Annotated in this window: 51 protein-coding genes and 1 tRNA gene (2 of these 52 only partly in view); 13 read left to right on the top strand and 39 right to left on the bottom strand. The window is 65.4% G+C overall.

All coding sequences use genetic code 11. The features are described from left to right. The 4 genes from mnmE to IPI56_01175 all read left to right on the top strand — a co-directional run. Positions 1-847, top strand: the 3' portion of a protein-coding gene (gene mnmE / locus IPI56_01190; GenBank protein ID MBK7544356.1) for a tRNA uridine-5-carboxymethylaminomethyl(34) synthesis GTPase MnmE. 518 nt of this gene lie to the left of the window's left edge; only the last 847 of its 1,365 coding nucleotides appear in the window; the start codon falls outside the window, past its left edge; its stop codon occupies positions 845-847. Beyond that, positions 813-1,697 (top strand): M23 family metallopeptidase, encoded by an 885-nt coding sequence (locus tag IPI56_01185; GenBank protein ID MBK7544355.1) that lies wholly within the window; start codon positions 813-815, stop codon positions 1,695-1,697. Before mnmE ends, IPI56_01185 begins: the two co-directional genes overlap by 35 nt. Then, the gene (locus tag IPI56_01180) at positions 1,694-2,584 is read left to right on the top strand and encodes a cation transporter (GenBank protein ID MBK7544354.1); all 891 of its coding nucleotides are present in this window, start codon (positions 1,694-1,696) and stop codon (positions 2,582-2,584) included. The genes IPI56_01185 and IPI56_01180 overlap by 4 nt, the downstream gene beginning before the upstream one ends. A gap of 74 nt (positions 2,585-2,658) precedes the next feature. Next, on the top strand, positions 2,659-3,858 hold the full coding sequence (locus tag IPI56_01175) for an MFS transporter (protein MBK7544353.1): 1,200 nt from the start codon (positions 2,659-2,661) through the stop codon (positions 3,856-3,858). Here IPI56_01175 and IPI56_01170 read toward each other — a convergent pair. The 20 genes from IPI56_01170 to IPI56_01075 form a co-directional block, all read right to left on the bottom strand. Then, positions 3,818-4,546 (bottom strand): type I 3-dehydroquinate dehydratase, encoded by a 729-nt coding sequence (locus tag IPI56_01170; GenBank protein MBK7544352.1) that lies wholly within the window; start codon positions 4,544-4,546, stop codon positions 3,818-3,820. The genes IPI56_01175 and IPI56_01170 overlap by 41 nt on opposite strands. Positions 4,547-4,580: 34 nt before the next feature. Further along, positions 4,581-5,399: a TatD family hydrolase gene (locus tag IPI56_01165; GenBank protein ID MBK7544351.1), complete on the bottom strand. Its 819-nt coding sequence runs from the start codon at positions 5,397-5,399 to the stop codon at positions 4,581-4,583. Further along, a complete protein-coding gene (metG, locus tag IPI56_01160) occupies positions 5,396-6,913 on the bottom strand; it encodes a methionine--tRNA ligase (GenBank protein MBK7544350.1) in 1,518 nt (505 codons plus the stop codon). Before metG ends, IPI56_01165 begins: the two co-directional genes overlap by 4 nt. Next, positions 6,910-7,755: a hypothetical protein gene (locus tag IPI56_01155; GenBank protein ID MBK7544349.1), complete on the bottom strand. Its 846-nt coding sequence runs from the start codon at positions 7,753-7,755 to the stop codon at positions 6,910-6,912. Before IPI56_01155 ends, metG begins: the two co-directional genes overlap by 4 nt. Positions 7,756-7,873: 118 nt before the next feature. Next, positions 7,874-8,536: a dTMP kinase gene (gene tmk, locus IPI56_01150; GenBank protein MBK7544348.1), complete on the bottom strand. Its 663-nt coding sequence runs from the start codon at positions 8,534-8,536 to the stop codon at positions 7,874-7,876. 70 nt (positions 8,537-8,606) lie between these two features. After that, positions 8,607-10,031 carry a hypothetical protein gene (locus IPI56_01145; protein ID MBK7544347.1) on the bottom strand — a complete coding sequence of 475 codons (1,425 nt, stop codon included), beginning with the start codon at positions 10,029-10,031 and terminating at the stop codon, positions 8,607-8,609. A gap of 145 nt (positions 10,032-10,176) precedes the next feature. Continuing rightward, positions 10,177-10,632, bottom strand: a complete 456-nt coding sequence (locus tag IPI56_01140) for a hypothetical protein (protein ID MBK7544346.1) — start codon at positions 10,630-10,632, stop codon at positions 10,177-10,179. Between the two features lie 70 nt (positions 10,633-10,702). Next, complete coding sequence (locus tag IPI56_01135) at positions 10,703-13,342, bottom strand: carboxypeptidase regulatory-like domain-containing protein (protein MBK7544345.1); 2,640 nt, start codon at positions 13,340-13,342, stop codon at positions 10,703-10,705. A gap of 708 nt (positions 13,343-14,050) precedes the next feature. Next, complete coding sequence (wecB, locus tag IPI56_01130) at positions 14,051-15,109, bottom strand: UDP-N-acetylglucosamine 2-epimerase (non-hydrolyzing) (protein MBK7544344.1); 1,059 nt, start codon at positions 15,107-15,109, stop codon at positions 14,051-14,053. A 47-nt stretch (positions 15,110-15,156) separates the two neighbouring features. Next, entirely contained in the window at positions 15,157-16,206 is a 1,050-nt protein-coding gene (locus tag IPI56_01125) for an undecaprenyl/decaprenyl-phosphate alpha-N-acetylglucosaminyl 1-phosphate transferase (GenBank protein ID MBK7544343.1), read from the bottom strand. Between the two features lie 10 nt (positions 16,207-16,216). Beyond that, positions 16,217-17,470: a serine hydroxymethyltransferase gene (locus IPI56_01120; GenBank protein ID MBK7544342.1), complete on the bottom strand. Its 1,254-nt coding sequence runs from the start codon at positions 17,468-17,470 to the stop codon at positions 16,217-16,219. Positions 17,471-17,481: 11 nt separating this feature from the next. Continuing rightward, positions 17,482-18,123 (bottom strand): threonylcarbamoyl-AMP synthase, encoded by a 642-nt coding sequence (locus IPI56_01115; GenBank protein ID MBK7544341.1) that lies wholly within the window; start codon positions 18,121-18,123, stop codon positions 17,482-17,484. Next, positions 18,120-19,319 carry a bifunctional glutamate N-acetyltransferase/amino-acid acetyltransferase ArgJ gene (gene argJ, locus IPI56_01110; protein MBK7544340.1) on the bottom strand — a complete coding sequence of 400 codons (1,200 nt, stop codon included), beginning with the start codon at positions 19,317-19,319 and terminating at the stop codon, positions 18,120-18,122. Before argJ ends, IPI56_01115 begins: the two co-directional genes overlap by 4 nt. Then, positions 19,316-19,519, bottom strand: a complete 204-nt coding sequence (locus tag IPI56_01105; protein MBK7544339.1) for a zinc-ribbon domain containing protein — start codon at positions 19,517-19,519, stop codon at positions 19,316-19,318. Before IPI56_01105 ends, argJ begins: the two co-directional genes overlap by 4 nt. Before the next feature lie 12 nt (positions 19,520-19,531). Beyond that, positions 19,532-20,554 carry an N-acetyl-gamma-glutamyl-phosphate reductase gene (locus tag IPI56_01100; protein MBK7544338.1) on the bottom strand — a complete coding sequence of 341 codons (1,023 nt, stop codon included), beginning with the start codon at positions 20,552-20,554 and terminating at the stop codon, positions 19,532-19,534. Further along, positions 20,551-21,231, bottom strand: a complete 681-nt coding sequence (gene rsmI / locus IPI56_01095) for a 16S rRNA (cytidine(1402)-2'-O)-methyltransferase (GenBank protein ID MBK7544337.1) — start codon at positions 21,229-21,231, stop codon at positions 20,551-20,553. Before rsmI ends, IPI56_01100 begins: the two co-directional genes overlap by 4 nt. A 59-nt stretch (positions 21,232-21,290) precedes the next feature. Further along, a complete protein-coding gene (locus IPI56_01090; protein ID MBK7544336.1) occupies positions 21,291-25,973 on the bottom strand; it encodes a hypothetical protein in 4,683 nt (1,560 codons plus the stop codon). Between the two features lie 72 nt (positions 25,974-26,045). Continuing rightward, complete coding sequence (gene ygiD, locus IPI56_01085; protein ID MBK7544335.1) at positions 26,046-26,921, bottom strand: 4,5-DOPA dioxygenase extradiol; 876 nt, start codon at positions 26,919-26,921, stop codon at positions 26,046-26,048. After that, a complete protein-coding gene (locus IPI56_01080) occupies positions 26,854-27,507 on the bottom strand; it encodes an NAD(P)H-dependent oxidoreductase (GenBank protein ID MBK7544334.1) in 654 nt (217 codons plus the stop codon). Before IPI56_01080 ends, ygiD begins: the two co-directional genes overlap by 68 nt. 60 nt (positions 27,508-27,567) lie before the next feature. Beyond that, entirely contained in the window at positions 27,568-28,140 is a 573-nt protein-coding gene (locus tag IPI56_01075; protein ID MBK7544333.1) for a TMEM165/GDT1 family protein, read from the bottom strand. Positions 28,141-28,285: 145 nt separating this feature from the next. Here IPI56_01075 and IPI56_01070 point away from each other — a divergent pair, with 145 nt between their 5' ends. The 3 genes from IPI56_01070 to IPI56_01060 all read left to right on the top strand — a co-directional run bounded on the left by IPI56_01070 (position 28,286) and on the right by IPI56_01060 (position 31,511). Further along, a complete protein-coding gene (locus IPI56_01070) occupies positions 28,286-28,708 on the top strand; it encodes a transcriptional repressor (protein ID MBK7544332.1) in 423 nt (140 codons plus the stop codon). A gap of 80 nt (positions 28,709-28,788) precedes the next feature. Further along, the gene (katG, locus tag IPI56_01065; protein ID MBK7544331.1) at positions 28,789-31,044 is read left to right on the top strand and encodes a catalase/peroxidase HPI; all 2,256 of its coding nucleotides are present in this window, start codon (positions 28,789-28,791) and stop codon (positions 31,042-31,044) included. Next, positions 31,041-31,511, top strand: a complete 471-nt coding sequence (locus IPI56_01060; protein MBK7544330.1) for a DNA starvation/stationary phase protection protein — start codon at positions 31,041-31,043, stop codon at positions 31,509-31,511. The genes katG and IPI56_01060 overlap by 4 nt, the downstream gene beginning before the upstream one ends. An 80-nt stretch (positions 31,512-31,591) precedes the next feature. Here the strand turns inward: IPI56_01060 and IPI56_01055 are convergent. The 7 genes from IPI56_01055 to IPI56_01025 all read right to left on the bottom strand — a co-directional run bounded on the left by IPI56_01055 (position 31,592) and on the right by IPI56_01025 (position 38,100). Then, positions 31,592-31,682: transfer RNA gene (locus IPI56_01055), tRNA-Ser, on the bottom strand. 193 nt (positions 31,683-31,875) lie between these two features. After that, on the bottom strand, positions 31,876-33,822 hold the full coding sequence (locus IPI56_01050; GenBank protein MBK7544329.1) for an ABC transporter permease: 1,947 nt from the start codon (positions 33,820-33,822) through the stop codon (positions 31,876-31,878). Further along, positions 33,819-34,784, bottom strand: coding sequence for an efflux RND transporter periplasmic adaptor subunit (locus IPI56_01045; protein ID MBK7544328.1), 966 nt, complete (start codon positions 34,782-34,784; stop codon positions 33,819-33,821). Before IPI56_01045 ends, IPI56_01050 begins: the two co-directional genes overlap by 4 nt. After that, positions 34,781-36,025 (bottom strand): TolC family protein, encoded by a 1,245-nt coding sequence (locus IPI56_01040; GenBank protein ID MBK7544327.1) that lies wholly within the window; start codon positions 36,023-36,025, stop codon positions 34,781-34,783. The genes IPI56_01045 and IPI56_01040 overlap by 4 nt, the downstream gene beginning before the upstream one ends. 108 nt (positions 36,026-36,133) lie before the next feature. Continuing rightward, complete coding sequence (locus IPI56_01035) at positions 36,134-36,697, bottom strand: YceI family protein (GenBank protein MBK7544326.1); 564 nt, start codon at positions 36,695-36,697, stop codon at positions 36,134-36,136. A 96-nt stretch (positions 36,698-36,793) separates the two neighbouring features. Next, positions 36,794-37,339 carry a hypothetical protein gene (locus IPI56_01030; GenBank protein ID MBK7544325.1) on the bottom strand — a complete coding sequence of 182 codons (546 nt, stop codon included), beginning with the start codon at positions 37,337-37,339 and terminating at the stop codon, positions 36,794-36,796. Positions 37,340-37,350: 11 nt separating this feature from the next. Next, a complete protein-coding gene (locus IPI56_01025; GenBank protein MBK7544324.1) occupies positions 37,351-38,100 on the bottom strand; it encodes an SDR family oxidoreductase in 750 nt (249 codons plus the stop codon). A gap of 79 nt (positions 38,101-38,179) precedes the next feature. Here IPI56_01025 and metF point away from each other — a divergent pair, with 79 nt between their 5' ends. The 4 genes from metF (at position 38,180) to IPI56_01005 (ending at position 40,811) form a co-directional block, all read left to right on the top strand. Then, entirely contained in the window at positions 38,180-39,052 is an 873-nt protein-coding gene (metF, locus tag IPI56_01020) for a methylenetetrahydrofolate reductase [NAD(P)H] (GenBank protein MBK7544323.1), read from the top strand. 84 nt (positions 39,053-39,136) lie between these two features. After that, positions 39,137-39,532, top strand: a complete 396-nt coding sequence (locus tag IPI56_01015; GenBank protein ID MBK7544322.1) for a zf-TFIIB domain-containing protein — start codon at positions 39,137-39,139, stop codon at positions 39,530-39,532. After that, positions 39,529-40,176 (top strand): CPBP family intramembrane metalloprotease, encoded by a 648-nt coding sequence (locus tag IPI56_01010; GenBank protein MBK7544321.1) that lies wholly within the window; start codon positions 39,529-39,531, stop codon positions 40,174-40,176. Before IPI56_01015 ends, IPI56_01010 begins: the two co-directional genes overlap by 4 nt. A 56-nt stretch (positions 40,177-40,232) precedes the next feature. After that, the gene (locus IPI56_01005; GenBank protein MBK7544320.1) at positions 40,233-40,811 is read left to right on the top strand and encodes a hypothetical protein; all 579 of its coding nucleotides are present in this window, start codon (positions 40,233-40,235) and stop codon (positions 40,809-40,811) included. Between the two features lie 205 nt (positions 40,812-41,016). On the opposite strand, the gene groL is transcribed toward IPI56_01005, so the two are convergent. The 8 genes from groL to IPI56_00965 form a co-directional block, all read right to left on the bottom strand. Beyond that, entirely contained in the window at positions 41,017-42,657 is a 1,641-nt protein-coding gene (gene groL, locus IPI56_01000) for a chaperonin GroEL (protein MBK7544319.1), read from the bottom strand. Between the two features lie 12 nt (positions 42,658-42,669). After that, positions 42,670-42,987: a co-chaperone GroES gene (groES, locus tag IPI56_00995; GenBank protein ID MBK7544318.1), complete on the bottom strand. Its 318-nt coding sequence runs from the start codon at positions 42,985-42,987 to the stop codon at positions 42,670-42,672. Positions 42,988-43,228: 241 nt separating this feature from the next. Then, on the bottom strand, positions 43,229-43,951 hold the full coding sequence (locus IPI56_00990; GenBank protein ID MBK7544317.1) for a DUF481 domain-containing protein: 723 nt from the start codon (positions 43,949-43,951) through the stop codon (positions 43,229-43,231). A gap of 78 nt (positions 43,952-44,029) precedes the next feature. After that, on the bottom strand, positions 44,030-45,190 hold the full coding sequence (locus IPI56_00985; protein MBK7544316.1) for an OmpA family protein: 1,161 nt from the start codon (positions 45,188-45,190) through the stop codon (positions 44,030-44,032). Positions 45,191-45,200: 10 nt separating this feature from the next. Next, a complete protein-coding gene (locus IPI56_00980; GenBank protein MBK7544315.1) occupies positions 45,201-46,355 on the bottom strand; it encodes an OmpA family protein in 1,155 nt (384 codons plus the stop codon). 8 nt (positions 46,356-46,363) lie between these two features. Then, a complete protein-coding gene (gene mscL / locus IPI56_00975) occupies positions 46,364-46,708 on the bottom strand; it encodes a large-conductance mechanosensitive channel protein MscL (GenBank protein MBK7544314.1) in 345 nt (114 codons plus the stop codon). A gap of 77 nt (positions 46,709-46,785) precedes the next feature. Beyond that, a complete protein-coding gene (locus IPI56_00970) occupies positions 46,786-48,384 on the bottom strand; it encodes a DUF1957 domain-containing protein (protein MBK7544313.1) in 1,599 nt (532 codons plus the stop codon). A 9-nt stretch (positions 48,385-48,393) separates the two neighbouring features. After that, entirely contained in the window at positions 48,394-49,254 is an 861-nt protein-coding gene (locus tag IPI56_00965; protein ID MBK7544312.1) for a DUF4912 domain-containing protein, read from the bottom strand. Between the two features lie 507 nt (positions 49,255-49,761). On the opposite strand from IPI56_00965, the gene IPI56_00960 reads away from it, so the two are divergent. Continuing rightward, a complete protein-coding gene (locus tag IPI56_00960; protein ID MBK7544311.1) occupies positions 49,762-50,328 on the top strand; it encodes a hypothetical protein in 567 nt (188 codons plus the stop codon). Next, positions 50,325-51,500: a hypothetical protein gene (locus IPI56_00955; GenBank protein ID MBK7544310.1), complete on the top strand. Its 1,176-nt coding sequence runs from the start codon at positions 50,325-50,327 to the stop codon at positions 51,498-51,500. Before IPI56_00960 ends, IPI56_00955 begins: the two co-directional genes overlap by 4 nt. Before the next feature lie 365 nt (positions 51,501-51,865). On the opposite strand, the gene IPI56_00950 is transcribed toward IPI56_00955, so the two are convergent. The 4 genes in view from IPI56_00950 to IPI56_00935 are tightly spaced (each overlapping or abutting the next) and all read right to left on the bottom strand, a layout consistent with a single transcriptional unit that may run on beyond the window. Continuing rightward, the gene (locus tag IPI56_00950) at positions 51,866-52,948 is read right to left on the bottom strand and encodes an ABC transporter permease (protein ID MBK7544309.1); all 1,083 of its coding nucleotides are present in this window, start codon (positions 52,946-52,948) and stop codon (positions 51,866-51,868) included. Beyond that, positions 52,945-54,054, bottom strand: coding sequence for an ABC transporter permease (locus IPI56_00945; GenBank protein ID MBK7544308.1), 1,110 nt, complete (start codon positions 54,052-54,054; stop codon positions 52,945-52,947). The genes IPI56_00950 and IPI56_00945 overlap by 4 nt, the downstream gene beginning before the upstream one ends. Next, positions 54,051-54,962, bottom strand: a complete 912-nt coding sequence (locus IPI56_00940) for an ABC transporter ATP-binding protein (GenBank protein MBK7544307.1) — start codon at positions 54,960-54,962, stop codon at positions 54,051-54,053. The genes IPI56_00945 and IPI56_00940 overlap by 4 nt, the downstream gene beginning before the upstream one ends. Beyond that, on the bottom strand, positions 54,959-57,671 hold the 3' portion of the coding sequence (locus tag IPI56_00935) for a diguanylate cyclase (protein ID MBK7544306.1). It continues 2,498 nt past the right edge of the window; the window shows 2,713 of its 5,211 coding nt (coding positions 2,499-5,211); the start codon falls outside the window, past its right edge; its stop codon occupies positions 54,959-54,961. The genes IPI56_00940 and IPI56_00935 overlap by 4 nt, the downstream gene beginning before the upstream one ends.

Genomic DNA, 57,671 nt, shown 5'->3' with positions numbered 1-57,671 from the left:
GAACCTCGACTTCGCCGAAGAAGAGGTTCCCGACCTGCCCCGGCAGCGCCTGCGGGAAACGGTCGCCGAAATCGGGGCCGCCTTGGCGGCGTTTTTGGCCGCGGCGCGGGACACCCGCGCCTGGCGGGAAGGTTGGCGCGTGGCCCTGGCCGGGCGGCCCAACGTGGGGAAGTCGTCTTTGTTCAACGCGCTTTTGAAAGCCGACCGGGCCATCGTGACGCCGCTGCCGGGCACGACGCGGGACACCCTGGACGAAGCGGTCGTGTGGGACGGCCTGCCCGTGGTTTTAACGGACACCGCGGGGCTTCGCCGCGCCGAGAACCCCGTCGAACGGGCGGGCCTCGAACGGGCCCGCCGGGCGGCCGAAACCGCGGACGCGGTCCTCTGGGTCGTCGACGCCGCGGCCGAACCCGCGGCGGAGGACCGGGCGGCGTTTCGTCCTCCGACGGAGGGCACGGGGATTTTGGTTTTGAACAAATGCGACCGACCGGTGCCAGAGAACGCGGAAAGCCTCTGGCGCGCTTTCTTGGGCGCGCCGGCGATTCCGGCGGTGCGGGTGTCGGCGGTGACCGGCGCGGGGTTGGCGGACCTGCGCCGCGCGGTGACCGACGGGGCCACCGGCGGGCGGGACCCCCACGAATCGGCGGCCGCCCTCAACGCCCGCCAGACGCAGCTCCTCCGCGACGCGGAGGCCGCCCTGGGCCGCGCGGCGGCCGATCCGGGTCCGGACGAGGCCGTGGCCCTGGACCTGCGCGAGGCGCTCGCGCGCTTAAACGAAATCACGGGGGACGGCGCCCCCGACGAGGTGATCCATGCGGTTTTTTCGAATTTTTGCATCGGCAAGTAAAAGCCTCCTCTTGGCCGGACTGCTCGGTCAAGCGGCCGCGACGGCCCGCGCGGCCGGTCGAACGCCCCCGCCTTTCACCGTCGAACCCTCCACCGTCACCGCGGGGCGCACTTTTTCGGTGGTGGTGAAAAACCGGCGTCCGCCCCCCGCGGCGCGGTTGCGCTACGACGGCAACGCCGCGCGGTTCTACGAAATCGCACCCCGCACCTGGCGCGCCTTGATGGGCGTCAAACCCACCGATTCGGGCGGCGTGCGGATCGCCACGGTGACATGGCGCGGGAAACACGCCCCCATCGCGATCGTGCGGGTGGTCCCCGGGAACTATCCCGTCAGCCGTATCCGCCTGGCCCCCGCGCGGGACCGCCTATACACCTCCGGCGCCGTCGGGCGCGACGCCGAGCGGGTGGCGGCCTATTACAAGGAGCCCGGATTGACGGAGCGCCGGTGGAACGCGGCCTTCCTCACGCCGTCCACGGGCGTCATCACCACGGTTTTCGGCGCCCGGCGCCAATACGGCGATCGCCCGGCCACCAGCCCCCATTCGGGAACCGACATCGCCAACAAAGCGGGCACGCCCATCGTCGCCCCCGCGGCGGCGCGCGTCGTTTTCGCCGAGTGGCTGGAAAGTTTCGGACACACGGTTCTCCTCGACCACGGCCAGGGGGTGTTCACTTACTACATCCACATGAAGGAGCGGCTGGTTCAAAAGGGGCAGGAGGTTCAAACCGCCCAACCCATCGGGCGGATGGGCGCCGAGGGCGTGGCCACGGGCCCGCACCTGCATTGGTCCATGGTGGTCTCGGGAGAAAAAGTCGACCCCTTTGAGTGGACGGAACGGTTCGTCCCATGAACCCCCACTCCCACACCCACAGGGACACCGACCGGCGGCCCCGGGCGGCGCTCGCCTTCGCCGTGACGCTCACGGGCCTCGTGTTTGTGGCCGAACTGTGGGGCGGCCTGCGGAGCGGCTCCCTGGCCCTCCTGTCCGACGCCGGGCACATGTTGATGGATTTCCTGGGGTTGGTCATCACGCTGGTCGCGCTCCGCCTGTCGGCCCGCCCGGCCTCCGACCGCCGCACCTTCGGCTGGCACCGCGTGGAAGTGTTGGCGGCGGCGGTGAACGGCCTTTTGGTTTCCGCCCTCGCGGGAGGCCTTTTGTGGGAATCCGCGTTGCGGTTGCGGCAACCCGTCCTGCCCCGACTTCCCCCCATGATCGGCGTGGCCGTCCTCGGGCTCGTGGCCAACCTGTGGGTCGCGGCGCGGTTGCGGGGCGCGGCCCGGCACGACTTGAATTTGCGCGGGGCGTTTCTGCACGTCACCTCCGACGCCCTCGCCAGCGTGGGCGTCATCGGGGCGGGTCTGGTCATGGCGGCCACGGGCTGGGCGGTGCTCGATCCCTTGATCGGGATCGGCATCGCCGGTGCCATCCTCTTTAACGCCTTCCGGCTCCTGCGGGAAGCCTTGAATTTGCTCCTGGAAGGGGTGCCCCGGCATCTTCGCCTCGACGAGGTGCTGGCGGCGGTCAAGGCGGTGCCGGGGGTGGTCGATCTCTCCGACGCCCACCTGTGGGGGCTCTGTTCCCACATGGTCAGCCTGTCGGCCCACATCACGGTGGACCCGGCCCGGTGGGACGATCAACCCCGGCTGCAAAATGAAATCGCCGCCCGACTGCGGGACCGGTTCGGCATCGGCCACGTGACTCTCCAAATGGAGAACCGCGCCTGGACGCGCCCGTAGTCCCCCGCCGGGCCGTCGCGGCCTGGGCCCTGTACGATTTCGCCAATTCCGGTTTCGCCGCCACGGTGTTGGCCGTGGTCTTCAATGTTTACTTCGCCCAGCGGGTGGTGCCCCCCGAAGGGATTTCAATCGCGGGCCACGTCCTGCGGGGGCCGTTCCTTTGGGGCGCGGCGGTGGCCCTCTCCACCTTCGTGATATTCGTCCTCGCGCCCCTTCTGGGCGCTGTCGCCGACCTGGCCGGTCGAAAAAAATCCTTCCTCGCCTTTTTCTGGACCCTCGGCGTGCTCGCCACGTCGGGTCTCGTGTTCGTCACCCCGGGCCGCGTGGGGCTGGCCATGGCGCTGTTCGGCCTCGCCAACATCGGCTTCGCGGGCGGCAACATTTTCTACAACGCGTTCCTGCCGGAGTTGGCGCCGCCGTCGCGGCAGGGCCGCGTTTCGGGCCTCGGTTGGGCGGTGGGGTACTTGGGGAGCTTCCTCTGCCTGGGGCTGAATCTTTTGCTCATCCGTTTTCCGGAAAAATTCTTTTTGTCCCCCGCCAACGACGAACCCGTCCGGGCGGGGCTCCTGGCCGTCGGGATCTGGTGGGGCCTGTTCGGCTGGCCGCTCCTGGTTTGGGGACCGCGCGACCGCCCGCTCGACACCCGATCGCCCGGGACCTGGGCCCGCCGGGGGTGGGCGCGTTTGGTCCGCACCGGGAAGGACCTTGGACGGCATCGCAACCTCTTGGTGTTCATGGGGGCTTTCGCCCTCTACAACGACGGCATCGAAACCCTCATTCTGACCGCCTCGCTCGTCGGCGCCGGGCTCCTGGGCATGACCCCGGGGGAACTGATCCTCTGTTTTCTCATGATCCAGGCGGTGGCCTTCGCGGGGGCGCTCCTGCTGGGTCGCTGGGCGGACCGGGTGGGATCCAAACGGGTGATCCTTCTCACGTTGGCGGTCTACGTCGGGGTTTTGCTCAAAGCCTATTTTTTGGAGAGCAAAAACGAATTTTGGGCGTTGGGGGCGGTGTTGGGTTTCGTGTTGGGGGGCAGTCAGGCGGCGAGCCGTTCCCTCATGAGCCGCCTTGTGCCGCCGGGGCAGACCGCGGAATTCTTTTCGTTTTACGGAATCGTGGCGAAGTTCACGGCCATCGCGGGACCGCTGGTGTTCGGCGTCGCCGCCCAGGCCTGGGGACTGCGGGCCGCGACGCTCTCGTTGTTGCCTTTTTTCGTTCTCGGGGGGGCCTTGCTTACGTTCGTGCGGGACGGCGCGCCGCCGCCAGCTCGCTGACGGGCGGCTGGCCCGGGGCCAGCGGTTTGCGGACATAACCGAAAGTCATCAAAGACCCCGACACAAAACCGTTCGCCCGCGCGGCCCGGCCCAGGGGCCCCATGGGGATGAACACCTTCCGTCGAAAATTCCCGTTTTTACAAAAGGCCATGAGGCGGTCCACGTCGGCGGCGCGCGCGGCCCGGCACGCCACCTTGACGATGTCCCCGCCCAGCCGGCGCGCCTTGGTGAGCCAGCGGGCCAGCGTGGCGTTGTCGGGCGTGCGCTTGAAGTCGTGCGCGGACAGGATGACGAACTTTTTGCGTTTGTGGGCTTCGAAGACGACGTGGCTGTTGATGTCGTCGGCCCCGAGTTCAACGTCCACGCCGTCCACTTCCGAAAGGGCGGCGCGGATCAGGGCCAGGCGGTCCTGTTCGCGGAATTTTTTGGAGAGCCCTCCGCCTTCCTCCCCCCGGCGCAGCGTCAGCAGGATATTCCGGCGGGAGGCGGCCCGGGCGGCCCGAATCAGCGCGCGAAGCGCCAGGGGCTTGCACTGGGCGCGGCCGAACAGGTCGGCGCGCACTTCGATGACGTCGGCGCCCTCCTGGGCCGCCCGACGCGCGTCGGATTCCAACCGGGCGGCGTCGCCCAAACTGGCGACCACCAAAGGGCGGCGGCCGAGTCCGGCCGGAAGATGTCGCGCGCTCATCGTGCGTTAAGAATAAAGCAATGCCGAAGAAAAATCAATGGGCAGTTGCGCCTTCGGGCAACCGGTAGAGCCGGCGCGCGTTGCGGGTGGTCGCGGCGGCGACGTCCTCCGGCGGCGCGCCGAGGAGCGCCGACAGGGCGGCCGCCACCGCGGGGACGTGGGCGGGTTCGTTGCGTTTCCCCCGGTGGGACTGGGGCGGCAGGTAAGGGCAATCCGTCTCCAGGACCAGCGCGGTCAACGGCACGGTGGCGATCATGGCCCGCAGGGCGGCGGCCTTGGGGTAGGTGATCGGCGCGTCCACGCCGATCAGGAACCCCCGCTCCACGAAGCGCCGCGCGTTGTCGATCGTCCCCTGGAAACAATGGGCCACGCCGACGGGCGCGGGCCCTTGGGACGCGCCGACCGCGTCGAGGACGTCCAACACGTCCCGCTGGGCGCGCTCCTCCCCCGCGGCGTCGCGGCAGTGGAGGACCAACGGTTTGCCGGCCTCCAGCGCCGCGCGCGCCAACGCGGCGAAGACGCGCCGCTGAACCTCCGGCGCGGGGTCCGGGCGATGGTAATCCAGGCCGATTTCCCCGACCCCGACGCAGGCCGGGTGGCTCAACGCCGCGCGCAGCCGCGCCACCAGCCCCTCGTCCGCTTGGCCCGCGTAATAGGGGTGAAAACCGGCGCACCAAAACACGACCCCCGGGAAGCGGTCCGCGAGGGCCCGGGCCTTGGGCCACCGGGGCTCTTCCTCGCCGATCTCCACCACGACGCCCACGCCGGCCTCCCGGGCCCGGCGGAGAACGTCGTCGCGGTCGGCGTCGAAAGCGGCGTCGGCCAGATGGGCGTGCGTGTCGATCAGGGTCACGAATCTTTTCGAGGGAAGAGGGGCGCGCCTTTGGCGATCCGTTGGCCCGGCGCGAAGGCGACGCGGCCGTCGGTCAAAAGGGCCCGGGCGCCGTCGGCGAGCGGGGCGGGTTCCCCCAATTGGCGCCAAATCTCGACGGTGATCGTCGGCATGAAGGCGTGGAGCCCGACGGCGGCGGCCTTGAGGGCCCGGGCCATTTCGCTCAAGACCCGTTGGGCCCGGGGCCCGTCGGTTTTCACCAGCTTCCAGGGCGCGGTGTCCTCGGCGTACTTGTTCGCCCGGGCGACGAGCGCGGCGATGTGTTCCAAGGCTTCGTGGAAGGCCAATCCGTCGATGGCCTCCCCGATGTCCCTCGCCCAGCCGCGGGCGTCGGCGGGCAGGAGGTCCTGGGTGCCTTCCGCCAACGCGCCGCCGTAATTCTTTTCCAGCAACGTCAGCACCCGGTTGAGCAGGTTGCCGAGGCCGTTGGCCAACTCGGCGTTGTAGCGGCCGAGCAGGGCCTTTTCGGAAAAATCGCCGTCGCCGCCGAAAGGCACCTCGCGGAGCAGGAAATACCGGAAGGCGTCGACGCCGTAGCGGTCCACCATGACGTGCGGGTCGACCACGTTGCCCCGGGACTTGGACATTTTCTCCCCTTCGACGGTCCACCAGCCGTGGGCGAACACGCTCCGGGGCAATTCCACGCCCAGCGCCATGAGCATGGCGGGCCAAATCACGGCGTGGAACCGGAAGATCTCCTTGCCCACCAGATGCACGTTGACCGGCCAAAATTCCTTGAAGAGGGCGCCGCCGCCGTCGGGATGGTAGCCGAGGGCGGTGATGTAGTTCGTGAGCGCGTCGATCCACACGTAGATCGTGTGCTTCGGGTTGGCGGGAACGGGAATGCCCCAGGACACCTTGGTCCGGCTCACGGACAGGTCGCGCAGGCCCCCTTTGACGAATTGCACGATCTCGGGCGCGCGGAACCGCGGGCGCAGGAAACCGGGGTCCTTCTCGTAGTGGGCCAGCAAACGGTCCTGGTACTTCGAGAGGCGGAAGAAGTAACTCTCCTCGGTGAGTTTCTCCACGGGGCGGGCGCAGGTGGGGCATTTTCCGTCCACCAAATCGCCCTCGGCCCAAAAGGTTTCGTCCGGCACGCAGTAAAGCCCCTCGTAGGACCCGAGGTAAATGTCCCCCTGTTTCAACAGCTTTTCAAATATGGCCTGGGCCACGCGCTTGTGCCGGTCCTCGGAGGTGCGGATAAAATCGTCGGGGGTGATCCCCAGGCGGTCCCAGAGCGCCCGAAACTTCCCCACGACCCCGTCGAGATAGGCCGCCGGGGTCTGGCCCGCCGCGGCCGCGGCCTGGGCGATTTTGGAACCGTGCTCGTCGGTGCCGGTCAAGAAATACGTCCGGGTTCCGCCCAGGCGTTTCCAGCGCGCGAGCACGTCGGCGGCGATGGTGGTGTAGGCGTGCCCGATGTGGGGCACGTCGTTGGCGTAGTAAATGGGCGTGGTCAAGTAATAGGGGTTCATGAAATCTCTCCCCGCCGTTTGGCGGCGCGACGCAAGTGAAGCAACAGGTGTTGGACCGTCAGCGACACGGCGGCGTTTTGCCGCAGGCGCGTCAATGCGGAAAAAACCCGGCGGAGGTCCTCCGGGCCGCGCGTCCCCGCCCGCGCGTCGGCCTGGCATTGGGCCAGCACGCCTTCCAAGAACCGCTCGGCGCCCCCCCGGCCGAGACGCGGGTTTTGAAACCCCTCCCCCCAGGCCAGCAACTCGCTCAAGGGGGCGTTCTCCCAATCGAAACGCAACCCTTCGGCCGCGTCCAAGAGCGTTCGGGCCTTCAACACCGACCCCTCGGCCCCGCGCACCGCCCGCGCCAGATCGTCGCCCGTGGCGTCCAACCGGTCGCCCGTCAAGATCCGGGTGAGGGCTTCCACCGACAGGGGCGAAAACCGCACCCGCTGGCAACGGGACCGCAGTGTGGGCAAAAGGGCGCCCGCCTCTTCGGTGATCAGCACGAGGTGGGTGCCCGGCGGCGGTTCCTCCACCAATTTCAAAAGGGCGTGGGCGGCCGCCTCCACCAACGCGTCGGCCGGCGTGATGACGGCGACCTTGACACGACCCTCCATCGGCTTCAGCCGGAGCGCCGATTCCGCGCGTCGGACGGTGTCGATTTTGAGGCTGCGTTGCTTCTCCGGCTCTTCCTTGAGGAGGGCGGCCTGGTAGGCGAAATCCACCCACAACAGATCGGGGGGGGCTCCCCCCTCGGCCTTCCGGCAGGAGGGGCATTCCCCGCAGGGCGCGGCGGGCGCGCGCGGGGCGGCGCAGAGGAGCGCCGTGGCGAGGGCCCGGGCGGCGGTTTTTTTCCCCACGCCGGCCGGTCCCGAAAAATGTAGGCGTGGGGAACCCGTCCGGCTTCCAAAGCGGCGGTCAAAAGCCCCACGGCCGCGTCCTGGCCTTGTAGAGACCGGAACACATCGCCCCCGAGGCTCATCGGCGGGCCCGCAGGCGGCGCTCGACTTCGCCCAACACGCGCGCGTGGATTTTTTCGATGGGGTCCCCCCAGGGCACCACGCGGACCCGGCGGGGCTCTCGGCGGGCCAACGCCAAGTACCCGCGTCGCACCCGCTCGTGAAAAAGGGGCGATTCCCGTTCCATGCGGTCCCCCCCGCGGGACCGCCCCGCGCGGCGGGCCAATTTCTTGCCGAGCCGTCGGGCGACGCGCAGGCCGCGCCGCACCGGCACGTCCAGGAGGAAAGTGAGATCGGGGGCGAGGCCTCCGGTGGCGACGCGGTTCAACCGACGAATGTCGGCCAAGGGCAGGCCGCGGCCGGAGCCTTGGTAGGCCTCGGTCGCGTCGGTGTAGCGTTCACAGACAACCACGGCCCCGCGCGCCAGGGCGGGCCGAACCACCTCGAACAGATGCTGGGCGCGGGCGGCTTCGTAGAGGAGGAGTTCGGTCAGGGGCGCCACGCGGCCGCCCGGCGTCAACAACACGCGCCGCACCGCTTCCGCGATGGCCGTGCCGCCGGGTTCCCGGGTGTGGACAGGGCGCAGGCCCCGGCGGCGCAGGGCCGCGACCAAGCGACGGGCCTGGGTGGACTTGCCGCTCCCTTCCCCGCCTTCAAAGGTGATGAAAAATCCCCGTTTCACGACGGAGATTCAACCATTTCCAGGGGCGGGGGTCAAAGCGGGGGGACCGCGCCGGGAGGCGCGGGCCGGATCAGGGCCAGGCGACGGCGCTCGGCGCGGTCTCGTCCCAGGAGAGGCGGGACAGCACCACATTCAAAATCGGGAGCCCCGCGCTGACGTCCTCATAGAAAACCAACGCCCGTTCCGTGACCGCCGCCCCCACGGTCGTGTTGCCCACCACCCAGATCGTGCCCGCCAGGTCGGCGATGTTGTTCAAGGCGAAATTGCCGCCGATGTAAACAAAACCGCGGACGCCGACGTCGGTGTTCCCCGCGGGGGGCCCCCCCGTCCATGTTTGGGCCCCGTGGTTGAAGGTCGCGTTGTTGGTCCGAAAACCGGCGTCACCCGGGTATTGGCTGTTCGCGGCGGTGTCGCTGAAAGCGTATTCGCGCCAGGCGGTGGCCGGGATGGGCCCGGTGTAGGTATAGTTGTCCCCGGAGGCGATGGTGAAGTTCCCCCGGACGATCAGAGTCCCGTACAAGCCGAGGCGGTGCCCGCCTCCCGACGTCAAATCGCCGGTCAAAATGAGGTTGTTGTCGTAGTACCAGATCCGGTTGCTTTGCCCCAGGGGGTGGTGCATGGAATCGAAGAAATGGGGCTGCCCGGAATGGGCCGCCCAGTTGTTGGCCGCGGCTTCGCACCGACCGTGCCCCCCCCAGCCGATGCATTTCCCGGCGCCGGAGGCGCCCGCCGTCGTGAAGTAGTTGAGCGTGCCGTTGCTCGTGGCCGAGGCCCGCATTGTCACGAAATCCAGGAGAGGGAGATCCGGCACGGCGTAATCGGACCACCATTCAAGGTTGTCCGTGTTGGGGGGGGGCATCCCGTTCACGTCCCGGGCGGGGGCCACGGAGGACGATACCACCTGCTTGGACAATTTCCGGGGAAACCGGTCGGCCGCGGCGGCGCCCGACAACGCGATGTTGCCGTGGGCGAGGATCGGGCCCCAATGGGCTTCGAACTGCGCGCCGATGTTGATCGCTCCCCCGGACAGCATGGGGCCCGGCAAAGCTTTGTTCTCAAACACCGCGCGGAGGGCGCGGGTTTGTCGGGTGAGGCCGTCCCGGCCCTCGGCGGTCACCGTCACCTGCCCGACGGCCGGTCCCGTGGCGAACCGGATCCGGTACACGCCCCCCTCGATGTCCGTGTAGACCGTGTCGAAATTGTACCCCGCCTGGACTGTGCCCACGACGGCCTGGGCCCAGCAGGAAGTGGAACTCTTTAATTTCCACATGCCCCGATCGACGGCCGCGTCGGCCAAGTTGAACGCGACGGTGGATTTCTGTTGTTTGACGGACCAACGGGCCTCTTGGCGCGACCATTGGACCATCAACGGGACCACGAGGAGGAGAACCGACATCACCAGGATCGCGCCCACGAGCACTTGCCCCGCGGGGCGAGCGCCCGAAGGGAGGCCGCGGGCCGAGGGGACGTCACGTCCGGTTCGTTGAATGGGCATCGGAACCTCCTTTCTCGAAGTATATCCCCGGCCGGGGGGTGTGTCAAGAATCGGCCCCGTCGCGGGCCTTTTCGGGCGGATCAACAACACGGGTCCCTCCCGGACCCCAACGCCGGCGGGCCGGCCGGGGCGTGCCCGCGGGGGTTCAGTTCATGACCCGAACGCGTTCGGAAGCGACGTGCAACGCCTTTGTTTTTCCCTCGTAGGTTCCCTTCTCGAAAGTCAGCGACACGGAGATGATCGACATGTCGTTCGAACGCGGGAAATAAAACGACATGAAACGCACGTTCGTGGAGAGGGCTTTCGTTCCGGCGCTGCTGGTGTGCCGCAGTTGATTGCCGCTCTGGAAGAACGTGTGCGAGGCGCCGTTGATCGTCGTGAACCGGAGCCGGGAATAAAAGGGCTGGTTCGCGTCGGCCCGGTCAATGACGAGGGTGTTCGACTGGGCCTGGCGGAGCGCTTTGGTGATGGTTTCCATGACCTGGCGGGCGTCGCGTTGGATCTCGACCTTCGCGCGGGTCAGCAAAAAGAAACGGGTTGACTGAACCATCAGCGGGGCGGCCATCAAGGCGACCAGCGCCAGGATGGAGGCCGTCATCATCAGCTCCACCAAAGTGTATCCCGTGGGGGGTCGGGGCCGTCGTCGGGAACGTGTCATCGGGGGCTCGGGCTCACCAGTCGAAACCGATGCCCGACCTCGTTTGGCCGGGCTCCACGGACAGGTTCGTCGAACTCTTGACCACCGTGGTCCAAACCGATCCGTTCCAGGTCGGGTAAAAAGCGTATACGTTGTACGGCGGGTTGGTGCTGCCCCGGACTTCCAAGAAATAAGATCCCGATTCAAGGGAGCTGGCGACGTAGTAGCCGGCCCCCAGGAGGGTCATCGTGCTCAAAGACGGCGGGTTAACGATGGTGGCCGTGGAGGCCACGACCAACACCCCCGTCCGCAGAACATCCCCGCCGGCGGTCACCCCCCCCGTGATGAACCCGGAGGCCCCCGAGACGGTGTAGGTGGAGACGAAACGGGACACCCCCACGACCACCGCCGTCGATACCGACGCGGGAGCGGCGGCCTCTCCCGAAGAGGTCTGCGGCTCGACCAGGTAAGTCCCCGTGGACATGTTCGTCATGCGAAAACGGCCGTCCGCGCCGGACACGGCGGTGGCTTCCACAAGACCGAGACCGTTCGTGGCCGTCACCGCGATCCCCGGCAGGGGGTTCGTGCCGTCCCGGGAAACGAACCCGTTCAATCCTCCCCCTTGGGAAAGGACAAAATCCACCCCCGATGTGATCTGGCCCGCGTTCACGGTCACCCCCGGTTGGACGGCGCTCACGTAGTTCGCGTTGGCGTTGTTGGGATTGGCGGTCAGGTCATAAACCCCCGGGATGGTCCTCAGGAAATATCGGTACGGAAACAGATTGGAAGCCGTGACGGTGTTGATGTTGTTGGTCACCTGAATGCCCGGGGCGATGCCTGTGCCGCCTGTGTTGAGGACCCGACCCAGGACCCAGCCGTCCGTGGTGGTGGTGGTCAGGAAAACGTGGGAGTACCCCGCGTTTTGCCAGGGCGGAACCGTCGAGGCGTCGGGGATGGGGATGTCCCCCGCGCCGACGGGGACGACCACGTTGTCGATTTGCTGGAACCGGGTGCCGAAACCGAGATAAACGGACCACGTCCCCGTGGCGACGTTCAAAAGGTAATACCGCCCGGCCCACGCGTTCGTCACCCCGTTGGTGTAAAACTCCCATTCGACGGCGTCCGGGGCGGAGAGGCCGTCGGTGCAGGAAACGGTTCCACCGATGGGCGGCGTGCCGGACAGGACGGTCTGGGTGGAACTGGCCGTGGTCCGCGGTGTGTACATCGCCCCGCCGGCGTGGACGGTCGTCCAGAAATCGTAGATATTGTAATTCATATCGTAGGCGCGCCCCAGGACGGCGCTCGCGCCGTCGGTGCTCGACAGGCGTGTGTATTGTTCGTTGTTTTGCAAACCGGTCCATTGACTGATGGGAATGGACTCGTAATCCGCGGGCGAGAACCCGGCCCCGCCGCCCTCCCAGCCCAGCGTGTCGAGGGTGGCGCCGGTCCCCGTGTTCACAAGACGGAGGTGGCCCGCCCCCTCCTGGGCGCCGTCGGTGTCGATGGGAATGATGTTAAAATCCTCCGCCCCCGGGGTCGTGTCGAAATAGGGGAAATTCGTGTCGTTCGCTCCCCCCACCGTGGCGTCCCAAACGGCGTCCGGGTTGACGTTCACGCCGTTGACGACAACCGGGCCGGTGTTGGCGAAAAGGTAGTACCCGCCGGGCGCGATGGTGGCCGGGCTCCCGGCGAAATTGATGGCGATGTCCCGCTCCGGACCGATCCAGGCGAGGGGCCGGAATTTCAAACCGATGTTTCCGGAAACCGTCCAAGTGAAAGTCGTCGGGTTGAAGATTTCCACGTATTCGCCCCTGATGCCGGACGGAAGGGACGTCGGCACCTGGCCCATCACCTGGCTGATGACGAGATGGTCCGTCACCCAGGCCCACCCCGTCAAGGTGCGCGTCGCCATGGGGCTCAAAGAGACGTTTTGGGTGACCGCCGCGTTGGCCGGAACCGATACGGAAACCGTCTTCGAAAAGAACCCGGGGGCTGTGACGAAAAGGTTGTAATTCCCGGGGAAAAGATTGATCTCGTAGTCACCGGTGGCGTTGGTGGTGTCCACAAAACCCGTGTTTTCGCTCACCACCACGCTTCCGCCGGGAATGGCCGCGGCGGTTGACGCGTTGGTCAGCTTTCCCCGAAGAATGCTGTTGGTCATCACCGCGTCGGGGTTGGACAGGACGTTCCGCGTCTCCACCTTACGGACATCCTGACCCTGGTTCCAAACGGTGGTGACCGTCAAGAGCTTCATCCCCGTGTCGGACGAGGTGGGGGCCAAGGTGGTGATATTCCCGGACACTTCCTGGGCGATATCGAGGTTTGTCAACCGGGTGAAGGTAATTCCCCCCTCAAGAACCGTCTCTGGAGGGAAATAGCTGGTGTCATAGGGGACCGGGGTGGAAAAGCGCAAGTCGAAGACGGGGGCCGTCGTCACCATCACCCGGTAATAATTCTTCTGCTTGAGGATCTGGACTTGCTCTTGGCAGAGGTTGGCGGCGAGCGAACGGGCTTTGGCGTTTTGAACACCCCGGGCGATACCCCCAAACACGCCAAAGAAACTCAAAGCCCCCACGGAAAGAAGAGACAAGGCCACCAACATTTCGACCAAGGAGAGGCCCCGGTTCGCTGGCGAGGTTTTTTTGGAATAAAAGGGGATTTTCGCTTTTTTCATTCCTCCTCCTTTTGCCGTTGTCGACCGGGATCCTGGGTGCTGGATTCAATCAAGCCTAAACCCGGATTCCTGAGGTGTCAAGGGTTATCAATACAACTGTTGCTGTTCATCCATTTTGAATCGGGAGGTGCCCCGGTCCGGTGGCTAAATCGGGGGGTTCGGCCGACCGCTCGGCCCTTTGGAAAAACCCTTTGTTATGTATCCTGGGTCAAAGGGGCGTCGGCCTCGGAAAGGGGGGCCGCCGCCGCTCCACAAGCATCAATAGGTCACGTGTTCTGATTTTTACGATTTTGACCGGGCGTTTGCGGTCCATCGGAAGGGGGAATGGGGGGTGGGGGGAGATGGGTTTCCCGTGGGCGGTCCACGGCTCCCGCGGGAGCGGGAGGGGGTGTCCAGGGCGCGGGTTCAAAGGAGTGCCTCGCGGACGGGGCCGACTGTGGAGAAGCGGGGCCGGGTCTCGCCGGCCGCGTTTGAACCACCGCCGGGCGGGCTTCCTCTTTTTTCCCACACCGGGAAAAGGCGATGATCATAAATATGGCCGCGAGCGCGAAATAGAGTGTTTTCATCCTTTGCCTCCGATCCTGGCCCCTTTATGGACACCGGGCGCCGATATGTTTTGAGCATAATCCGAACCACCCCGGCTGTCAAGGGACGCGGTGGGCGGGAAACGAACCCGCGCTTTTTTCTTCGCTTCCATCGGGCCGTCATTCACCCCAAAACCTCAACGATGCGGTGAGAGGCGCGGCCGTCCCCGTACGGATTGACTGTCCGAGCCATCCTTTGGTAAAGCCGCCGGTCGTCCAATAGATCATAGACAGAGCGTCTCACCCCGGCCCGATCGACCCCCGCCAACCGCGCCGTTCCGGCCTTGATGCCCTCGGGCCGCTCCGTCACGGTGCGCAACACCAGAACCGGCTTGCCGAGGCTCGGCGCCTCTTCCTGCAAGCCCCCGGAATCGGTCAGGACGAAAAGGCAGCGGCGCATCAAATGGATCATCGGCGCGTAGTCGAGGGGGGCCGCCAGGGCGATGTTGGGTTCCCGACCCAAAATCCGTCGGGCGGGTTCCGCCACGTTCGGGTTGGGATGGACCGGATAGACGAAGCCCAACGCCGGTCGGGCGCGCGCCACATCGCGGATCGCCAAAAAAATCTGTTCCAACGGATCGCCAAAATTTTCCCGCCGGTGGGCCGTGACCAAAACGAAGGGGCCCTCCGCCCGGCGGGCGACGACCGGAGGCAGTTTCGGGGCGGTCGCTCCCAGACGGCGGAGGGCCCAGCGCAAGGCGTCGATGCCGGTGTTGCCCGTGACGAACACCCGTCGACCGTCGACGCCTTCGCGCAGCAATTGACGCCGGGCCAGGGGCGTGGGGGCGAAATGCCAACGCGCGAGGGCGTCGGTCAATCGGCGGTTCGTCTCCTCGGGAAACGGGTTGAGCGGGTCCCCGGATCGGAGCCCCGCCTCCACGTGCCCGACGGGGATCTGTTGGTAATGGGCCGCCAGGGCGGCCGCCAGGGTGGTCGTGGTGTCGCCGTGGACCAACACCGCGTCGGGACTCTCCCGACGGAACACCGGCTCGAGACCGGTCAAAACCCGGGTGGTGACGTCGGTCAAGGATTGGCCGGGGCGCATGAGGTCGAGGTCGTGGTGGGCGCGCAGTCCGAAAAACCGCAGCGCTTGGTCCAACAGCCCCCGGTGCTGGGCCGTGACCACGAGGCGGACGGCGTATCGCGCGGGGCGGCGGGCCAGGGCCAGGGCCACCGGGGCCATCTTGATGGCCTCCGGCCGGGTGCCGAACACCAGAAGAATTTTTTTCTTCACACGCGCCCCCGGAAAAAAGTGAGCAACAGCGCCGCCGAAGACAAAAGCAGCGTGATGACGTAGACCAAAAGCACGACCTCCCGCTGGGTCCACCCCAACGCCAGGAGCCGGTGGTGAAAATGCCCTTTGTCGGCGGTCATCAACCCGGCGCCCCGCCGCCAGCGACGGACGAGCGCCGCCGCCACGTCGGCCACGGGCAGGGCGACCACCAGCACGGGGATGAGGAACGCCAACACCGCGCTGGTTTTGAGGGTGCCGATCACGCTCACCGCCCCCAGAAAAAATCCGAGGAACAACGCGCCCCCGTCCCCCATGAACACCCGGGCCGGGTGGAAATTATAAATCAGAAACGCGAGCGCCGAGCCCGCCAGGGCGGCCGCCAGGACGCCGGCCAACTTCAATTGTTTCGCGTAGAGCAGGACTTGGGTGTCCGCCTGAAGGAGCGCGACGAAGAAAAACGTCCCCGCGGCGATGGCCACCAACCCCGCCGCCAAACCGTCCAGCCCGTCGGTCAGGTTGATGGCGTTCATGAACCCGAGAAGCCAGAACAACGTGACGGCTTGGGAGAGAAGAAGCGGGAAGGCGACAAACCCCAACCCGGGCAGGGCCAACCCGGCCACGCGGACGCCGTACATCATGGCCACGTAGGCCGCGACGGTTTGCGCCAGGAATTTCACCGCCGGCGACAGGGAGCGGCGATCGTCCCACATGCCGATTCCGGCGCATATCAACCCGCCCAGAAGCAGGCCGAAAAACTGCGCGCGCAACCCCAAGACCCCCACCACTTCGCCGTTCTCGACGATTTTGTGACGGAAAGCCAACAGGGTTCGGAAACGGGGGTCCAGGGCGGCGACACCCAACAGCGCCAGCAACGTGCCCCCGGCGATGGCCCCCCCGCCCCAACGGGGAATGGGGTGGGCGTGCACTTTGCGGGGGTCCGGCCGGTCCAAGACGCCCCAACGACGCGAAAGGCCGATGAAAAAAGGCACCAACCCCGCCGTGGCCGCGAAGGCCAAGACAAACCCGACGAGGGAGGCGCGGATCACCGGGAATCGCTCATTTCATTTTCAATCGGTGGGCGTACAACGGGAACTTTTTGCAGAGGCCGCGCACGGCCCTGTGAATTTCGGCCAGGCGCTTCGGGGCCCCGCGGTGTTCGACGGCGTCGTTGATCCAGCCGGCGATGAGGTTCATTTCTTTCTCCTTCATGCCGCGCGTGGTGAGCGCCGGGGTGCCGAGGCGCACGCCGGAGGTGATGAAAGGTTTTTCGGGGTCGAAGGGGATCGTGTTTTTGTTGACGGTGATGCCCGCCGCGCCGAGGGCGATTTCCGCGTCCTTGCCGGTGATGGTCTTGGGGCGCAGGTCGAGGGACAGCAGATGGCAGTCCGTGCCGCCGGAAACGATGCGGAAACCCTTCTTTTCCAAGGCCGCGGCGAGCTCCCGCGCGTTGGCGAGCACCTGCTGTTGGTACTTTTTGAAAGCGGGCTGGAGCGCTTCGCCGAAGGCGACCGCCTTGGCGGCGATCGCGTGCATGAGAGGCCCGCCCTGCACGCCGGGGAAAAGCGCGCGATCGATGTCCTTGCCGTACTTTTCCCGGCACAGGATCACCCCGCCCCGGGGTCCGCGCAAGGTCTTGTGGGTGGTGGTGGTCACGAAATCCGCCGCGGCCACGGGGGACGGGTAGACCCCCGCGGCGATCAGGCCGGCGTAGTGGGCGATGTCGGCGAACAGCATCGCCCCCACCTCATCGGCGATGGCGCGCGCCCGCGCCCAATCCCACACGCGCGAGTAATTGGAAGCGCCGGTCACGATCATGCGCGGCCGGTGCTCCCGGGCCAGGCGGGCCATTTGTTCGTAGTCGATTTGCTCGGTGTCGGGGCGCACGCCGTAGGAGACGATCTTGAAGTATTTGCCCGAAAAATTGAGCGGGTGCCCGTGGGTCAAGTGGCCGCCGTGGGACAGTTCGAGCCCCATGATCGTGTCCCCGGGCTGGAGCGCCGCCATGTACACGGCCGTGTTGGCCTGGGACCCGGAATGGGGCTGCACGTTGGCGTGTTCCGCGCCGAAGAGGGCTTTGATCCTCTCGATGGCGAGGGTTTCGACTTTGTCCACTTCTTCACAGCCGCCGTAGTAGCGCTTGCCGGGGTAGCCCTCGGCGTATTTGTTGGTCAACACCGAGCCCTGGGCTTCGAGCACGGCCTCGGACACGTAGTTTTCCGAGGCGATCATCTCGAGGCCTTCCTCCTGGCGCTTGGTTTCGGCCAGGACGATGGCGTGCACGCGGGGGTCCGCTTTTTTCAAAAGGCTCATGGGGTTCTCCGTCAGAGGAATTTCAACAAATCTTTTTTTGGCACCGCGCCCTCCCGGACCAGCGTCCACACCGTGCTCGACACGTCCAGCACCGTGGAGGCCACGCCCCGCGGGCACTTTCCGCCGTTCACGATCACGTCGACTTTCCCTTCAAACTCCCGCCGCGCGGCCGCGCCGGTCACCGCGTCGGGGTGGCCCGAACGATTGGCGCTCGTGACCGCCAAGGGCTGCCCCATGGCGCGCAAGATCGCCCGCGTCACGGGACAATCGGGCACGCGCACCGCCAGGGTCTCCTTGCCCCCCGTGGTCCAGCGCCCGAGGGACGACGTCTTGAACACCACCGTCAACGGACCGGGCCAATATTTTTTCAGCAGGGCGCGCAGTTTCCGGTCCGGCGGCTCCACGAGGGCCAGCGCCTGGGCCAGATCCGCGGCCAAAAACGGCAGGGCTTTTTTCAAGGACCGCCCCTTGAGCCGGTAAATCCGGCGGATGGCCCCCGGGCGGAAGATCCCCGCGGCCATCCCGTACACCGTGTCGGTCGGAAAAACAACCACCCCGCCGGACTGGAGCGCCGCCACCGTCGTCCGCAGCGCCTCGGCGCCCAGCCGGCGGCCCCGCACCGAGAAAACGCGCGTGCCCGCCTTTCCCTTCACGTCGTGTAATCGGCGTTGATGGCGACGTACTCTTTGGAGTAATCGCAGGTGGCGTAACGGCTCCAGGCGTCGCCCTGGTGCAAATCGACGACGACCGTCACCCGGTCTTTCTTGAGGAGCCGGTGGACCGCTTTTTCCGAAAAATCGGCGCGCCCCCCCCGGCGGCACACCGTGACGTCCCCGATTTTGACGTCCACTTTTTCCGGGTCGAAGGGAACCCCGGCCCGGCCCAGAGCGGCCAACACCCGGCCCCAGTTGGGGTCGGCGCCGTGCAGCGCGGTTTTGAAAAGCGCGCTGGTGGCGATGGTCGCGGCCATTTGATGGGCGCCCTTTTCCGTTTTCGCGTTTTGGACGAAAATCCAGGCGACACGGGTGGCGCCTTCCCCGTCGGCCACGATCTGCCCGGCGAGGGAGAGGCACACCTCTTCGAGCGCGGACCGGAAGGCCTTCAAACCCGCGGCGTCCAGGGGGCGGTCGCCGTTGGCCAGGAGGAAAAGACTGTCGTTGGTGGAGGTGTCCCCGTCCACGGAGACGCAGTTGAAGGTGCGGTCGGCGACCGCGCGCAGGGCCTTTTGCAAGAAAGCCGCGGGCGCGCCCGCGTCGGTCAGCACCACCGACAGCATCGTGGCCATGTTGGGGTGGATCATGCCGGCCCCCTTGGCGCACCCCCACACGGTGTGGGTCCGGCCGCCGGCGCGGAAGGTCGCCCGCGCGGCCTTGGGCCGCGTGTCGGTGGTCATGATGGCGCGGACGGCGTCTTCAACGGAAAAGGCCGAACCGTCGGCGCGGGCGCCCAGGGCGCGCAGGCCGCGCTCCAGGGCGGGTCGCGGCAGAGGGCGGCCGATCACCCCGGTGGAGGCCACCAGGACCTCCGCTGTTTTGAGCCCCAGCCGGCCGGCGAGTTCCCGGGCGGTCCAGAGCGTGTCGCGGGCGCCGGCCGCGCCCGTGCAGGCGTTGGCGCAACCCGAATTGATCACCACCGCGCGGACCGCGGTCGACGCCGCCAATTGGGCCTGACAGTACCGCACGGGGGCGGCCTTCACCACGTTCGTGGTGAACACGCCGGCGGCCCGGGCCGGGCGGTCCGAGAGGAACAGCGCGAGGTCTTTCTTCCGGGGCACGGCGGAGATGCCGCACCGCAGTCCCCAGAGGCGGTACCCCGCCGGCAAGTCCCCCGTCGAAAGCGGAACCTTCATCGGCCCCGCCGTCGGGGCCCCCGGCCGCGGCGGTTGTTTTTACGGCAGGCCCCGCACCGCTTGGGCTCCGACAGCCCGCGCTGGGCGAAAAACTGCTGCTCGCCCTCTTCAAAGAAAAACGCGTTCCGACACTCCGCGCACACCAGCTTGCGGTCCTTCGACGCTCCGATGATGCGTTTCAACCAGCCGATCAGTCCCATGGGTTTCCTCGTTTATTTTAACCCTTCGGCTTCCGGTAGCCCGAAGAGCAGGTTCATGTTCTGCACCGCTTGGCCCGCGGCGCCCTTGACCAGGTTGTCCAGCGCCGCCAACACGACCACCCGGCGGTGCCGTTCGTCCAGCGCGATGTTGATGTCCACGTGGTTGGTCCCGGCCACGTCCTGGGTCCGCGGCCATTTTCCCTCGGGGAGCAGGCGAATGAAGCGCTCCCCGCCGAAATCCTCTTCAAACGCGCGGCGCAGGGCCGCCGCCGCGAGCGGCCGGCGCAGCGTCCCGTAGGCCGTCACCAAAATGCCCCGGGTCATGGGAACGAGCTGCGGAACGAACGTGAGCGACACGGCGCCCCGCGCCTGGTCGCCCAACACCTGTTCGATCTCCGGCACGTGCCGGTGCTTGATCACCGAATAGGCCTGCAGGTTTTCGTTGACTTCCGTGTAAAGGTACATCGCGTCGAGCTTGCGCCCGGCCCCGGACACGCCCGATTTCGCGTCCACCACCACCGAACCGGGGACCAGCCACTTCCGCCGGACCAGCGGGGTCAACGCCAGAATCGTTGTGGTGGCGTAACAGCCCGGGTTGGCGATGAGCGAGGCCCCGGGGATGTCTTTCCGATAGAGCTCGGGCAGGCCGTAGACGGCTTTTTTTAAAAGGGCGGGCGAGGCGTGCTTGACTTTGTACCAAACCTCGTAGGTTTTGACGTTCTTAAGACGGAAGTCCGCCGAGAGGTCGATGGCGCGCTTGCCCCGCGCGACGAATTCCGCGATGTTTTTGCTGCCGACGCCGTGGGGCAGGGCGAAGAAGGCGACATCGGAATCCGCGGCCAGCCGGCGCGCGTCGAAGCCTTCCAGCGTGAGGTCCAACCGGCCCCGCAAAAACGGGTGCACGTCGGCGAGGGCTTGACCGGGGCGGGATTCGGAGGTCGCGTGCACCACCCTAACGGCCGGGTGCGCCAGCAGGATTTTGAGCAATTCACCCCCGGTGTACCCGGTGGCGCCGACGACGGAAACGTGGATCATGGTTCATCCCCTCGCTGGGGCGCGACCACGACCGTGATCTCGCCCAATATTTCTTTGCGCGCTTTGAGCGCCGCCGTGATTTCCGACAACCGCCCCCGCACAAATTCTTCGTGCATTTTGGTCAACTCCCGCGCGACCGCGGCGGGCGCGTCGCCCCACACCGCGCGAGCGGCCTCGAGCGCGGCGACCACCCGGTGGGGCGATTCATAAAAAACCACCGTCCGATCGCGGCCCGCCGACTCCATCGCCCGCCGCATCCGGCCCGGGCGGCGGGGTAAAAAACCGAGGAACGTGAACTGGTCCCAGGGCAACCCGGAACCCGCCAGGGCGGCCAACAGGGCCGAGGGGCCGGGCACCGGAACGACGGAAACGCCTTTTTCCAGGGCCAGGGCGGTCAGTCGCCCCCCGGGGTCCGACAGGCCCGGCGTGCCCGCGTCCGTGACCAGGGCGAAATCCTCGCCGGCCGCCAACCGGTCCACCAGCCGAGGGGCCTCCCGGTCGTGCACGTGCTCGTCGTAACGGATCAGCGGGCGGGACAGGCCCAGATGCCGCAACAGCGATCCCGTCCGTCGGGTGTCCTCGGCCAAAACCGCGCCGCAACGGGCCAGGACGTCCCGCGCCCGGTCCGAAAGATCCTGCAAATTGCCGATGGGGGTCGAAACCAAAAAAAGAGGCACGGCGTGGGGAGAATTTTACCATCTCCGGCCGGGAAAAACACGGGCCCGGCCCGGCGACGTCAGGCTTGCGTGGCGATGAGTTCCGCGGCCCGCAGGAGGTTCGACAATTCCTCCAGGGTGTAGAGCGGCGCGTTTTTGAGCGCCTGGATCAGCGCCTGGCGTAGGGCGTCGACGACGGGGTCTTCCCCGGGCGCGGCCTCCAACCCCGCCACGCCCCGGGCCGGCGGATTGACCGCCCGCCATCGCAGGGGCCGGTCGGTGAGGCCCGCTTCCGTCAGGACCCGGCGGGCCGTCTCGGACAGGCTCGCGAAAACGACGCGCCCGTCTTCGGTCAACCGGGGTTGAACCCAGCGGACGTTGGGAAAATCGAGCCCCTCGACCACCTCCGGGAGGGACGGTTCGGCGCGAACGAGCAGGAGGACCGCTTCGGGGGTGTTGCGGTGGAGGGAGGCGAAATCCGAGGCGAACTTTTTCGCTTCCCCCAACCCCGCCGCGTCGTTGACGAACACCACGTGCACCGGGCGGGGGGCCGGCGCCTCCGCGTCCTGAACCGTCGGGCGGTCCGCGGGCACGGGGAGAGCGGCGCGGGCCAAGGCGTCGAACCATCGCGCCGCGTCGGGACGGTCCAATCGACGCCGACGCATTTCCCGCCGCAACACCAGACCCAAACGGCCCAACCCCCGCCGCCCCGATTGAGCAAGAACACGGCCGGCGAGACCGGGGTCATCGATCCAAACTTCCGCCTCCAACTCCGGGCCGATCCGTCGGGGGGTCGGCACGTCCACGAACGCGGCGAGGCGAAAGGCATCTCGCGCGAGGGAATCGTCCGCTCCCCGCCAACGGCGCCAGACACGTCCCCCATCCCCCCCGGCCCTTCGAACGCGCTGGGACAGCGCACGAACGGGCTGGGTGGCGGCGTTCCACCAACGGCGGAATCGGCCTTTCCCGGGTCCCGGCGTCGAGTCTGTCCCGCTCTCCACCGCCCGGAGCGCCTCCAGGAGATCCTCCCGGGCCGCCAAAAGACCTTCCACGGGGGGATCGCGCGTCAACGGGAACGAATGGTAGATGTCGGGAAAAGAGCCGAAATCGGAGGCCACCAGGGCCCCGCGCAAAGACCGCCGGTAAGCGCGATCCGTGGCGACGAGTTCCTGGGTCACCCGACGGGCCTCCGCGCGGAGAAAGCCCAGCAAAGCGTTTTGGTTCCTGAGGAGATCCGTCGCCTCTTTTTCGACCGCCTGGTTTTCGGCGAACGCCGCGTCGAGCCGCTTTTGGAAATCTTCAACGGTCCCCGGGCCGGGCAAGTCGGCCGTGCGATCCACCAACGCTTTCAAAACCCGAACCCGCCCGGGGAAAGAATGCAGGTTGTCTTGGCGTGTGTGGAGGCGATCCCCCTCGTGTTCGATCGCGGCGATGAACACGGGCAACAGATCCCGCGCGCGCTGGCGAAAAGGCGCTCCCACGCTGGGATGGAGGCGGGCGACCCGGCTCAAATCCTCCGCGTCCATGCGGGGGAGGCGTTGGCGAAGGACCTCCAACCCCAACCGCCAGGAGGCCGGGTCCTTGCCGATCCGCCCGTCGGGAACGCCGGCGTCGTCGGTCCTCATGAACACGCACAAATACTCCGTCGATAAATAGGGGGCCAGCCGGCCGAAGATGTCCCACACCTGTTGGATGGGCATGCCGGCGAACTCCTCCGCCTCCAGGAACCCCGCGAGCAATTGGTCCGCCCGTTGGGACCGCTTTTCCAAAAACCGATGGTCGTCCGAGTCGGCGCTGTCCATCAGGGACAACGCCCGGCGCGAAAGATCCCGCAACCGGGCCGAGGCCAAGGCGTCCACGGTCTCGGGCCAGCCTTCGCGCACCCCCATCCCGTAGCGCCCCAAAAAACTCATCCAGGCGGACAGATAAACGGCGATGGACCAGGCGGCGTAACGGTGGTTCGGCGTCAAATCCGCGCGGTGTATCAATCGCTCCAGGGCGGGGATCGCCGCCCCCGCCCGGACGTGGGATTGCCGCAAAGCCCGCCGATAGTCTTCCGCCCCCTCCCGAAAGGCCTTTTCCCGGACCGCGGACAGTTTCCCTTCGACCAACGCCGCGGCGTCGTACACCGCGCCGGCGTAGGCGTTGATCATGTACTGGAAATTCCATAGCTCAACGTTTTCGTCGTGGTGTTTGTTTCGCAAAAAGCGAGACCGGTACGACTCCGGCAGGCCGCTGGCGAACTCGTCGCCGATCTGTTTTTGGAAATTTAGCGACCGTATCAACGTATTGAGGATGTCCTCCACCGACTCGGCGGGGCGCCGGGCCAACTCCGCCATCACCAAGCCATCAACGGGCCGCCCCTTCTTGAGCAACTCCCTAAAAGCGTCCTCATTAAGCTCGCCGGGTTGAAACCGATGTTGCGCCAGCTTGAGCACCCAATGCAACCGATCGTCCGCCCTGGTCGCTTTAGCGAGGGACCACGCCGCGCCGTCCAAGCCGGCCAGGGCGCGGTACAGGTCCGGTTCCGGGGCGGCGGGGTCTCGCCGCTCCGCCTCGTCCCACCAGTCCAGGGCCCGACGCATGTGGTGTTCGTAGAGGTAATTATGGCGGTCGTTCAACCGGGCCTTGACCGTGTGGGCTTGGGCCATAAACACCGCGAAGACGAAAGGGGAAACGGACCGGGGAGGGGAGGCCTCCAAGATCAGCAGGGGTTCGGGATCGACAGCGCTCAACAAGGACAGAGCCGCCCGCCCAAAAACCTCGGCGTCACCGCTCGACTCTTTCAGGACCTCCCGGATTCCCCGCAAAACTTCGGGAGACGGACGGGGCGTGAAACGCGGGGACAAATCGATTCGGCTGGGCGTCTCCAACAAGTCAAACGCGCGCTCCCCCGCGATCAAGCGATCGGCCAAGGCGTTCAACAGCGTGGATTCCAGCCCGCTGGACGGGGCGCCGGGGGACCCCAAAGCGCGGACCCAACGCCGCACCGTCGCGCCCGCGCGCCCCCAGAAACCCCTTTCCGGGGATTCCCCGCCCGCCCGTGGTTGCATCCAGGCCAAAACCCCGTTCTTCACCCCCGCTTCGTACCCCAGCCGACGCCCTCGGTAGGCGAGGTCGACATGGACCGTCTCGGGCCCGGCGGCGGTGGCCCGGGCGGCGGTCGCCGCCGGTCCCAACAAGCGGCGGGCCAGACGGGTTTCGTCGGCGGTCGGGCGATCCCCCGCACCGGCGCTTTCCCCCACCGCCAACAACCCGAGGAGCCCCCGGTGGGGCCACCCCCCCTCGGGCGACAAGTCGATGTTCAAAGCCGCGAGGTCGCCCGCGGCCAGCCGGTCCAAAACCGACGCCTCGCGGGCGAAGGGATCGGTCGCGGGGTTCGTCCCGTCGCCCTTCCGGGGGAGGTGGGTCAACACCGTCCACCCCGCCTCCGTCAACCGGGTTCGCATCCGGTCGGCGTGGAACCCCCCCGTGACCAAAACCAGCCGCGTGGCCCGGCGCGCTTCGGCGGCCCGCAGCAAACCGCCCAACATCGCTCTGTCGCGGGCTTCGGCGGTTTCGTAGAACCTCTCGAACACGGACGCTTCGGCGTCGGTCAAGGGCGATTCAAAATCCCGGGCGCGGCGCCGGAGTTTGTAGGCGGACCAACCCATTGGGGACAAGCCCAGGTCCACCAGGCCGGCGCAAAGGCGAAGGTCGTTCGTCCGCCGGACAAGGACTTTCTCCGCGTCTGTCCGCGCGAGGCGGTCGGTGGCGCGCGTTTCCAAGAGGCGAAACTCGTCCAGGAGAACGCGCCCGGGGATTTTGGCCGCCTCCGCGGCCCGGGCGGCGCGCGCCGACAGAAGGGGCGCTTCTTTTTCCAGACTCAACCCCCGGTCGGCCAGCATGCGGCGAAGGGGTTCCAATCCCGGGCCGGCCGGGCCCAAGAGCGCTTCCCGATCGGGCGGGAAATGCGCGGGGCCGACCAAGGTCGCCAATCGGCGCGCTTCCGCGGCCGCGCGCGGCAAATCGAAGGGGGCGTCCGCCGCGCGGAGAAAGGCTTGAACGTGTGGGGTCGCCCGGTCCCCGGCGACGTTGACGAGCGCCCGCAACCCCTCGACCCATTTCCCCGGGTCCGATTCGGCCGCCCGAACGGCCCGGTCCAAAGCCCGCAACGCCGGATTGTAAACGCGTTCCTGCTCGGCGGACAACGCGGTCAAGGCCGCGCCCGCGCGCCCCGCGGCCACCGGTCGCTCTCGGGCCGCGCGGCGCGCGGCATCGACGTTGCGGCGGTACAGCGGGGGGTCGTCGATTCCTTCCATCGGGGGGAAGGGCCGCTCCGTGGTCAAAGCCGCGTGCAACGGACCCGTGATGCGGTTTTCTTTAAGAAGGAAATCGGCGGTGGCGCGGCGCGCCGTCGGGTCCACGGCTTCGGAAAATCCGCTGACATCGAAAGGGGCGAACGCTCCCTCAAGGCCGATCAAGTCGGCGCCAGCGCCGACCGCGGCCTCCAGGGCTTTTCCCAGGCCGCGTTGAGCGGTCTCATCGCCGTGGATATCCAACAGATGAACGACGACACCCCGGGCACGGCCCACAGCGGGGTCGCGTTCGGTCACTCCGCCCAAGCCCCCAAGCGCCCGATAAAAGGGGGTCTCGTCCACGCGGTTGGCGATAACGTTATTGGCGTGGGTGGGTTTCTTGCCGTTGCGAGCGGGAGCGGCCACACCCTCCCCCGCCACGGCCACGGCCAACAGGAGGGAAATGAAAGATTTTATCGAACCCACCCGCGCAAATCTTTGACCCAGAAGCATACGGACATTGGTTGCAACACTTTAGCTAATCATCAATAAAACCGGTCAGCCGAAGCGCACCGCCCGCATGGAGATGCTCCCGTTTTGAAACCCCTCCACGGGAAAAGTCACGGGCTCGTCGCCTTCGCGCAGGGCCAGGGCGTACAGGAGAGGCCAAAAATGGTCCGGGGTGGGGTGGGGGTGGGCGTGGCCGGCGGTGGGCGTTAAAGACCGCCAGTCCGCAAGCGATTCCCCGCGGCCCGCCCGGACCGCGTCGGCCACCGCCGCATCGAAGTCCCGCGCCCAATCGGGCACGGGGGCGTCCTCCGCCCAGACGATGCGACCCAGGTTGTGAACGATGTTGCCGCTGGCGACGATCAATACCCCCTCCCGCCGCAGGGGCCCCAACCGACGACCCAAATCCCAATGCGCCCGTTCGGAACGCCTCTCGTCGAGACTGAGCTGCACCACCGGCACGTCCGCGCCCGGGTACATACCGCGCAGCACGCCCCAAGCGCCGTGGTCCAGACCCCAATCGTCGGTGACGGCCCCCGCGCCGAGGCCCAGAAGGCCCGCCGTCCGTCGGGCGAGGGCGGGATCGCCGGGGGCGGGATATTGGATTTGATACAGCGCCTCGGGAAACCCACCGAAGTCGTGGATCGTCCGGGGGCGGGCGTTGCCGGTGAGAAAAACACCGCGGGTCAACCAGTGGGCCGACACGCACAAAACGGCCCGGGGCTTGCCCAACGCCCGGCCCAGCCGCGCCCAGGCGCGGGCGGCGGCGTTGTCGCCGACGACATTCATGGGGGAGCCATGCCCCAAAAACAAAACGGGCCAGGGAGCGGACTCCCTGGCCCGTGGGGCGAAGGCGGCGTCAGCGGACGTGTTCAACCACGTCCTCTTTGGGGAAACGCACCTTGGGCGCCTGGGCGTATTGGTCATCGGCGGCCCGGTGGCCGGCCGTCGCGGCGACCACGGCGGCGTAGCCTTTTTGGGGCAATTCCAAAATCTCGTCAAACTTCGCGGGGTCGAACCCCTCCATGGGGCAGACGTCGACGCCCAGGACGGCGGCGGCCGTCATGAAGTTGCCGAGCGCGATGTAGACCTGGCGCGCCGCCCATCCCTCGATGGCTTCCGGCGTGCGCGCGGCGAGGGACCCTTCCATTATTTTTTGGTAGCCCGCCAGGGAGTCCGCCGGCACCCCGCGCACGGCGGCGGTGTGTTCGACAAACCGGCGAACGTCGGCGGCGCTCAGGTTTTTTTTGACGGCGAACACCACCAGCTTCGCCGCGTCGGTGATTTGGGATTGGTTCCAGGCAACGGGTTGGAGTTTTTGACGCAACGCGGGATTTTCGACGACAAAAAATTTCCAGGGCTGGAGCCCGAAGGAGGACGGGGACAGAACGAGGGCCTCCTCCAGCGCGCCCCACAGGTCGGCGGGAATTTTACGGGACGGATCGAATTTTTTAACGGCGTAACGCCATTTGAGTTGGCGCAACAAGGACGGGGGGGTGAGGGTGTCGGACATTGGGTTCTCCTGGGTGGATAAGGTGAATAGAATACAACGCCGGGGGCCGGAAAAAGTTCCCTAACGAACCCCGCGGAAGAGGATCCACAGGCCGAAAATGAAAAACAAAAGGGCGGCGACGCGGCGAACCCATTTCAGGGGGATTTTCTCGGCGAAGGTTTCCCCCAGCCACACCGCCAGGCCGTCGGAAAAAAGCATGCCGAGGGTTGTGCCCACGGTCACCCAAAAAAACGACCCGTAGCGCGCGCCCAGGGCCACGGTGGCCAATTGCGTTTTGTCGCCCATTTCGGCGAAAAAGAAAGCGACGGTGGTGGTGGCGTAGGCGCCCCAGCGGCTTTCCCGCGGGGCCCCGTCGTCCTTGTCCGGGATCAAGATCCACGCGCCGAACCCGATGAAGGTGAACGCCAGGACCCACCGCAAGACGGTCTCCGAGACGCGCGCCGACACCCAGGCGCCGCCCCAGGACGCCAGCCCGTGGTTCAAAAGGGTGGCCGTCAATATGCCGGCCATGATCGCCCAAGGTTTTTTAAAGCGCGTCGCCAGGGCGAAGGCCAGCAACTGGGTCTTGTCGCCCATTTCCGAAGCGGCGACAAGGCCGAAGGAACCGGCCAGAATTTTGAGGAACGGCGTCATGGCGAGGGGAACGGCGGAACCGGCCATTGGGGCTTCGGACCGCGGGACTTTCGGAATATACCACACCGCCCCCGGGAAAACCACCCCCGCCGTTGGAATGACCCGGGGTCGGACGCCCCGTGGAAATATTTGGTGTAATGGACGCATGAAAGACCTCATCGCCTTCCTGCGGGGAAAAGGCCTCCGCCCCACCACACACCGCGTCGCGGTGGCCCGGTTCGTTTTCAACACGTCCTCCCACCCTTCCGCCGACGAGGTTTTGAACTCCGTGCGACGGCATTGCCCGACCATTTCGCGGGCCACCGTTTACAACGCGTTGGATTTGTTCGTGAAGAAGGGGCTTTTGCGCAAGCGACTCCTCAAGCCCGGGGCGGAGGTCTTTGATCCCCTGATGGACGCCCACCATCACTTCATCGATGAAACCACGGGGGCGATTTTTGACGTCCCGCTTGACGCCTGCAAAATTCAGCCCACCGCCGCCCTGCGGGGTTACGACATCAAGGAATACCACGTCGTTCTGCGGGGCCGACGCCGTAAAACCCAAAAAGGGCCCTTGTCGTGGGAATAGGAATAATTCTAATATTAGACAATGTCTAAAATGAGCGGTCCCGCCCCGGGGCCGCGGTGGATCGACCCAGGAGAAAACCCATGAGAAAGCGAATTTTGGCGTTGGTCGCGGCGATCGCCGCTCTCATCGCCGCCCCGACGTTCACAAACGCGATGGAAGGCCCGGCGAAGGGCCAAGACACAGCGCGAACCAACAAGTTTTGGTGGCCCGAACAACTGGATTTGACGCCCCTGCGGCAACACCAACCGAAATCCAATCCCTACGGCGCCGCCTTCGACTACGCGGCGGAATTCAATTCACTCGACCTCGCGGCGGTCAAACGCGACATCAACGCGGTCCTGACCGCCTCCCAGGACTGGTGGCCCGCGGACTACGGCAATTACGGGCCGCTTTTCATCCGCATGGCGTGGCACAGCGCGGGCACCTACCGCACCCTGGACGGCCGCGGCGGGGCGGGCGGCGGGCAACAACGTTTCGATCCACTGAACAGCTGGCCCGACAACGCCAACCTCGACAAGGCCCGGCGGTTGCTCTGGCCCATAAAACAAAAGTACGGTCGAAAAATCTCCTGGGCGGACCTGATGGTCTTGACCGGCAACGTCTCCATGGAGAACATGGGTTTTAAAACGCTCGGGTTCGCCGGGGGGCGCGCCGACGATTGGGAAGCCGACCTCGTTTACTGGGGCCCGGAATCCAAATGGCTGGAGGGACAACGGCGGGACAAGGAAGGCAAACTGACGGGGCCCTTGGCCGCCGTGCAAATGGGTTTGATCTACGTCAACCCGGAGGGGCCCGGCGGGAACCCCGACCCCCGCGCCGCGGCGAAAGACATCCGCGAATCCTTTGGCCGCATGGCGATGAACGACGAGGAAACGGTCGCTTTGATCGTCGGCGGGCACACTTTCGGCAAGACCCACGGCGCCCACGCGCCGGACAAGAACGTCGGGCCGGAACCGGGGGCGGCCCCCCTGGAAGAGCAAGGGTTCGGCTGGATGAACAGCCGCGGCAAAGGAAACGCCGAGGACACGGTCACGAGCGGTCTGGAAGGGGCCTGGACGAGCGCGCCGAACCGTTGGACGCACATGTTCCTCGACAACCTCTTCCGGTTGGATTGGAAGAAAACCAAAAGCCCGGCCGGGGCGGTCCAATGGATCCCGACCGACCCGAAGGCCGCGACCCCGGTGCCCGACGCCCACATCCCGGGCAAGTTCCACGCGCCCATCATGCTGACGACCGACCTGGCGATCAAAGAAGACCCGGCCTACCGAAAAATCGGCCTGCGGTTCCGCGACGACCCCCAAGCCCTTGAAGACGCCTTCGCCAAGGCCTGGTTTAAATTGACGCACCGGGACATGGGCCCCCGGGCGCGCTACCTGGGGCCGGACGTGCCGAAATTGGAACTCCTCTGGCAGGACCCGCTCCCGAAAGCCGATCACCCGTTGATCGGCGAGAAAGACATCCAGGCTTTGAAAGCTGAGATTCTACAGGCCGGCCTGAGCGTGCCCGACCTCGTCCGCACGGCCTGGGCGTCGGCCTCCACCTTCCGGTCCAGCGACATGCGGGGCGGCGCCAACGGGGCGCGCGTGCGCCTCGCGCCGCAGAAAAATTGGGCGGTCAACAACCCGAAAGAGCTGGCGAAAGCCTTGGACCGTTTGGAATCGGTATGGAAAAAGTTCAATCGCTCCCTTCCCGGCGGGAAAAAAGTGTCGCTGGCGGACGTGATCGTCCTGGGCGGGGGTGCGGCGATCGAAAAAGCAGCGAAAGACGCCGGTCGGGCGGTGGAAGTCCCGTTTCGTCCGGGCCGCACGGACGCCTTTCCGGAACAAACCGACCCGGCTTCCTTCGCCGTGTTGGAGCCGGCCGCCGACGGCTTTCGCAATTACTACAGCGCGGCGGCTTATCGGTCCCCGGCGGATTCGCTTGTGGACAGGGCCGCGCAGTTGAACCTCAGCGCTCCCGAGATGACCGTCTTGATCGGCGGCCTGCGCGCCTTGAACGCCAACACGGGGGGGGCCCCGCACGGTGTCTTGACCGCGCGCCCCGGCCTCTTGACGAACGATTTCTTCGTCAATCTCCTTGACATGTCCACGAAATGGGCCAAGTCGGAGAAGGCCGAGGGCGTTTACGAGGGGCGGGACCGGAAAACCGGGAAGCTGAAGTGGACGGCCACGGCCGTCGACCTGGTCTTGGGGTCCAACGCCGAACTGCGCGCGGTGGCGGAAGTTTACGCTTTCAACGAGTCCAAGGACAAGTTCACCCAGGATTTCGTGAGCGCCTGGACCAAGGTCATGGACCTCGACCGATTCGACAAGCCCGCCAAAGGAGAACAACCATGAGCCCCACGCAGGAAGCCACGCCCCAACAGAAAAAGGATATCGCCCAGGGCCTGTCGGTGCTGTTGGCCGACAGCTACACCCTCTACTTGAAGACCCACAACTTCCACTGGAACGTCGTGGGCCCGATGTTTCAAGCGCTGCACCTTATGTTCGAGACCCAATACACGGAGCTGGCCCTGGCCGTGGATTTGATCGCCGAGCGCATCCGGGCGCTGGGAATCCCGGCCCCCGGGTCCTACGCCGAGTTCGGTAAGCTGACCTCGGTCAAGGAAGCGGTCGGCGTGCCCAAGGCCACGGAAATGATCCGACAGCTCCTCGAAAGCAACGAGACGGTGATCGCCGCGGCGAAGAAGGCCTTCCCCGCGGCCGAAGGGGCGGGGGACCAAGCCACCATGGATCTGCTGACCCAGCGTATCACGACCCATGAAAAGACCGCCTGGATGTTGAAGAGTCTATTGGAAAACTGAAGCCGATCCCGTTTCTTTCGGGCGCAAAAAAAAGCCCGGCGGGAAATCCCCGCCGGGCTTTTCATTTCCAAGGTAAAACTCGGAAAGGGAGGGATTTGAACCCTCGGTACAGGAATTAACCCGTACAGCGGATTAGCAATCCGCCGCCTTCAGCCGCTCGGCCACCTTTCCAAAAAGAATAAATTTCAAAGGGCGTGCCTCGTTCCCGCGACGGCCCCCGGCCGTTGTCGCAAGGAACTCCCCCTCCCTTAGCGACGGACTAAGTCCGTCACTTCGACCCGGTCCCCTTTTCCAAAAAACGGTGACAGACTTCGGTTCAAGGGAACTGTTTTCAAGCCGGGATTATAGCACTTCGCCGGTGGGCCTATTCGTAGCGCAGAGCGTCGATGGGGTTGAGGGCCGCGGCCTTCCGTGCCGGCCAGAAGCCGAAGACCACGCCGATGCCCACCGAGAAAAAGAACGACAGGAAAACGGACCCCGGCGAAATCCCCACGGTCCAGCCGGCGACCTTGGACAATGTCCAGGAGGCGCCCACCCCCAGGGCCAATCCCGACAGGCCGCCGGAGAGGCTGATGACCAGGGCCTCGATCAAAAATTGCGCGCGGATGTCCTGCGGCCGGGCGCCCACGGCCTTGCGCAGGCCGATCTCCCGGGTGCGCTCGGTCACGCTCACCAGCATGATGTTCATGATGCCGATGCCCCCGACCAGGAGCGAAATCGCCGCGATGGCGGCCAGGAGCACGGACAACGTGCGGCTCGTGGACTGCACCGCCGATTGGATCTCCGCCAGGTTTAACACGTCGAAGGAGTCGTCGTTTTCCTCGGGGATCCTCCGCCGCTGGCGGATCAACCCGCGCACGGCCGCTTCGGTGTCGGCCAGGACGTCGGCCCCCGTCGCCTGGATGTCGATGCTGTCGACGTAATCCTTGCCCAGAAGGCGGTGCATGGCCGTGGAAAGCGGCAACAGCACGACGTCGTCCTGGTTGCGCCAGCCGGAGGCGCCTTTCGCCGTCAACACCCCGATCACCTGGAAATTCACCCGATTGATTTTGATGTATTCCCCCAGGGGGTCCGCTTCACCGAAGAGCTCCTGGGCGGGGGTCGCCCCGAGCACGGCCACCCGGGCGCGGGAAAGGGTCTCCTCCTCGGTGAAAAACCGGCCCCGCGACAGGGTTTGGGACCGCATGGGGGCGTAATCCGGGGTCGTGCCGAGGACACCGCTTCGCCAGTTCTTGTTGCCGAACACCAGTTGCGCCGACCCGTTGACGGACGGAGCGACCCGCGCCACCGTCGGGATTTCGGCCGCGATCTCCCGGGCGTCGGCCTCGGTGAAGCGCGTCACGGCGCCGGCTTCCTGCACCACCCCGTGGGAACGGAAAGACCCCGGCCGCAACACCAGCAAATTGGCCCCCAGGGTTGACAGCTGCGCTTCCACGGATTGGCGGGCCCCGGCGCCCAGGGCCAGCATGGCCACCACGGCCGCCACGCCGATCAGAATGCCCAGCATCGACAGACCCGAGCGGACTTTGTTGGCGCCCAGGGACCGAAGCGCCTCCTTGAAATGGGTGCCCAGGGCACGCCAGCGGCGCGGGCGGGGCGGGGCGGGCTCCGTCGGGCGCGGGGCCGCCGCCCGGGCCAAGGGTTCTCCCTGCCGTTCGTCGGACACCACACGCCCGTCCTTCATGCGGATCACCCGACGGGCGTGCCGCGCCACATCGGGCTCGTGGGTCACCAACAGGATCGTCAAACCCCGTTGGTTGAGATCCGTGAAAAGGGCCATGATTTCATCCTGGGTGCGGGAATCGAGGTTGCCCGTGGGCTCGTCGGCCAAGAGCAGAAGGGGGCGGTTGATCAGCGACCGGGCGATGGCCACCCGTTGTTGTTGGCCGCCGGAAAGCTGATTGGATTTGTGCTGGGCGTGGCTGGCGAGGCCCACCTCCCGCAACAGGTCCCGGGGGTCGCGGCCCGTCGACCCGTTGGCGTAGAGCAGCGGCAGGGCGATGTTTTCCATGGCCGACGTGCGGGGGAGCAAGTTGAATTGTTGAAACACGAACCCCACGCCCCGCCCCCGTTCGGTGGCCCGTTCCTCCTCGGACAGGCGCGAGACGTCGCGCCCCGCCAGGCGGTAAACACCGCCGTCGGGCACGTCCAACAGCCCCAGAATGTGCATGAGCGTGGACTTGCCGGACCCGGAGGGGCCCATGATGGCGATGAAATCGCCCGCGTCGATCGTCAAGGTGACCCCGCGCAGGGCCTCCACGGGCACGCCCCCCGTGCGGTAGGTTTTGCGAAGGTCCGCGACCTCGATCATCTCGTGTTGCGACCGGGGCGTCGGGGCATGGGCGAGAGCGGGTTGGACTTGGATTCCTTGGCGGCGGTCGAAACCGCCGCGCCGCTGGCGACCAAAACCCGATCGCCCTCGGCCAACCCCTCGACGATTTCCACGCGTTTCCCGTCGGAAAGACCCGTCCGGACGGCACGCTCTTCCGCCGCCCCGCCCGCCGCGGGGATCAGCACCCGGGCCGCGTCCCCGACGCCTTTCACGGCGGACACGGGGAGAATGAGAGCGTTCTCTTTTTCGGCGACGCGGAAGGTGAGGTTGGCCGTCATGCCGCTGCGCATGAAGGCGGGCACGTCCTCGGGCAGGACGTCCACCTCGTAGATGGTCACGTTGTTGATGGTCTTGGCCTCGAAGGCGATGTGTTCGACACGTCCCCGCAGCGGCTCCCGGGGGTAGGCGTCCAAGACCACGCGCACGGGTTGCCCCAGGCGCACCTGGCCCACGTCCGTTTCGTCCACCTGGGCTTTCAGGATCAGTCGATCCGACATGATGAGGACCGCGTCGGCCGCGGTGACGGTCTGGCCCGGCTCGACGTTGCGCGCGATCACCAGGCCCGCCACGGGCGCCACCAGGGGCGTGGGCTTGTAGAGGTCTTCCCACCGCGCCACCTCGTCAGACCCCTTGGCCCGGGCGGCGTCCAACAGGGCGGCCCTTTCCGTGGAGCTCATCCAAGCCAAAATCTGCCCTTTCTTGACGGCGTCTCCTTCGCGCACCAAAATCGATTCGGCCCGCCCCGCGATGGGGGGCTTGATGAGGAGGCGGTTGCGCGGCCGCACGTCCCCCGTGGTCAGGATGGAAGATTGCAGGGTGTCCCGCGTCACCATCACTTCCCGGTACGCGGGGCCGGTCGGTTTTCGTTTCACCCACCACACCCCCGCGCCCGCCAACACCAACGCGGCGAGTCCCACCGTTCCTTTCCATCGACGTTTCATGGCAACACTCCCTTTCCCAAGGCCCGGTCCCAGGCGGCCGCGGCGCGCGCCGCCGTGCGGCGGGCCAACAGGGCCTGCTTTTCGTTTTCAATCAAATCGTTCTCGATGAGGTCCCAATCCTCAAAAGCCAACAGACCGCTGGTGTATTGGCTGCGGGCGATTTCAGCGCGGACCTGGGCGGCCTTCAAGAATTCGGCCCGCACGCCGAGGGTTTGGTGGGCGTTTTGATGCTCGACCCAGGCGGAGCGCAGGGCGAGGTGAGCGGATTGGCGCGCGTCGATCAAGGACGCCTCGGCCGCGCGCTCCTCGGACCGGGCGGCGCGCGCGTCGGCGCGGAGGCCCCCGCCGGTGAAAAGCGTCCAGGAAAGGGAAACCCCCCCGCGCCAGGAGGCCTCGGAAAAACGGCCGTCTTCGCCGGACCAATCCTGGGACAGGCTCGCGTCCAGGCTGGGGAACAGGCCCCCCCGCGCGCTCACCGCGGCGGCCCGGGCGGCGCGCGCGTCGGCGTCGGCGATTCGGGCGGCCGGGGTTTCGAGGGCGAGCGTCGCCAGGTCCGGCGCGGCGGGCGACGGCGTCAAAACATAGGTCCCCGTCGCCGACAGCGGGGATTCCAAATCCCGGCCCATCGCCCGGGCCAGGCCGGCGCGGGCCAGCAGGACCTCCCGGGCCGCGCGGTCGACGTCGAAAAGCGCCTGGGTGTGAGCGGCCTGAATGCGCAAATAAGACCCTTTGTGCTCACGCCCGCCGTCGAACCGCAGGCCCACCAGATCGCGGTTGTCCCGTCGCCGTTCGGCAATGGTCCGCGCCAGGCGTTCGTTTTCCTGGGCGTACAAAAGGTCGGTGTGCCCCGACCGCGCGTCTTCAAGGATTTGCGCCGTCGCGGCGTCCAGCCGGGCGCGGGCGGCGTCCCGTCGGGCCCCGGCGGCCTCCGACCCGGCCAGGGTTTTCAAACCGTCGAAAAGGTTTTGCCTCAGGGTGAGACCGGCGCTGTTGGACCAAGGCCCCGCGTCCCGGAAGGGGCCCGGGTCGCCCGCTTTAACGGTCGACGCGCCCGCCGACACCGTCGGGGCAAAATCCCCCCGGGCGGCCCGAAGGCGCGCCTCGGCGGCGGCCGCGCTTTCGCGGGCGGCGACGACCTCCGGGTTGCGGACCAGGGCCTCCCGCGCGGCGTCGGCCAACGTCACCGGGTCGGCGGCGGCCAAAGGCCGCGCGGTCAAGAGGAGCAGGGGCAACCAACGCATAGGGCTTATCATACCGTTTCTGGGGTCACCAACGTCAGACGACGTCCCCCCCAAAAAAGTGTCGGGCCGGCGGGGTTTCTCCCGCCGGCCCGACGGTTTTGAAATCGCTTATTTCTTCGCGGCGGGGCGCGGGCGGTTGAATTCCACGTGAAGGTCGATCTTGACCTGGTCGCCGATGACCACAGCGGGGCCGTAGGTGATGTTGAAATCCCGGCGGTTGATCGTGAGGCTTCCTTCAATGCCGAGAACGGACAACGGGGCCATGGGGTGATCGGTCGGGCCCGAAAGGGCGAAGGGGATTTCCACGGATTTCGTCACGCCCTTGATGGTGAGGTCCCCCGTGGCCACGAAACCGTCATCCTTGCGAACGACCATCGTGCTCTTGAAGGTGATGGTGGGGTGTTTGTCCACTTCGAAAAAGTCCGCGGCGCGCAGGTGCTTGTCGCGGCTTTCGTCGTTGGTGTCCACCGACGCGGCGTCGATAGTGACTTCGACCGAGGATTTGCCGAGGCTCTTCTCGTCCAAAACCAGGGTACCGGACACCCTGGGGAAAGACCCCTTCACGTTGGAAATGCCCAAATGCCGAACCGAAAAGCCGACCGACGCGTGGGACGCGTCCAGTTGGTAAGTGTCAGCCGCGAAAACCCCGGCCGCGCCGGCCACCGCCAACATTCCCAAAACGAAACTCTTGAAACGCATAAAGCCTCCTTCGGAATTTGGTGTTCTATAACTATAACGTTTTTTCGGCCAAAAAGTTCCCAAAAACAGTCAGGTTTTTGGCGCGGCGCGCCGAACAATCACCCACAGGGCCACGCCCGCGCCCAAAAGTAAAAACCCCGCGACCCCCCCGACCACGGCGTCGGTGCGCGCCCGCGCCACCGATTCGTGCAGGAGGAGAAAACGCCCCGCGGGTCCGGACAGCACGCCGGTGACGGTGTATTTCCCTTCGTCAAGAATTTGAAATTGGAAGAGCGGCGCGCCCCGCGGCGCGGCGGTCGGTCCGTTCACGACGGGGACGCTCTGGCTCGTCAGGTCGTCGCGAATGGAAACAAAGAGGCCCGCCACGGCTCCGGGGGAGCGCGGGTCCCGAACGCCGCCGTAAACGCCGGCTTTGAGTTTCAACTGGGCCGAACCGGGGAAAGCCACGGCGTGGTGGCCCCGGGTTAATACCGATAAGACCGAGCCGCCCGCCACGCCCATCACCACGACGCCCAACAGGGCCAACCCCGCGGCCAGACCGATGGCCGCCTTCACCCCCGCGGCACGGCCGCCCGGAGCCGCTGGCGGAAGGGTGTATATCGAGTTTTTGCCCATGGGTGTCCTTTCTAAAAGAGGTGCCGACCGCCGTCCACCCGGAGGGTTTCCCCGGTGACGAAGTCGGAATCGATGAAAAACAGGATGGCCTTGGCGATTTCCTCGGACCCGCCCCAACGGCCCAGGGGCGTGTTGGCGATCACCTCCCGGTTGGCCCGGGGAGACAGTCCCGGCGGCGGCAAAATGGGCCCGGGGGCCACCGCGTTGACCAAAACCCGGGGCGCCATCTCCAAGGCGAGGGCTTCGGTCAATCCCTTGACCGCGGTTTTGGCGGCGTAGTAGGCGGCGTAACCTTTATAGCGCGGGCGTCCCGAGGCCGCCACCCAATCGGAAATGTTCACGATGCGGCCCCCGTTCCGGGAGAGCCAGGGCGCCGCGAGGGCCGACAGTCGATGGGCGGCTTTCAAATCAACGGCCAGGGCTTTCTCCAAGAACCGGTCCCCCGCCGCCATTGATCGAAACCCCCGGGGGGGCGCCTTTTGATAGTTGGAGGCCATGTTGATCAATACGTCCAAACGATTCCATCGGCCCGTAACGGCGGCCACCAACCGTTGGGCGTCCCCCGGCCGGCTTAAATCGGCGCGGACCAGGAGGGCCCGCCCCCCGGCCTTTTCAATGGCGCCCTGGGTTTCCCGTGCGGCCCGCTGGGACGACCGATAGGCCAGGGCGACCCGGGCGCCCCGGCGCGCCAGACCCAGGGCGACCGCGCGGCCGACGCGGGCCCCGCCGGTCAACAACGCCACTGTCCCGTTCAATTCCATAGGGGCATTTAACCACATCCCGGGACACGCTCCAAGGCGCGGGTCCGACCTCCGTCGGGAATTTGTAGAATGAGCGCCCATGAAGATCGCGTCGTTGTTCGCCCCCGGTCGAACGCTGTTTTCTTTCGAATTTTTCCCGCCCAAAAACGACGGGGACGTCGACCACCTTTTGGCCACGGCCCGGGAGCTGAAAATCCTGGGGCCGGCCTACATTTCCGTCACCTGGGGCGCCGGCGGCAGCACCCGGCGGAAAACCCTCGACATCGTCTCCGCCATCAAAAACGACATCGGCGTCGAGAGCATGGCCCACCTCACCTGCGTGGGCGCGGGCCGCGCCGACCTCGACGAGATCTTGGCCGACATCGCCCGCCGGGGCGTGAAAAACATTTTGGCCCTGCGCGGCGACCCCCCCAAGGGCGCGGCGGCCTTCGTGCCTCACCCGGACGGATTCCGTCACGCCGACGAGCTCGTGGCCCACATTCGAAAGGCCCACGATTTTTGCCTGGGCGTGGCCGGGTACCCCGAGGGACACGTGGAGTCCCCGGACCGGGAAAGCGATCTGGACAATTTAAAACGGAAAGTGGACGCCGGTGCCGATTTCGTCGTCACCCAATTGTTTTTCGACAACGCCGATTTCCTGCGCTTCCGCGACCGGGCCGCGTCGCGGGGCGTGCGGGTGCCGATCGTGGCCGGGCTCATGCCCATCACCAACGCCGGGCAGGTCCAACGGTTCACCCAATTGTGTGGCGCGCGCCTGCCCGCCCCGCTCCTGACGGAGCTGGACCGCCGCCGCGACGACGCCGAGGCGGTAACGCGCCTGGGCATCGACCACGCGACGGCCCAATGCCGGGGACTCCTCGCCGCGGGCGTCGCCGGGATCCATTTTTACACCCTCAATCGCTCCCGTTCCACCGCCGAAATCCTGCGCCGCCTCCAAACCCCCACCGCTTAAACCGCACCTGGAAATTCCACCGGTCGCACTCTATACTTGGGTACGACACCGCGCTTCGACAAACCTTCGCCGAGGAGGAATGTTATGAAATGCCCGAAGTGCCCTTCCGTGCTGAGCCCGTCGTCCACCGACCGCGTGGACTTGAACTTCTGCCCCGATTGCCGCGGTTCCTGGTTCGACAAGGACGACCCCGCGTTCCTCACCGAACTGCGCGACGATTTCCCCAACCCGCCCGAACCGCTCCCCGCCCTGGCCACCCGGTTCGTTTGCCCCCGGTGCGACTCCAAGATGGAGGAGTTGGCTTTTTCCCCGTTGCAGGAACTGCGTCTGAACCGCTGCCCCGCCTGTCGGGGGGTTTGGCTCGACAAGGGGGAATGGAAAAAAGTGGAACGCATCGCCGAAGGCTTCGACACCCCCAAATCCAAGGTTCTCCGCGCCGCCCGGAAACTGAAAATCCGCGCCCGCGCCCGTCCCGAATGAACAAATCCGCCCTGCTCGAAGTGGCGGCGTTTTACGGATGGATTCTCGCCGCGATCTGGGGCGGACAACGTTTGGGTTTGAGCGGCCAGGTGTGGATCGGGGCCGTTTTGTTGATGGGCGCGGCCGTTTATTCCACGCGCCGGCACGGGGACGGGCCGGAACGCCTCGGCTTTTCGATGAGATGGTTCAAGCCGGCGTCGGCGTCGATGCTAAAAGTCGCCGGGCCCCTCCTTCTGGCTTTGGCGGTTTGGGCGGCCGTTTCGCCTCCGCCGCCCATGAAAAAATTGTTTTTTTGGGTTTTGGGCTACCCCCTGTGGGCCTTCGCCCAGGAATACGCCCTTTTGGCCTTCGCGGCCAACCGCCTGCGGAACGGGCTGGGCGATCGAACGAAAACGATCGCGCTGATCAACGGTCTTTTGTTCGCGGCGGTGCATTTTCCCAACCCGATGTTGATGACCGCGTGCCTTCTCTCCGGGGTGGCCTTCACATGGATTTTTCTTAAAACCCCACACCTGGTGCCGCCGGCCCTGGCCCACGCCCTGGGCGGCGCCCTTCTGTCTTGGATTTTCCTTGATCAATACAACGCGATGATGGTCGGCCCCGCTTATTGGAAACACGCTCTGACCCCGGGCCCCCACCCTTGATAAACAGTCTCAAACCGTTAAACTATCCGTAACCTGACACAAGGAGCCGACGCCCCATGGACAACACGACTTACATCGCAAAGAAAAAAGACCTTTTTCACCGGAAAGAATTGATTTCGCTGGTGGGCGTGTTCGCCACGCCTTTCGCGATCCTATTGACCGTCGCGGGAATTGTGGTGGCGGGCGTGCAGGGGCCGACCCTCTGGACCTGCGCCGCGCTCATGGTTTTTAGCGCGTTTATGAACTATCTTTTCCCCTGGCTGCTGGCCAAGCAACCCATGGAGCGGCGCGGCGTCGGCGTGCAGTTGCGATTGATTTTGAACGTGGCGCTCAATTCCGTTTTGGTGTATTACCTGGGAGACGCCTTCCGGCCCATGTGGTTGGTTCTGGCGCTGACCCCCTTCGCCACCGCCATCTACGCTTCGCGTGTGCGCACGCTGTCGGCGGCCTTCGCCGTCTCGGCGGCCCTGTTGACCATCCACGTGCTGCAGGGCCACGGGGCCAATGTGCTGTTGCTGGAACGCCTGTCCTACGTGACCTTCATGGTCTTGATCAGCCTCATGATCAACAGCGCCGCCGTCTACCCCCCCTCCACCGAAGAAATTCTCAAGATGTTGAAGCGGCCCTCGATCTAAAAAACAAGGGCGGGACCCCGAGGGGTCCCGCCCTTTGTTTTAACTTGTTCGACGCGACTTCTGAGTCCCCTCGCGGAGCGCGGAGACACCGGCGGGCCGAAGGCCCGCCCGCTTTTTTAGAAGTCGCCGCCGCCCATGCGTGTGAGTCCCCTCGCAGAGCTCGAGGACCTGGGGCGCGCCAGAGGCGCGTGGGCGGCTGACTTTCTTAGAAGTCTCCCCCGCCCATTCCCCCAGGCATCGCGGGCGCCGCCGGTTTCTTTTCCGGGATGTCCGTGATGAGCACGTCGGTGGTCAGGAGCAGGCCGGCCACGCTGGCCGCGTTTTGAAGCGCGAAACGCGTGACTTTGACCGGGTCCACAACCCCCATTTTAATGAGGTCGCCGTATTCGTTGGATTCGGCGTTGTAGCCGTAGTTTTGGTCGCTGTTGGTGCGGACTTTGTCGATCACGATGGAACCGTCCACGCCCGCGTTTTCGGCGATGGCGCGGAGAGGGTCCTCCAGAACGCGGCGAATGATGTTGATGCCGGTTTGTTCGTCCTGATCGATGGCCTTCACGCCCTCCAGGATTTTCTGCGCGCGCAGAAGGGCCACGCCGCCGCCGGCCACGATGCCTTCTTCCACACCGGCGCGGGTGGCGTGCATGGCGTCCTCGACCTTGAATTTCTTGTTCTTCATCTCGGTCTCGGTCGCCGCGCCCACTTCGATCACGGCCACGCCGCCGGAGAGTTTCGCCAGGCGTTCCTGGAGCTTCTCCTTGTCGTAGTCCGAGGTCGTCTCTTCAATTTGTTTCTTGATTTGGGCGATGCGGCCCTTGATGGCCTTCTCGTCGCCCTGGCCGCCCACGATCGTGGTGTTCTCTTTGTCCACGACCACGCGGGTGGCGCGGCCCAGCATGTCGATGCCGGCCTTGTCGAGCTTGAAGCCTTTTTCCTCGGTGACCACCTGGCCGCCCGTGAGGGTGGCGATGTCCTCGAGCATCTCTTTGCGGCGGTCGCCGAAACCGGGGGCCTTGACGGCGGCGCAACGCAGGCGCCCCTGAAGCTTGTTGACCACGAGCGTCGCCAGGGCTTCGCCTTCGACGTCTTCGGCGATGATGAGGAACGGTTTGCCCTGTTGGACGATCTTCTCCAAAACGGGCAGGAGGTCGTTCATGGCCGAAACTTTCTTGTCGGTGATGATGATGAGCGGTTCTTCCAACACGCCCTCCATCCTCTCCGCGTCGGTCACGAAGTAGGGCGAGATGTAGCCGCGATCGAACTGCATGCCCTCGACGGTGCGCACCAGGGTGGTGGAGGTTTTGCCCTCTTCCACGGTGATCACGCCGTCTTTGCCGACCTTGAGAATGGCTTCGGCGATCTGCTTGCCGATTTCCTCGTCGGAGGCGGAGATCGTCGCGATCTGGGTGATTTCGCTCTTGGCCTTGGCGTCGATGTTGATCTTTTTGGCGTTCTTCTTCAGTTCGTTCACGACCGCTTCGACGGCTTTGTCGATGCCGCGTTTGATGTGGGTGGGGTTGGCGCCCGCCGTGATGTTGCGGAAGCCTTCGGCGATGATGCCCTGGGCGAGCACGACCGCGGTCGTGGTGCCGTCGCCGGCCACGTCGTTGGTTTTGGAGCTCACTTCGCGAACGAGCTGGGCGCCCATGTTCTCGAAGGGGTCCTCAAGCTCAATGTCTTTGGCCACCGTCACGCCGTCGTTGGTGATCGTCGGCGAGCCGAATTTCTTGTCCAGCACCACGTTGCGGCCCTTGGGGCCGAGGGTGATTTTCACCGCGTCGGACAGTTTGTCCACGCCGGCCTTGATGGCCTTGCGCGCGTCGTCCGAATATTTGATTTGTTTTGCCATGGGGCTTTCTCCTTATTTCGCTTCCAAAACGCCGAGAATGTCGTCCTGATGCATGATCAGGTGCTCGTCGCCGTCAATTTTAATTTCCGTGCCGGAATATTTTCCGTAAAGGATCTTGTCGCCGGCTTTCACGTCCATGGGGATGAGCTTGCCGTCGTCCGACATCTTCCCCTTGCCGGCGGCGATGATTTCGCCTTCCTGGGGTTTTTCCTTGGCGGTGTCGGGAATGATCAAGCCGCCGCGTTCCTGTTTTTCTTTTTCCAGGGGCTTCACGAGCACCCGGTCGCCCAGGGGGCGAATCTTTACTTTGGAGAGAACCGCTTCAGCCATATAGGCCTCCTTGATGATTGTTGGCAATCGATTGTTGCGACTGCTAGTTAAACGGCCGTTAAAAAACCGCCGCCCGAAACCGGGCCGTCGGCTTTTACCGTCGACAAAAGCGGGCTTTCAATTTCAAAACCAGCGCTCTCGCCTCGAGTGTGATAATTTTGGCAAATCCCCCGGTCGGCTGTCAAGGCAAAAACGCGGCCCCGCCCTTTTCGGGTCGGGGCCGCGCGGGAAACGGACGCGCTCAGTAGTTGACGATGAGCGAAACCGCCGTCAACGTATCGGTTTTGCCGAAGGACGGCGGCGGGGTGTTGCGGAACTTGAGGCCGTAGGACACCTTTAAAGACAACCGCGTGGTCAACACCGCGGTCAGCGCCGATTCCGCGTTGAAGCGGTAATCCTTGCTTTCCTTGAAGTTGTGCAGGTATTCGGCGTCCTGGCTGAAATCCGCCGTGGCCGACAGCTTGTGCGCGTACTTGGCGTAGCCCCGACCAACCGCAAAGGTGACCCGCTCCGAGGCCACGCGTTGTTCGTTGATGTAACCCGCGCCCAATTCCGTGAGGAAAGTGTCGGTCTTGGTTTGGAGCCATTCCCGGCCCACGCCACCCGAGAGATCGTGCCGGTGGGCGAAGCCCGCGAACACGTTACGTTCCCATTGGTACCGTTCGAACAGGTAATTCCGGTCGTCCAGCTTGTACTCGACCTTTTCGCCGGCGTAATATTGTTCGGCCGTGCGCACGCCGTTGCTCTTGGTGTTGAGGGCTCCGGCGGGCAGCAGCAGGGTCCATTTGTTTCGCGTCCAGGTGAACAGGTTGGAGGCGCCCAGCGTGGTGGATTCGGTGTTCCCATTGGCGTCCAGGAAACTAAACTGGGCCGTGTCTTTCCAATTTTTAACAGGGGATTCCGCTGCCCGGAGAACGCCGCCGACGAGGGTCGCGATTGTGGCGATGCAAAGCAATCTTTTCATTTGCTTCTCCTTATTCTTTTTGAAAAAAACACCCCGCCCCTCCGTGAAGAGAGGCGGGGGATTGAAGAACGAGCGTCCTTACAGCTTCATCGCCGAGATCGCGGCGACCACGCGGCGGTTAACGGCGCGGCCCTCGAGGGTGGCGTTGTCGGCCAGGGGCTGGGCCGGGCCGAACCCCCGGGCGCTGATGCGCCCGGCGTCCACGCCAAGCTTCTCCACCAAATAAGCGCGAACGGCATCGGCGCGTTTCTGCGAGAGCGCCTTGTTGCCCGCGGCCGAGCCCACGTTGTCGGTGTGGCCTTCGATCACCACGGTGGTGTTGGGGAAGCGTTTCATGAACTCCGCCACCGTGGCGATTTGGGATTCGTAGTCGGGTTTGACGTCCGACTTCCCGGAATCGAACTTAACGCTGAGGGAAACCGTCACTTTCTCCGCGGGGCAGCCTTCGGCGTTGACCAGAACGCCGGCGCCGGTGTCCGGGCATTTGTCGAGAGCGTCGATCACGCCGTCGTTGTCCGAATCGCGCGGGCAACCGTCGGCGTTGACCGGGGTGCCGACGGCGGTGTTCGGGCATTTGTCGAGGGCATCGGCCACGCCGTCGCCGTCGGCGTCAGCGATGACGACAGGCGCCGGAACCGGCGCGGGGGCCGGTTTCGCTTCGACCACCGGGGCCGGAGCGGGGACGCCGCCCTGACCGCCGAAAAAGACGTTCCCCATCAAGCCGGCGGACCAAATGGTCGCCTCGATGCCGTAATCCTCTTTTTGTTTGCCAACCCAATGGAGGCGGCCGATGGCCCCGACGCTCAACCAACGCGCCAGGAACAATTCCAGACCGGCGCCGCCCTGGGCGGCAAAAGCCGTTTCGGTTTTCAGGTCGAGCCGGCGCAGTTCCGCCGCGCCGAGACCCACCGTGAGGAAGGGCTTCCAGGCCCCTTCACCGAAGGATTGCCAAACGCCGAGGGTCAAGGGACGGGCCTCCGACCGGTTAAAGGTTGTGTCGTCGTAATCCAGCCCGAGAGCGTCGTAGCTCAAGACCAATTCCGTCTTGGGCGCCACGCCGAAGCGCAGCCAGCCCGAGGCGAAGGTGTCTTCGTCGGTCAATTGTTTCGCGTCCTTCGGGGCGATCGCGCCGGACCAGCCCCCCGCGCCGCCCAAACCCAAACGGCCCGTGGCGTCGCCGGCGTTGACCCCCGCGCCGAACAGCCCCAAAGCCAACAAAAGCATCCATCGGTTTTTCATGTGCGTCTCCTTATTTTTTCTTGATCGCGCTGACCGTCGCCACCACGCGGCGGTTGGCCGCGCGGCCATCGGGCGTGGCGTTGTTCGCCACGGGCGAGTCCGGCCCAAACCCTTTCGCCGAAACACGATCCGCGGTCACCCCGAATTTGAAGAGAAGATGATTGCGCACCGCGTCCGCGCGCTTTTGCGACAGCGCGCGGTTGGCGGCGGGCCGGCCGACATTGTCGGTGTGGCCCTCGATGACCGTGGTCGTTTCGGGAAAACGTTTCAGAAATTCCGCAAGCCTCTTGAGTTCCGGTTCGAAGGAGGGCTTCACCGCGTCCCTGCCGGAATCGAAATTGATTTCCAGCGTCACGCTCACGCGCTCCACGGGGCATCCCTCCTCGTTGATGAGGGCGCCGCGGGGGGTGTTGGGGCATCGGTCTTTGTCGTCCGTCACGCCGTCCCCGTCCGAATCGCGGGGACAGCCCACGCCGTCCACCGGCGTGCCGGCGGGGGTGTTGGGGCATTCGTCGCGGGCGTCGGGCACGTCGTCGCCGTCCGCGTCGGGCGGCGGAATCGGTTTGGGCGCGGCGACCGGAGCCGGGGGCGCTTTCGGCGGGATGTAACCGTCGCAATGGAAGAACCAAGTCAAACCGGCGGTGGCGCTGTAGGCGCCCGCGTCGCGGGTGAAGCGGCTGTCGCCCCAGGTTTGAACATACTGTCCCTGCACGGACAGCGCCAGGGACTCGCCCCAGGGGCGCTCAAACCCAAGGGCCGCCCGGGCGACGGGCGCCGAGGTCCGGCGCCGGGTCGAGGACAGACCGCGGCCAAAACCGATGCCCCCGCCCAGGTCCACAAAGGGCGATCCGCCCTCCGCGTCCCCCAGGAATCGGCGCACACCGCCGGAAAGAGCGTGGAGGCGGGCGCCGGGGGTGGAGGCGTCGCCCGCCCCGGACAGGTTGTCAAAAGCGAGCAGCCATTCGGTTTTGGCCGAGGCGCCCCGGCGCAACCAGGCCCCCGCCGCCGCATCGGGGTCGGTGGCGCGGCCGAGGCCTTTGGGCGAGAGGAAATCGCCGGCGCCGACCGCGCCGCCGAGGCCCCAACGGCCTTCCCGGTCCTGGGCCCGGAGGGGCCCGGCCAACGAAACGCACAACGCCGCCAGAAGAAAGAGCTTTCGAACCATGGGAACGGTTATTTGGGGACCGCGGTCGAGGCGATGGGGATGCGGGCGATCTTGTTGGCGATCTTGATGGCGATGAAAATAGAGAACGAGATGATCAAGAAGTCGACCACCGCCGAGAGGAACACCCCGTAGCGCAAGAGAACCGCCGGAGCGGTTTCCGTGGCTTCTTCAATGGTGTAGGCCAGATTTTTGAAATCCACGCCGCCCAGCAAAATTCCGATGACCGGCATGAGCACGTCGCCCACCAGGGACGTCACGATCTTGCCGAAGGCGCCGCCGATGATCACACCGACCGCCATGTCCACCACGTTCCCCCGAAGCGCGAACTGCTTGAACTCTTGAATCATGCCCATGGGTCTTGCCTCCTGGTTGCCGGCTCTTTGCGCCGCCCGAGCTTTAACGGAAAGAGACGGGTTGATTAAGAAAAACGTCAATGCGCGCTTTGGTAGGCGCGGTAATCGATGGTGGGGAAGATGTTGTCGATGGATTCCAGGTTCGTCAAAAACCCTTCGTCCAAACGATTTTCCTGGACGCGGTGGTAGAGGTCCAGGAACCGGCCCATGTGGTCGCGGGTGCGCTTTTCGGAATATTGGCGGGCCGTCCCCACGGTCATCAAGAAAGCCCAGTCGGAGGATTGGGCCAGAAGGAGTTCCCGGGCCGCTTGGTTCAAGTAGCGCTTCAGCAGCCCCTCGGCGTTGGCGTGGATGTTGGCCAAGCGGATCATGCGCTCGGCCGCGATGTGCAAATGAGGGTAGATCCAATCGTTCGAGGCGTTCAGCCACACTTCGTGGTAGCCCTTGTCCCCCCAGCTGGAGGGCTCCGGCTCGACGATTTGCTGTTCGGGAAACTTGTGGAGGTATTCCATGGGGGTGATGGTCTTGACCCGGTCCTGATCGTAATGGGTTTTGCGGAGGAGAAACTCGAGGAAATCGGGCCCTTCGAACCACCAATGACCGAACAGTTCCGCGTCGTACACGGAGGTCACCACGGGAGGCCGGTTCATGACGCCTTTCAAGTACTCCACCTGGCGTTCGCGGTTGAAAAGGAAGTTCCCGGCGTGGGCGGCGGCCGTTTCCCGCGCCCGGTGGGGCATGTAGGGCTCTTTGTCGGCCAGGGCCACGCGGCCCGTCACCCGATGGTATTTGACCCCGATGTTCCGCCGCACCCCGTCGTCGTGGAGATAAGGACGAATATAGTTATAGTCAAGGTCGTAGCCCACGTCCCGGTAGAACTCGCGGTAATTGAAGTCCCCGGGGTAGCCCTGCTCGGCGGACCACACCTGGTGGGCCGTTTCCATGTCCCGGCCGAAAAATCCCACGCCGCCCTGGGAAAAAATGGGGGCGAAAACGCCGTAGCGGGGGCGGGGTTTCCCGAACAGAATGCCGTGGCTGTCCAAGAAAGAGAACGTGATGCCGTTTTCTTTGAGGTACCGGTCCACGCCGGGGGCGTAGGCGCATTCGGCCAGCCAAATGCCCCGGGGCGGGCGGCCGAAATGGCGTTGGTAGTCCTGGGACGCGATCCGGATCTGGGCGCGGCGGGACTCCTCGTGGATCATGAGAGGCAGATAACCGTGGGTGGCGCCGCAGGTGATGATTTCCAACAGACCCGCGTCCTGCAGGGCCTTGAAACGGGTGAGGATCCGGCCGCCGCAACCGTCGAAGATGTCGCGCACCCGACGGAATTTCGTCCGGTACATCTCGGCCGTCTCTTGAAACGCGGACGGCAGGCTCCGCGCGCGGACGATTTCTTTTTCGGCCAACTCCAGGAGTTTTTCGAGTTTGGCCCGGTATCGCCGCATCAAAAGTTCGTCCGCCAGCATGTTGCACAGGGGCGGCGTGAGGGACATCGTGAGCCGGAAGTGGACGTTTTCCCCGGCGAGGCGTTCCATCATGTCCAGGATCGGGACGTAGGTTTCGGTGATGGCCTCGTAAAGCCAATCCTCTTCGAGGAAGTCGGGGTATTCCGGATGGCGCACGTAGGGCAGGTGCGCGTGAAGAACGAGGTTAAGGTACCCCTGGGGGTCGCCCATGGCGGGGGCTTACTCCTGCCCCTTGCGCGTTTGCCGTTGGACTTTGAATTCGATGAAGCGGGACAGGTCCCCGTCGTGGTTGGTGGCCTGGATGGGGAAGGCCTGCTCCCCGTCCGGGAAGGCGAAGCGGAACGAAAAGGTGCCGTCGGGGTTCAGCGTCACGGGGCGGCCCTGGAAAGTGACCGTGGCGTCGGGCTCCGTGGCGCCGTACACAACGACCTCGCAATCGGCGACCAACCAGAACCCTTTGTGACGCACCGGGGGGCGGCCCCAGCTGGCGCCGCCCGGGGAGGTGGGGATGCCCGAAAACGAGGAAATGCCGCGCATGAGCTCCCAGCGTTGGGCGAGCATCTTGGCGATGTCGAGGGACCCCGCGCCCAGACGGCCGCCGCCGGACAATTCAAACAGACGTTCCCACTCGGCCTTGAGAACGCCCCATTTTTCGTCCACTTGGTCCGACACCTGCCCGGCGGGCAACCGGATGGTGTTGGAGATCGCGAGCAGCACAAACCGACCATCGGGCAGCACCAGACCCAATTCGGCGTGCCAGTGGCCGTCGCCCCGGGGGGAAAACACGTACCAGTTGCGCGCCTCGATGGCGATGTCCACATCGAAAGATTGTTTTTGGGTTCCGTGGTCGGCGTGCAAACGCAGGACGGAACGGCCCCGGTCGATCGCGTCGCCGAATTGGCGGCGCACTTCCTCCCACGTGTAGGGCGCCACTTCCCAATACGTGTGCATCCAACGGGGATCGCGGGGAAGGAGAACCAAACGGGTGACGCCGTAATCGTGCGGGAGGGGCCCCGCCGACGGGGGCGGGGCGGGCCGCGGCGCGGGGCCGGACGACGGAGCGTTCAAATGGGATGTCATGGGCGATTCGTCCTTGGATCGTCGGCGGGCCACGCCCGCCGACGCTCAAATGCAACGGGGTGAATTTAGCAAATAAATCGGCTTGCCGGGAGGCGTTGTTGATTTAAAAATATTACTTTTTAAGTCTGGAATGGCACGCCGTGTTCCGATTCAACCCGGGTTTTGCGTGGGGGATTCATGACGGCGAAAGCCAAAGGGAATGAAACATCCCGATCCGGGCGAGTACCAGATCTTCTTTTCCAGGCGCACGGGAACGCGGTTTCGGTGGCGAATCTAATAAATAAAGGAATACAAACAGAACCCGGCCTTTCCAGATCCGCGTTTCAGTTTATAAACCCGATTTTCCGAACCCACTCCCCCGCGCTACAACCGCCATTCTTCCACCGACACCAAGTCCCCTTCTCCGTTGATTGTTTCACATCTGGAAAACCTCACGTTTTGCAAAAGCCGAACGCAAAATCCGGGTTCAAGGGCGTGTGGCGTCCCGTGGTATACTGCAAGGCCATCGTGAACAAAAACGATTCCATCATTCACCGGGTCTTGTATTGGAAAAATCGGCCGGGCGCGGCGAGGACTCGCCGGGCCCGGGGACCGCTTATCGTCGGGTTGTTGGCGGGGGGCCTCGGTTGTTGTTCCGCCTGGAGCGCCGAACCCAAGGGCCCCTTCTTGGCGGTCCTTTGGCCCGGCCTTTCCATCGGTTACCGCGCGTTCAACTGGGCGTACGAAGGACGCTGGCAATTCATGGGCGGACACGCGGATAAAGGAACCGGATACAACGCCACCCTGGGGTCCGTTCGCGCCGCCCGGGGGGTCCCCCTCGCGCGGACCACGCGGGTTTACGCGGGGCTGGAGGCGGGGTGGTTCACCTATTCGACCGACGACGATTTTCGGACGAAGGGGATGACCCTGGGCGCCTATGTGGGATTGGAGAAATTTTTCAAAGGGCCCTTCTCCTTCGCTTTTGACATCGGTCCCTACTGGGCCGGAACGCGGGAAATTCAAGGGGAATCCGGATCGGAGTTTGATGCCGTGATCAACGCCGCGGTGCGTTGGAATTTCGGGAGGGAAAAATGAGGAAAACCGTTTGGGCGGTCACGGGGTTTTTTGTGTTGACGGGGTTCCGCTGGGGCACCGTTGATATCGGGCGGAAAGCCGCCGAAAACCAGAAAACCTCTTTGGACGCGAAATCCGAAAACGGGGCGCTGTCCTTGCTCCCCACGGGCCAACACCTGGGTTACATTGCCGGGTTTGAATCGTTTCCGCCCGCCACGGAGGCGGCCGTGCGGTCGGCGCAAACCCAAGCCATCGCGAAGGGAATGCGTGTGGCCCGCGTCCAAACGGACTGGTCGGCCTTGGAAATATCTCCCGGCGTGTTCAATAAAACGAATTTAGAAAACCAGTTGTCGGCCCTTCGCGCGGCGAACCTGAAACCGTTTTTGACCCTGACCACCGCCGACAGCGATACGTTCGAATTGCCGGCGGATCTCATGGATCCGTCCGACTCCCAAAAATTAAAGGCGGGCTTGACCCTGGATTCACCGACCGTCGTGGCGCGGTTCAATGACCTCATGGACTGGGTGGTCCCGCTGTTGGTGTCCAACGGAGGATGGGGCCTCTCCATCGCCAACGAACCCGGCACTTTGATCGATGACGGCCATTTATCGGCCTTCGAAATGGCGAACTTTGCGCGTTCCGCCCGGTCCCACATCCAATCCCTCGATTCCCGCCTGGCGGTGACGGTGACCATGCGCTATCAAGAGGTCCTGGTTTCCGCCGCGTATCTTCCCTCGATCATCGCCGCCTGCGACGTCGCCTGTTTCAACTATTACCCCCAGGACCCCAATTTTTATGTGGAATCAACATCCACGGTGAGCGGGCGGGTCGCCGCCTTGCTCCAGGCCGCGGACGGAAAAGAAATGGTCATTCAGGAAGTGGGGTGCCCCGGCGGATACGAAGGGGTCACGCCGACGAACATCGGGGGCAGTCTTTCCCGTCAATCGGCGTTTTTTCATGAATTCATCAATCAAATGGCGGCGAGGCCGAAATTGCGCGCCGCTTTTGTTTTTCAAATGGTGGACTGGTCCTCGGGTCTGACGAACGGCTTCCTGGGCGGTTTGCCGCCGGCTCCATGGGTGGAGGCCGTGCGAGAAACCATGCGCACCCTCGGGCTTCTTCGCTACGAAGACGGCACCTCACGTCCCGCGCTCGCGGAATTTTACGCGGGGGTCGAACGTTTCAAAAATTGATCCCTTGACGTCAGGCGTTCGTCTCGACCGTTCAAATATTCAGACGTTCGCGTCATCCAGCCCCGCGGCTCCGAAACCGGGGAGCGGTGCCATCGACCGCCGGCCCCCCCCACCGTCCCCTTCGTTCCCCCCGACATCAACCGTCGAATCGCGAGGTTCATCCTCACCGCCACCGGGCGGTGAAAGCACTCGTCTTCCGGAAAGCGCGGGGACTTTCGAGGAGAAAACGACCTCGCCGCTGCTCCTCCCCGTCTTTTCCGGCCTCGGCCCGGCGTGCAACGCCCTCCGGATCCCCGCCGCAAAGGCAAACAGAGGGGGGGGCTTGGTCGGTCTTCTGCCGGCGGAAGCCCTTATTTTTAAAAAGCCTACCGCAAATCCGGGTTCAACCGCGCGGCCGCCCAAAGGGCGATCACGACGCCGAGGGCGCAAAGCACCGCCCATTCCGACCAGAACAACGGCCCGACGGCGCCGCGCAACATCACTTGGCGGTTTAGCGACACGAAATACTGGATGGGGTTGAGCCACGCGAGGGGTTTGGCCCACAGGGGGAAATTCTCCACCGGGGCCATCACGCCGGACAATAGGATCGCGGGGAAGAGAAATAAAAAACCGCCCATCATGGCCTGTTGCTGATTTTTGGCGAAAGTGGAGATGAGCGTTCCCGTGGCCACCATCGTTACCACAAAGGCGCCCGCGTTCAAAGCCAGGGCCCACAGCGGACCGCGCACCGGCACGCCGAAGACCAGGTGGGCGAACCCCACCAAAAGCGGCACATCGGCCAGGCCCAACAGAACAAAAGGGAGGGTTTTCCCGAGGAATATTTCCCACCGGGGCACAGGCGCGGCCAGCAGGGTCTCCAGCGTGCCCATTTCGCGTTCGCGGGCGAGCGACATGCTGGTCAAAAGAATCGTGATGAGGCCGAGGATGAGGCCCATCACCCCGGGCACCAGATAAACCGCGGTGGCGAGGGTCGGGTTGTAGAGCGTGCGGACATCGAACGCCACGACCGGCGGGGGCGTTTCGTCCGAGGCCCGCCGCAGCAGGGCGTGGACATAGCCGTCGATGGCCCGCGCGCGGAGGGCGTTCGTGCCGTCCACCACCAGTTGAGCGCGCCCGTCCCCGCGCTCCCGCGCGCGGCTCGCGCCCCCGCCCGGGGCGATCAACACGGCGTCCGCGCGACCCGTCTCCAACAAGCGCACCGGATCCCCCTGGTCGGGCGCGGGCCGAAACCACCCCGAACCCCAAGCGCCCTTCCGCAGATCGTCCATCAGACGGTCCGCCGGGGGCGCCTGCACCGAGAGCCGCACGTTTTTGACTTCGTTCGACAGCGCGAGGCCGAACAGGGTCATCTGCACGACGGGGATCACGAAGATGACGACCCGCATCCGCCTGTCGCGCAGGGCCTGCCGGAATTCCTTGCGAACGAAACCGACGAGCGTGGCGTTCACGGTTCGAGGTCCCTTTTGAACTTGACGCTGGCCCATCCGATAAGCGCGGCCGCCAGACCCGCCAGCCAGAGCGCGGGCCGCGCCAATTCCAAGGGGCCGGCGCCTTTCAAAATGATGCCCCGGCACAATTCCATGAAGTGCCGGGCCGGCAGGGCCCAGGTGAGAATCCGGAAAAACGCCGGCATGCTTTCAACGGGGAAAATGAATCCGGAAAGGAGCAGGGCCGGCAACAGCCCCGTGAGATTGGAAAACTGCATCGCCAATTGTTGCTGGCGCGTGAGGACCGAAATCAGAAGCCCCTGGGCCAGGGTGCAGCACAGGAACAACACATTGGCCGCCAGAAAAAACCACAGGCTCCCTCGAAACGGTACGTGGAACAGGAGCCGCGCGGCGGCGTAGATCAACCCCGTGCTCGCCAGACACAGGCCGAGGTAAGGCGCCAGTTTTCCAAGAATCATCTCCAGGGGGCGCACGGGCGTGGACAGGAGGAGCTCCATGGACCCGGTTTCCCATTCGCGCGCCACCGTGAGCGCCGTCATCAAGATCGACAACACCCCCATCACCACCACAAACAACCCCGTCACCACGAACCAGCGGCTGTTGAGTTCGTTGTTGAACAGAAAGCGCGTCCGCAGAAGGTCGGCCGGCGGGTCGGCCCCAAGCCGGCGGGCGGCGACGGTTGCGACCCCGTCGAGATAACCCGCGATGACGCCGGCGGTCTGGTTGTCCGCGCCGTCAATGACCACCTGCGCCCGGGCGGGGATTCCGCGGGCGATGTCCTCGGCGAATCCGGGCTCGATGAAAACCGCCGCTTTGACGCGGCCCTCCGCCAACAAGCGGAGCGCCGACACCGCGGGAGGCCCGTGGGGTTTGAAATAACCGGACGCGGTAAAAGTCTCGGCGAGGGCGCGGGAGGCCGGGGTGTTGTCGCGGTCCACGATCCGCAGGCGGATGTCCCGCACGTCGAAGTCCAAGACGTAACCGAAAAACACCACGAGCAACACCGGCACGCCCACGGCCATGGCGAGGGTGAAGGGGTCTCTCCGCACGTGGCGGATTTCCTTCCGCGCCACCGAAAGCGCGCGGGGACCGGAGAACCTCCTCACGCGGGGCCCTCCACCCACCGCAAGAACACGTCCTCCAAGGACGGCTCGATGCGGCGGATCCGTGCGGTCGCGCCCCAAAGCCCCCGCGCGTCCTCCCAACGTCGGGGGTCGCGGACGGTCACGTGCCATCGCAAACCGTGGGGCTGAATCGTTCCCGCGGACAGGGCGGCGTCGCGCCAACCCACGGGCGGGGCTTCGGGAAAATGCAGTTCGTACAACGGCTCGGGGAAGGCCCTCGCTTTCAATTCGTCGGGCGCCCCGAGGGCGATGATCGCTCCGGCGCGCATCAACGCGATGCGGCCGCATTCGCCGGCTTCGTCCATGTAGTGCGTGGTGACGAACACCGTTTTCCCCCGGGCGGCGAGGCCCCGGATCAAAACCCAGAAGCGGGCCCGCGCCGCGGGCGACACGCCGGCGGTGGGTTCGTCCAGAAAAACGATCTCGGGGTCGTGCAACAGGGAGGCCACGAGCGAAACTTCTTGCTTGAGACCCCCGGGCAGATCGCGCACCAACGTATCGGGGCGGCTGTGAAACCCGATAAAATCGAGCAAATCGCGCGATCGTCGACGGTGGATTTCCGGCGGGATCTTCCGCAGGGCCGCGGCAAACTCCAAATTCTCCGCCACCGTCAAATCGGTGTACAGGGTGAATTTTTGCGACATATAGCCCACGCGCGACTTGATCGCGTTGGCCCCGCGCTCAAACGAGAGGCCCGCCACGACGACCCGCCCCTCCGTTGGGCTCAGCAGGCCGGTGAGCACGCGGATGGTGGTGGTTTTCCCCGCGCCGTTGGCCCCGAGGAACCCGAAGATTTCGCCGCGTTCGACCCGCAACGACACCCGGTCCACGGCCGTGAAATCGCCGAAGCGGACCGTGAGGTCTTCCACAACAATGGCGGCCTCGGTCACGGGGTCCCCCGTTGCCCTTTGGACCGCCGCTTGTCCTCGTAGAGGCGTTGATCGGCGAGCTCTTTAAGGGCCGCCAAATCCCCCTCCCGCGAAAACCCGTACCCAAAACTGCCCCACACCCGCGGGGGCGGGCGGTCCGGGACGTCGATCACGATTCCCGCGAAGGCCGCGCGTAATTTTTCCACCACCCGTTCGATGTGGTCGGTGGTTTCCCCCGGCAAGATCACGGCGAACTCGTCGCCGCCGATGCGCGCCGGCAGGTCGCTGGCGCGCAAACACCGTTTCATCTCCCCGCCCACCGCCTTGAGCACGCGGTCCCCGACCGCGTGTCCCAGGGTGTCGTTGATCAGCTTGAATTCGTTGAGGTCGATCAAAATCAACCCGAAGGCCTCTTTTTTCTCCACCAAATCCCGCAGAACCATGTCGTAGTAACGGCGTTGGTACACCTGGGTCAATTCGTCGGTGATCGCCAATTCGTAAAGGCGGGCGTTGTGCAGGGCCAGGGAGCATTGGGCCGCGACATGGGCCAACAACGACCGCGCCCGCCCCGCGTCGGGGGACGGCCCGACCACGAGAATTCCCTCCATCGCCGTTTGCGCCCAAAGGGGAATCCATTGCAGGTTCTTTCCGTCCGCCAAAGGGAATTCGGTGGCCTCCGAAAAACGCGCGCTCCGGAGGACCTCTTCAATTTCGGTCAAGGCGGCGGGGGAGAACCCCCGCTGCAGGCGCACCACGGGGCGGCCTTCCTCGACCAGCGCGACGGCGGCCGCGGACGCGCCGGTCAACGACCGGGCGCGCTCCAGCAGGGACTTGAAAATGCGCCGCCGGTCCAACACGCCCATCAATTCGCGGCTGGCGTCGTACAACTCTTTGAGGTCGCGCCGCGAGCGTTCTTGGTCCACAAACATCCGCGCGTTCGCGAACGCGGCGGCGGCTTGGGCGGCGAAGGCCTGCAGCACCTTCAAGTCATGCGTGTTGAAAAGCCCCCGCACCAACCGGTTGTCGAGGTACATGACCCCCAACGTCCGGTCCTGATGGCGAACCGGGACGCACATCACCGAATGGATTCCCGCCGACACAACGCTGTCGGCCGCGGTCCAATTCTCATCGGTTTCGGCGTCGGCGCTGAGGACCCCGCGCTCTTCGCGCAAAACTTGCTGAAGGACCGTTTCGGAGATGGGCCGCCCCTCGTCCTCCGCACGCACGCGGTACATCGCCTTTCGGGCCAACGCCCCCGTCGCCCCGTCCCGCAGAAACAAGACCGCCCGTTCGGCGCCGAATATGCGCGCGGCGGCGTCCACCACCATTTGGAACAAGGGCTCCGGGTCCAAAACGGCCCCGAATTGCAACGACAGGTCGATCAACGTTTCAAAACGTTGGGCCTCAATAAAACCCGAGGACGACCCGCTGGCGTGCGCGCTGGCGGATAAAGAGTGGACCGAGTCCTCGTTGGCGGCGGTTTTCAATTCGGGCAACAGGTCCGCGATGAGGTCCAAGCTTTTTTTGTCGCGCAACCGGCGCGCCAGCGTCCACGCCGCGCGCAAAAGGTGGGCGCTGCGGGCGGGGTCCTTTTCCCGCAGCGCCACCCCCCAGTCCCGCAGGGCGAAGGATTGGGCGGCCAAGGCCCCGTTTTCCACGCACCAACTCAACGACCGCCGCCAGGATTTCTCGGCCGCCCGGGGGTGTCCGATCTTCCAAAGGTATAGCGCCTCGTGAGGACGGCTGTTTTCCCGCAGGAAGACGGAAAAAGACCGCTGGTGGCGGCCGCGTTTTTGCAAGCGGCTCGCCCGCCGCCGCAGGACCCGCGCCTCGGTTTCGCTCCGGGTCTCGCTGAGACGGGCCAAAACCACTTCCAACCACCCGACGTAGGGATCGGTGTTTTCCGTCCGCAGATGGTGGCGCTCCCGAATTTCCTCGGCCGCGGCGAAGGCCCGCTCCGCCTCGTCCCAGGTGCGCAACTGGCCCAGAATCACCCCCCGCGCGATCCACAAGCAACAGGCGGCCATCCGGTCTTCCCCGGCGAGGACCTGGGGCATGAGGCGGTCCACCTCCTGCAACAACGATTGGGTGTTGACCCGACCGCGCATCTCGGCTTGAATGCGCACGGTGTAGGCCATGCCCGCGTAATGTTTCAACGACGAGGCCAGGCGATACGCTTTTTCGAGACAGGCTTCGGCTTGATCCCAATCCCCGAGATAAAGGTGGGCCGAACCGAGGAAATCCAACAGGTTAACGAGTTCCCACCGATCCCCCAATTGTTCAAATTCGGGTTCCGCGAGCCGACCGACCTCCAGGCAACGTCGCCACCGGCCGGCCGAAAACAAAACCATCGCCCAATAACTCCGGCTCTGGGCGGCGCCCCAACGGTCGCCCGCCTCCTCCCGCAGGGCGAGGCCGCGCTGGGCGTAACGCTCCCCCCGCTCCCACCAGCCGAGCACGGCGCAGGCGGGCGCGTGGTTGGCGTAGGCCTGGGCGATCTGATCCGAGACGCCGTGCGATTCCGCTCGGTTCATGTGGCGCAGGTGTGCCCAAAGCGCGCGGTGGGTGCTCGTGAAGAAATAGACATGGGCCAATTCATTGAGCAGGACGCACCGTTGCCGCTCCCGCGGCGGCGGAACCGGACGACCCGCGGGGGCCCGCCAGGTGTGTCCCGCTTGAACCAGGGCCTCTCGAAACAACGCGAACAACAACGCCGGACGATTCCGGGGA

The sequence above is a fragment of the Elusimicrobiota bacterium genome, from assembly GCA_016706425.1.
Lineage (GTDB): Bacteria > Elusimicrobiota > Elusimicrobia > FEN-1173 > FEN-1173 > JADJJR01.
This window is presented reverse-complemented; position numbering and strand designations above follow the sequence as displayed.

Bases quoted from the DNA above. Each gene is read 5' to 3' on its own strand.
- IPI56_01185 (MBK7544355.1), top strand. From the start codon at position 813: ATGCGGTTTTTTCGAATTTTTGCATCGGCAAGTAAAAGCCTCCTCTTG.
- IPI56_01035 (MBK7544326.1), bottom strand. From the start codon at position 36,697: ATGTTGGCGGTGGCCGGCGCGGCCGGGGTTTTCGCGGCTGACACTTAC.
- IPI56_01145 (MBK7544347.1), bottom strand. From the start codon at position 10,031: ATGCCCATTCAACGAACCGGACGTGACGTCCCCTCGGCCCGCGGCCTC.
- IPI56_01015 (MBK7544322.1), top strand. From the start codon at position 39,137: ATGAAATGCCCGAAGTGCCCTTCCGTGCTGAGCCCGTCGTCCACCGAC.
- groL (MBK7544319.1), bottom strand. From the start codon at position 42,657: ATGGCAAAACAAATCAAATATTCGGACGACGCGCGCAAGGCCATCAAG.
- IPI56_01040 (MBK7544327.1), bottom strand. From the start codon at position 36,025: ATGCGTTGGTTGCCCCTGCTCCTCTTGACCGCGCGGCCTTTGGCCGCC.
- IPI56_01120 (MBK7544342.1), bottom strand. From the start codon at position 17,470: ATGAGCCTTTTGAAAAAAGCGGACCCCCGCGTGCACGCCATCGTCCTG.
- IPI56_01070 (MBK7544332.1), top strand. From the start codon at position 28,286: ATGAAAGACCTCATCGCCTTCCTGCGGGGAAAAGGCCTCCGCCCCACC.
- groES (MBK7544318.1), bottom strand. From the start codon at position 42,987: ATGGCTGAAGCGGTTCTCTCCAAAGTAAAGATTCGCCCCCTGGGCGAC.
- IPI56_00970 (MBK7544313.1), bottom strand. From the start codon at position 48,384: ATGGGCGACCCCCAGGGGTACCTTAACCTCGTTCTTCACGCGCACCTG.
- IPI56_00985 (MBK7544316.1), bottom strand. From the start codon at position 45,190: ATGAAAAACCGATGGATGCTTTTGTTGGCTTTGGGGCTGTTCGGCGCG.
- mscL (MBK7544314.1), bottom strand. From the start codon at position 46,708: ATGGGCATGATTCAAGAGTTCAAGCAGTTCGCGCTTCGGGGGAACGTG.
- argJ (MBK7544340.1), bottom strand. From the start codon at position 19,319: ATGAAGGTTCCGCTTTCGACGGGGGACTTGCCGGCGGGGTACCGCCTC.
- IPI56_01060 (MBK7544330.1), top strand. From the start codon at position 31,041: ATGAGCCCCACGCAGGAAGCCACGCCCCAACAGAAAAAGGATATCGCC.
- IPI56_01100 (MBK7544338.1), bottom strand. From the start codon at position 20,554: ATGATCCACGTTTCCGTCGTCGGCGCCACCGGGTACACCGGGGGTGAA.
- IPI56_01025 (MBK7544324.1), bottom strand. From the start codon at position 38,100: ATGGAATTGAACGGGACAGTGGCGTTGTTGACCGGCGGGGCCCGCGTC.
- IPI56_01080 (MBK7544334.1), bottom strand. From the start codon at position 27,507: ATGTCCGACACCCTCACCCCCCCGTCCTTGTTGCGCCAACTCAAATGG.
- IPI56_01045 (MBK7544328.1), bottom strand. From the start codon at position 34,784: ATGAAACGTCGATGGAAAGGAACGGTGGGACTCGCCGCGTTGGTGTTG.
- ygiD (MBK7544335.1), bottom strand. From the start codon at position 26,921: ATGACCAATACGCCCAGGCGCCCAAGGTGCGTTTCCCCAAAGAGGACG.
- IPI56_00990 (MBK7544317.1), bottom strand. From the start codon at position 43,951: ATGAAAAGATTGCTTTGCATCGCCACAATCGCGACCCTCGTCGGCGGC.
- metF (MBK7544323.1), top strand. From the start codon at position 38,180: ATGAAGATCGCGTCGTTGTTCGCCCCCGGTCGAACGCTGTTTTCTTTC.
- wecB (MBK7544344.1), bottom strand. From the start codon at position 15,109: ATGGCCCCGGTGGCCCTGGCCCTGGCCCGCCGCCCCGCGCGATACGCC.
- IPI56_01140 (MBK7544346.1), bottom strand. From the start codon at position 10,632: ATGATGACGGCCTCCATCCTGGCGCTGGTCGCCTTGATGGCCGCCCCG.
- IPI56_01180 (MBK7544354.1), top strand. From the start codon at position 1,694: ATGAACCCCCACTCCCACACCCACAGGGACACCGACCGGCGGCCCCGG.
- IPI56_01030 (MBK7544325.1), bottom strand. From the start codon at position 37,339: ATGGGCAAAAACTCGATATACACCCTTCCGCCAGCGGCTCCGGGCGGC.
- katG (MBK7544331.1), top strand. From the start codon at position 28,789: ATGAGAAAGCGAATTTTGGCGTTGGTCGCGGCGATCGCCGCTCTCATC.
- IPI56_01010 (MBK7544321.1), top strand. From the start codon at position 39,529: ATGAACAAATCCGCCCTGCTCGAAGTGGCGGCGTTTTACGGATGGATT.
- IPI56_00965 (MBK7544312.1), bottom strand. From the start codon at position 49,254: ATGACATCCCATTTGAACGCTCCGTCGTCCGGCCCCGCGCCGCGGCCC.
- metG (MBK7544350.1), bottom strand. From the start codon at position 6,913: ATGAACCCCTATTACTTGACCACGCCCATTTACTACGCCAACGACGTG.
- IPI56_01105 (MBK7544339.1), bottom strand. From the start codon at position 19,519: ATGGGACTGATCGGCTGGTTGAAACGCATCATCGGAGCGTCGAAGGAC.
- IPI56_00980 (MBK7544315.1), bottom strand. From the start codon at position 46,355: ATGGTTCGAAAGCTCTTTCTTCTGGCGGCGTTGTGCGTTTCGTTGGCC.
- IPI56_01005 (MBK7544320.1), top strand. From the start codon at position 40,233: ATGGACAACACGACTTACATCGCAAAGAAAAAAGACCTTTTTCACCGG.
- IPI56_00955 (MBK7544310.1), top strand. From the start codon at position 50,325: ATGAGGAAAACCGTTTGGGCGGTCACGGGGTTTTTTGTGTTGACGGGG.
- IPI56_01135 (MBK7544345.1), bottom strand. From the start codon at position 13,342: ATGAAAAAAGCGAAAATCCCCTTTTATTCCAAAAAAACCTCGCCAGCG.
- IPI56_01075 (MBK7544333.1), bottom strand. From the start codon at position 28,140: ATGACGCCGTTCCTCAAAATTCTGGCCGGTTCCTTCGGCCTTGTCGCC.
- IPI56_01170 (MBK7544352.1), bottom strand. From the start codon at position 4,546: ATGAGCGCGCGACATCTTCCGGCCGGACTCGGCCGCCGCCCTTTGGTG.
- IPI56_01050 (MBK7544329.1), bottom strand. From the start codon at position 33,822: ATGATCGAGGTCGCGGACCTTCGCAAAACCTACCGCACGGGGGGCGTG.